Genomic DNA, 55,409 nt, shown 5'->3' on the forward strand with positions numbered 1-55,409 from the left:
CCTCAACATCGCCCTCTAGACCCCCCTCCCCTCTGCCAAACCGCCCGCCGGGGCCGGCGGGGCCCCCCCCCCCCCCCCCCGGCTCCGGAACCGACACGCCCCCCGAGGCGATCAAGGCCATCAAGCTGCGCCACCCGTGGCGCATGGTCCTCGCCGTCGTGCTCATCGTGCTCGTCGTCCTCTTCGTGGTCGACGCGGCCGTCAACCGGCCGGTCTACAACTGGACCGAGGTCGGCAAGTACCTCTTCGACACGCGCGTCGTCGAAGCCGCCGGCTACACCCTGCAGCTGACCGTGTACTCGATGGTCATCGCGATCATCCTGGGCATCGTGCTCGCCGTGATGCGCCTCTCGCCGAACCCCGTCGTGAAGTCGGTGGCGTGGGTGTACCTGTGGCTGTTCCGCGGAACCCCGGTGTACGTGCAGCTCGTGTTCTGGGGCCTCATCGGCGTCATCTACAAGTCGATCGACATCGGCCTCCCCGGCTCCGAGCCGTGGCTGTCGATCACGACGAGCGACCTGCTGAGCTACTTCGCCCTCGCGGTCATCGGCCTCGCGCTCAACGAGGCCGCCTACATGGCGGAGATCGTGCGCGCGGGCCTGCTCGCGGTCGACCGCGGCCAGGAGGAGGCGGCGACCGCCCTCGGCCTCGGCTGGTGGCACACGATGAGCCGGGTCATCCTGCCGCAGGCCATGCGCGTGATCATCCCGCCGACCGGCAACGAGGTCATCTCGATGCTGAAGACGACCTCGCTCGTCATCGCCGTGCCGTTCACGCTCGAACTGTTCACGCGCACGAGCGACATCGCGGCGAAGACGTACCAGCCGGTGCCGATGCTGATCGTCGCGTCGATCTGGTACCTCGCGATCACGTCGATCCTGATGGTCGGCCAGTACTACCTCGAGAAGCACTACGCGAAGGGCATCGACCAGCGACCGGCCGTGCAGCAGCCGACCGTCGAGACGAGCGCGGTCGCCGCGGTCGACACGGAGGTCCCGCCGTCGAACCACCACGCCGGAGGAGGCGCATGAACGCCGCGGAGACCCCCATGGTGAAGGCCGAGGCGGTGTCGAAGTCCTACGGCTCGAACACCGTGCTCCGGTCGATCTCGCTCGAGGTGAAGCGCGGCGAGGTGCTCTGCCTCGTGGGGCCGTCGGGCTCGGGCAAGTCGACCTTCCTCCGCTGCATCAACCACCTCGAGACCGTGAGCACCGGACGGCTCTCGGTCGACGGCCAGCTCGTGGGCTACCGCCAGCACGGCGACAAGATCTACGAGCTGCACCCGAAGGAGGCCGCGAAGCAGCGTCGCGACATCGGCATGGTGTTCCAGCGCTTCAACCTCTTCCCGCACATGACGGCCGTCGAGAACGTGATGCTCGCACCGACGCTGCTGAAGAAGGGGCTGCCGAAGTCGCAGGCGAAGGCGCGCGCGCTCGAGCTGCTCGCCCGCGTCGGCCTCGCCGAGCGCTCCGACTACTACCCCTCGCAGTTGTCGGGCGGGCAGCAGCAGCGTGTCGCGATCGCCAGGGCGCTCGCGATGGAGCCGAAGCTCATGCTGTTCGACGAGCCGACCTCGGCGCTCGACCCCGAGCTCGTCGGCGAGGTGCTCGAGGTCATGAAGGAGCTCGCGAAGAGCGGCATGACGATGATCGTCGTGACGCACGAGATGGGCTTCGCCCGCGAGGTCGCCGACACGCTCGTCTTCATGGACGGGGGCGTCGTCGTCGAGTCGGGCGACCCGCGAGAAGTGCTCTCGAACCCGCAGCACCAGCGCACCAAGGCGTTCCTCTCCAAGGTGCTCTGAGGCGCATCCGCCCCGAAGGCGCTCGTCGGCTCAGCCGGCGAGCGCCTTCTGCACGCGCTGGACCGAGACGGTCTCGGCCGTGCGCAGCTCCTGGGCGAAGAGGCCCACGCGCAGCTCCTCGAGCATCCACCGCACGCGCACGAGCACCGGGTCGGCCTCGGCGTCGATCGGCAGCGTGCCTCCGGCCTTCTCATAGGCCGAACGGGCGACGTCGAACTCGTTCATGAGCTGCCGGTCGCGTCCGGGGTTGTCCACGAGCTTGCGCACGCGCGCCGTGATCGCCTCGAGGTACCGCGGCAGGTGGCGCAGCCGCTCGAGCCCCGTGGCCGAGACGAACCCGTTCGGCACGAGGGCGGCGAGCTGCTCGCGGAGGTCGGCGAGCGCCGCCATGAGCTGGATGCTCGACGCGCCCGAGATCGCCCGGTCGGCCTCGCGGGCCGCTCTGAGGATCCGGGCGACGAGCGACACCGTCTCGAACAGCCGGTCGACGATCGTGGCCGCGACCGCGTCGCGCACGGCATCGAACTCGGCTCGCGTCCGCAGGAGCCCGTCGGGGTGGCGGGCACGCAGTTCGGCGTCGACGCAGGCGGCGAGGCAGTCGTCGAGCAGCGCGCGGGTCGACGGGTACGCGCTCGCGGCGAGCGCGAGCTTCTCCTCGTTCGAGAGGTGCTCCTGCACATAGGCGACCGGCGTCGGGGTCGAGAGCACGACGAGCCGCCGGATGCCTCGCCGGAGCGCCCGATCGCGCTCCTCGGGCGTCGCGACGAGCCGGAGGGCCACCGCCTCGCGCTCGTCGACGAGTGTCGGATAGGCCCGCACGACGTTGCCGGCCTGGCTCGTGTCGAGATGCTCGGGCAGCGCGTCCCACTCCCAGGCGGTGATGCCGCCGCGCTCGGCGAGCTCGGGGGGAGGGGCGGTGGCGGGCCGCGGGCCGCGCCGGTCGTCGTTCCGTGCGCCGCGTCCATTGCGGCGGTCGCCCGCGACGGCCGGGCGATCGCCGGGACCGCCCGACCCGCTCACGGCGCGCGCGACGGCGTCGCGCGTGCGGTCGGCGAGCCGGGCCTGCAGCTCGGACAGGTCCTTCGACGCGCCGAGCGCGCGGCCGCGCTCGTCGACGGCGCGGAACGTGACCCGAAGGTGCGGCGGCACGCGGTCGAGGTCGAAGTCGCTCGGGTCGACGGGCGTGAACGTGAGCCGCCGGATCGCCCGGCCGACCTCGGCGACGAGCGGTTCGCGAGGCTCGCCGCCCTCGGGGCCGTCCGGAAGCTCGGCGGCGATCTTCGCCGCCCACTCGGCCGCCGGGACGACCTGGCGACGGAGCACCTTCGGCAGGGAGCGCAGCAGCGCCGTGATGAGCTCGTCGCGGAGTCCGGGGACCTGCCAGTCGAAGCCGGTCGCCTCGAGCCGCGGCAGCAGCACGAGCGGCACGACGACCGTGACGCCGTCGTCGTCGGCACCGGGTTCGAAGCGGTACGCGAGCGAGAGGGTCTGGTCGCCCTGCCGCCAGCGGTCGGGGAAGCCGTCGTCGTGCGCGCGGTCGGTGTCCTCGCCGAGCAGGTCCTCGCGGCGCATCGTGAGGAGGTCGGGCGCCGTGCGCTGCGCACCGCGCCACCACCGCTCGAACGAGCGAACGTCGGCGACGTCGTGCGGCACGCGCGCCTCGTAGAACGCGACGACCGCCTCGTCGCCCGCGAGCAGGTCACGGCGGCGGGTGCGCTCCTCGACCTCGCCGAGCTCGCCGCGCAGTGCCCGGTTCTGCCTGACGAACGCGAAGAGCCGGCGATCGAGCTTCGAGGTGTCCCAGTCCTCGTCGACGAGGGCGTGCCGGATGAACAGCTCGCGGGCGAGCTCGGCGTCGACCCGGGCGAGCTGGATCCGCCGCTTCGCGACGATCGGCACGCCGAACAGCAGCACCTTCTCGTCGGCGACGGCCGAGCCCTGGCGGCGCTCCCAGCGCGGCTCGGAGTAGCTGCGCTTGGCGAGCGGGCCGGCGAGCTGCTCGGCCCATGCCGGGTCGATCGCGGCATTCGTGCGGGCGAAGAGCCGGCTCGTCTCGACCAGTTCGGCGCTCATGAGCGCCGGCGGTGGCTTCTTCGCGAGTGCGGAGCCGGGGAAGACCACGAAGCGGGTGTTGCGGGCGCCGAGGAACTCGGCGTCGCGGCGCCGTCCCCTGCGATCGGCGTCGCGCGCGCCGCCGCGCCCCGTCGACGTCGGTGCTGATTGGCGCAGGGCGTCATCACGCAGCCCGATCTGCGAGAGGAGACCCGCGAGGAGCGCCCGGTGGATGCCGTCGCCGTTCGGTTCGCCGGCCCGCTCGGCGACGTGCAGGCCGAGCGGCTTCGCGAGGCGCACGAGCTGGCGGTACAGGTCCTGCCACTCCCGCACGCGCAGGTAGTTCAGGAACTCCGACCTGCACATGCGGCGGAACGCGCTGCCCGAGAGCTCGCGCTGCTGCCGCTCGAGGTGGTTCCAGAGGTTCAGGAGCGTCAGGAAGTCGCTCGTCGGGTCGACGAATCGGGCGTGGGACCCGTTCGCCTCCTCGCGGCGCTCGAGGGGGCGCTCGCGCGGGTCCTGGACGGTGAGGCCCGCGACGATCGCGAGCACCTCGCGCGAGACGCCCTGCGCCTTCGACTCGAGCACCATGCGCGCGAAGCGCGGCTCGATCGGCAGGCGCGAGAGCTGGCGTCCGATGCGCGTGAGCTGCGGCCCGTCGCCCGCGGCGCCGTCGTCGAGCGCACCGAGTTCGCGCAGCAGCTCGAGACCGTCGCGGATTCCGCGGGCGTCGGGCGGCGTGAGGAACGGGAACTCCTCGATCGGGCCGAGCCCGAGGGACGCCATCTGCAGGATCACCGCGGCGAGGTTCGTGCGCAGGATCTCGGGGTCGGTGAACTCGGGCCGGCGCTCGAAGTCCTCCTCCGAGTAGAGCCGGATCGCGATGCCGTCGCTCGTGCGGCCCGACCGGCCGGAGCGCTGGTTCGCCGAGGCCTGCGAGATCGGCTCGATCGGCAGCCGCTGCACCTTCGAGCGCACCGAGTACCTGCTGATGCGCGCGGTGCCCGCGTCGACGACGTAGCGGATGCCCGGCACCGTGAGGCTCGTCTCGGCGACGTTCGTCGCGAGCACGACGCGGCGCCGCAGGCCCGCGACCTTCGACGGTTCGAACACGCGGTGCTGATCGGCGGAGGACAGGCGCCCGTAGAGCGGCAGCACCTCGGTCTCGCCGCCGCGACCGCCCGCATAGCGGGCCCGTACCGCCTGCTCGGCGTCGCGGATCTCGCCCTCGCCCGAGAGGAAGACGAGCACGTCGCCGCTCGACTCGCGGTCGAGCTCGTCGAGCGCGTCGATGATGCCGCGCTGCACGTCCTTGTCCTCGGCCGCGGCGCCCTCGTCCTCGTCGTCGTCGCCGATGCCGGCCTCGGCGACGAGCGGCCGGTACCGGACCTCGACGGGATACGTCCGGCCCGACACCTCGATCACGGGCGCGGGCTCGCCCGAGCCATCCTCGAAGTGCCGCGCGAAGCTCTCGGGGTCGATCGTCGCGCTCGTGACGATGACCTTGAGGTCGGGGCGGCGCGGCAGCAGCCGCTTCAGGTAGCCGAGCAGGAAGTCGATGTTGAGGCTGCGCTCGTGCGCCTCGTCGATGATGATCGTGTCGTACCGGCGCAGGTCGCGGTCGCGGTGGATCTCGTTCAGCAGGATGCCGTCGGTCATCACCTTGACGCGGGTCGACTCGCTCACGCGGTCGGTGAAGCGCACCTGGTAGCCGACGAGGCCGCCGAGCTCGACGCCGAGCTCCTCGGAGATGCGCTCGGCGATCGTGCGCGCGGCGATGCGGCGGGGCTGGGTGTGCGCGATCGAGGTCCGGCCGAGCTCGAGGCAGATCTTCGGCAGCTGCGTCGTCTTGCCCGAGCCCGTCGCGCCGGCGACGATCACGACCTGGTGCGACTCGAGGGCGCGCGCGATCTCGTCGCGCTGCGCGGAGACCGGCAGCTCGGCGGGATAGGTGATCACGGGGATCGGCGCAGGCGACGACATAGCCCTCCATCGTATGACGTGGTGGGTCGCACGAGGACGCCGAGCGCTGAACCGGGTCGCCGCGATCGGTAGCGTGGAGGCATGACGAGCGAACGCTTCGAGTCGGACTGGCACGACTGGCACCACGCGCGCGAAGCGCGCGCGACGGCCCCGCACGGGCTCGCCGCCCTGCGGCACACGCACTGGCTCACCGACGAGCCGGCGGCGGTGGAGGGCGCGCCCGGTCGCTGGGCGGCCCATGACGGCGCGGTGGTCGGCACGGGGCTCGCGGATGCCTCGGACGCGGTGCGTCTCGCAGCCGGCGACGAACTGGCGGTGGGTGCGACGGTGCTGCGCGCGTTCGAGCGCGACGGGGCGCTGGCGCTGCGCGTGCTCGACCCCGACGCCCCGACGCGCACGTCGCTCGCCGGCATCGACGCGTTCGCACCGTCGCCGCGCTGGGTCGTGCGTGCGAGCTTCGAGCCTGCGGCGGACGCGACGCTCGAGGTGACGAGCGTCGACGGGCACGCGTCGACCGAGCACGTCGCAGGCGTCGCCCGGTTCGACGTCGACGGCACCCCGATCGAACTCACCCTGACGCGGGACGCCGGCGGCCTCGGCGCGGTGTTCGCCGACGCGACGAGCGGCCACGAGGCGTACTGGTTCCGCTTCCTCGCCGTGGACGAGCCCGCGGCCGACGGCACGCTCGAGCTCGACTTCAACCGGGCGTACCTGCCGCCCTGCGCCTTCAGCGACCAGTACGTGTGCCCGCTGCCCTCGCCCGGCAACCGGTGGTCGGTCGCGGTGCGCGCGGGGGAGCGCCTGCCGGTGCGCCGCACGGTCGCGGCGGAGTCGCCCGCGGCGTGACCGGAGGCGGCCGTGCCCGGCTTCGCGGGCAGCGAACCGCCCTGTCGGCGCGAGCCCGGTCGTGATGGGATGGCGGGCATGACGGTTCCCCGCATCCAGCTCAACGACGGCCACTCCATCCCGCAGCTCGGCTTCGGGGTCTTCAAGGTCGACCCGAACGAGACCGAGCGGATCGTGACCGACGCGCTCGAGGTCGGCTACCGGCACCTCGACACGGCGCGCATCTACGGCAACGAGGCGGGCGTGGGCCGGGCGATCGCGGCATCGGGCATCGCCCGAGAACAGCTGTACGTGACGACGAAGCTCTGGAACGACGACCAGGGCACGCAGTCCGTGCACGACGCCTTCGATGCGAGCCTCGAACGGCTGGGGCTCGACTACGTCGACCTCTACCTGATCCACTGGCCGAGCCCGGCCCGCGACCGGTACGTCGACACGTGGCGCGAGTTCGAGAAGCTCCGCGACAGCGGTCGCGTGCGTTCGATCGGCGTCTCGAACTTCCTCGTGCCGCACCTCGTACGACTGCTCGACGAGACCGACGTCGTGCCCGCCGTCGACCAGATCGAGCTGCACCCGGCCCACCAGCAGCCGGCGACCGCGGCGTTCGCCGAGGAGCACGGCATCGCGATCGAGGCCTGGGGGCCGCTCGGGCAGGGCAAGTACCCGCTCTTCGAGCAGCCCGAGATCGCCGGACCGGCGGCGACGCACGAGAAGACCCCCGCCCAGGTCGTCGTGCGCTGGCACCTGCAGCGCGGGCACATCGTCTTCCCGAAGTCGACCCGTCGCGAGCGCATGGCCGAGAACTTCGACGTGTTCGACTTCGAGCTCGACGATGCCGAGATGCAGGCGATCACGGCGCTCGAGCGCGAGGGCCGGGTGAGCGCCCACCCCGACGAGGTGGACTGACCGATGGGCCGACGCCTCGCCGACGCCGTCAGCCCGTACCTGCGGGCCCACGCGGGGAACCCCGTCGACTGGTTCCCCTGGGGCGACGACGCCTTCGACGAGGCGCGCGCGCGAGACATCCCCGTCATGATCTCGATCGGCTACGCGACCTGCCACTGGTGCCACGTGATGGCCCGCGAGAGCTTCGACGACGTCGAGACGGCGCGCGTGCTCAACGAGCGGTTCGTCGCGATCAAGGTCGACCGCGAGGAGCACCCCGACGTCGACTCGAGCTACCTGGCCGCCGCCTCGGCGTTCACGCGCGAGCTCGGCTGGCCCCTCACGGTCTTCGCAACCCCCGACGGGCGAGCGTTCTACGCGGGCACGTACTTCCCGCCCGCTCCGCAGCGCGGCATGCCGTCGTTCCGGCAGGTGCTCGCCGCGGTCGACGAGGCATGGCGCGAACGGCGGACGCAGCTGACCGACACCGCCGACGCGGTCGCGGGTGCGCTCGCCGACGCGGCGTCGGCCGAGACGGCAGGCGCACTGCCGACGACCGCTCGGCTGGCTGACGCCGTCGAGGCGCTCGCGGCGCAGGAGGACCGGGTGCACGGAGGCTTCGGCGGGGCCCCGAAGTTCCCGGTGGCGCCGGTGCTCGACTTCCTCGCGCGGAGCGGCGCCGACGGCCGAGCCATCGCCCGCCGCACGCTGCGGGCGATGGCGGCGTCGCCGCTCCGCGACCCGGTCGACGGCGGGTTCTTCAGGTACGCCACCCGCGCCGACTGGAGCGAGCCGCACTACGAACGGATGCTCACCGACAACGCCCTGCTGCTCGCCGTCGCGGCCGACCTGGCCCGCGACGACGCAGTGCTCCGCGAGGTCGCCCGCGACACGTCGGCGTTCCTCATCGGCACGATGCAGCTCGCGTCGGGCGGGTTCGCCGCCGCGCAGGACTCGGAGAGCATCGTCGACGGCGTGCGCACCGAAGGCGGTTACGCGCAGGCCGACGCCGAGCGACGGAGGTCGCTCGAGCCGCCCGCGCTCGACGAGAAGGTGCTCACGGGCTGGAACGGCCTGGCGATCGGTGCGCTCGCACGTGCGTCGGGCGCCATCGGCGGGCAGGACGGCGATCGAGCCCTGGCCGCCGCGCGCCGGGCCGCCGACTTCGTGATCGGCCACCACCTCGCCGACGGCGCGATCGTCCGGGCCTCGCGCGACGGCCGGGCGTCGGCCGCCACCGCGGCCCTCGAAGACCCCGGAATGCTCGCCGGGGGACTCATCGACCTCGCGCTCGCGAGCGGCGATCCCCGGTACGCCGAGGTCGCGCGCGAACTCGTCGACGCCGCGATCGACGCGGCCCGGCCCGACGAGACCGTGCCCTTCGCCGTGCCCGGCGGGCCCGATCCCGTGCTCGCCGCGCGCGGCCTCGCCCTGCCCGGTGACCCCGCCGAGGGCGCGACCCCGTCGGGCGCGACCGCATGCGCGCAGGCGGCGTGGCGGCTGTGGCTGCTCGGTGCCGGCGATCGATATCGGGCCGCGGCCGTCGCGGCGATGGAGCGCGTCGCCGCCGTCGCCGTGCAGCGTCCGATCGCGTTCGGCGCTTCGCTCGGGCTCATGGCCGACCTCGCCGCGCCCGTCGTGCAGCTCGTGACCGTCGTGCCCGGCGCGGCGACCGGTGGCGCGGCCGCCGCGGCCCCGCAGGAGGCCGAGCTCGTCGCCGAGAGCCGTCGGCACGAGGCATCCATCACGGCCGTCGTCACGGAGGAGGCGGCCCGACGGTTCGCGGATGCCGGCTTCGACCTGTTCGCCGGGCGCGACCTGCGCGACGGCGCCGTCGCGGCCTACCGGTGCCGCGAGTTCGTCTGCGCGCTGCCGGTCGTCGACGCCGCCGCGCTCCGGGCGCTCGCCGCGCTCCGTACGATGGAGGCATGAGCGGAACCGTCGCCGGATCGGCGAGCCCGAACCGGGCGAGCGCGCGAACGATCCTCGTGAGCCTCGTCGTCGACCTGGCGCTCGTCGTCGTCTTCGTGCTCATCGGCCGTCGCAGCCACGCCGAGGCGCTCGACGTCGCCGGCATCGCCGCGACCGCGTGGCCGTTCCTCGTCGCCGTGCTCGCGGGATGGGGCCTCGCACGCGCCTGGCGCGCGCCGACCGCGCCGTGGCCGACGGGCGTGATCGTGTGGGCCGTGGCCGTCGTCGGCGGGCTCGCCCTCCGGGTCTTCGCCGGCGACACCGCGCAGGTCGCGTTCATGATCGTCGCGGCGCTGACGCTCGCGCTCCTCCTCATCGGCTGGCGTGCGATCGTCGCGCTCGTGCGCGCCCTCCGCGGACGCGCCAGGACCGTCGCATGATGCTCGAAGCCGCGGCGGCGCCCGGCCCGATCGAGTGGCTCTTCGACGCCCAGCTCGTGATCGGCGGACAGGTGATCCTCTGGCGCGAGATCGTGGGCAACCTGTTCGGGCTCGCGTCGGCGCTCGGCGGCATGCGGCGCAAGGTCTGGGCGTGGCCCGTCGGCATCATCGGCAACGCGCTGCTCTTCACGGTCTTCATGGGCGCCGTCTTCCACACGCCGAACCCGGTCAACCTGCTCGGGCAGGCCGGACGGCAGCTCATGTTCATCGGCGTCTCGATCTACGGGTGGATCCAGTGGTCGAGGCACCGGCACACGTCGGCGAACGCCGTCGACCCGCGCTGGGCGACCGGGCGCGAGCGCGTGCTGCTCGTCGTGGCGATGATCGGGGGCACGCTCGTGCTCACGCCCATCTTCAGCGCCCTGGGTTCGTTCGAGCCGGTGTGGGCCGACGCGTGGATCTTCATGGGGTCGCTGCTCGCGACGTGGGGCATGGCGAAGGGCTGGACGGAGTTCTGGCTCATCTGGGTGGCCGTCGACATCGTCGGCGTGCCGTTGCTCGTCTCGGCCGGCTACTACGCCTCGGCGCTGCTGTACCTGTTCTACGGCGCGTTCACCCTGCTGGGGTTCTTCACCTGGCTGCGGGTGCAGCGACGGCGCGAGGCGGCGTCGGGGTCACCGGCCGCCTGAACGCGGGTGCCGCCGGCGGCGCGTCACCAGGGCGCGGGCACGCGGTCGAGCAGCGCCCATACCGCCCCACTGAGTTCGGGGTGCTCGAGGGCGATGCCCCGCAGCAGCTCGAACTCGAACCTCGCCGCCTCGCCCGGGCGTGCAGCCGGGTGGTACGCGCGCGACCGTGCCGGACCCCAGGTCTCCGACTGCAGGCGCTCCTCGCGCAGCGTCGCGACGACCTGCTCGTCGACGGAGGGCAGGTCGGGCAGGAACATCCACGGGTCTTCGCCGAGCCGGCAGCGCAGTTCGATGAGCGCGGCGAGCTCGTCGCGTGCGTCTCGACGCAGGCGCTCGAGCACCGATGACTCCGCCATACGCGCCCTCCCCTCGCCTTCCACGATCGTAAGCCCACGCTACGCGCACCGTGTGACGGGCGGGTTACGGGGCGCAATGCCAGATGACCCGCAGATGACGGCTCTGTGACATTCGCCCGTGCACGTCGCCGCGCGAGGCGCTTGACTGATGGCCGCGGCCGGCGATCACGGCCGGACGAACGACGGGAGACGACGTGGGCGAGGTGCTCATCCTGCACGGCTGGCAGAACCATCGACCCGAGGGGCATTGGCAGCGCTGGCTCGCCGAAGAGCTCGACGCCCGCGGCCACGACGTGCGGTACCCGCAGCTGCCCGATGCCGACACCCCGGTCCGTGCCGGCTGGCTGGCCGCACTCGAGGCCGAGCTCGTCGGCACGACGCCGTCGCAGCTCACCGTCGTCGCGCACAGCCTCGGCTGCGCGCTGTGGCTCGCGTACGCGGTCGCCCGGCGCGAGTCGGGGCTCGACGACCCGGCGGCGGCTCGCGTCATCCTGGTCTCACCGCCCTCCGACGGATTCCTCGAGCGGACGCCCGAGATCTCCGGGTTCCTCACCGCCGACACCGGTGAGGATGACGCGGTCGCGGCGGCGCTCGCGGCGGCGAGCATCGCGGCACCGATGGTGGTGCAGGGCGATGACGACCCGGTCAACCCGGCTGGAACGGTCGCCTTCGCCGAGGTCTTCGGGCTCGAGCGCGTGACGGTGCCGGGCGGCGGCCACCTCACGATCGGCGACGGGTACGGTCCGTTCCCGCTCGTGCTCGACCTCGTGCTCGACCCCGGCTCGCCCACCGGATGACCGGCGCGGCACGCGACCGCGATGAGCCCCGTCACCGCACCCGTGCGGTCTCCGCTGCTTGAATGGTCCGGTGGACACCGCACGCACCCCGAAACCCCTCAGCCGCCTCGCCGAGGACCTGCGCGCCGTCGACTTCACGGTCGACGCGCTCGACGGCCTCTGGGGCGGGGCTGCGGCTGCGGCGCTGCACCGGGGCGAACGCGTGCCCGCCCGGCGAGTGCTCGACGGCCGCCGTCGCGCGCACGCCGGCGGTGCGGTGCTCGCGACCCTCGCCGAGCTCTTCGTGCTCGGGCTGCCGGTGCCGGCCGACGAGGCGGCCGAGGCCCTGCCGCGACTCGGTCTCGACGACGCGGTCGAGCTCGGGCTGATCCGGCGCGACGGCGATCTCGTCGTCGCCGCCCTCGACCTGCGCCCCTACGCGTTCGGCGACGCGCACGGCGAAGCGCACTGGTGGATCCTCTCGGATCTCGGCGAGCTCGCGCTCGGACACGCGCTCGGCGAGCACCACGTGCTCGGGGTCGGCGGCGCCTCGACGACGCTCTCGGGGCTCATGCTGCCGACGCCCGCCCGACGCGTGCTCGACCTCGGCACCGGCTGCGGCATCCAGGCCATGCACGCGTCGCGATTCGCCGACGAGGTCGTCGCGACCGACATCTCGGAGCGGGCGCTCGAGCTCGCCCGCATGAACCTCGAGCTCAACGGCATCGAGGGCGTCGAACTGCGCCTCGGGAGCCTGTTCGAACCGGTCGCCGGCGAGCGGTTCGACCGCATCGTCTCGAACCCGCCGTTCGTCATCACGCCGCGCACCGAGGGGGTTCCCGAGTACGACTACCGCGACGGCGGCATGGTGGGCGACGCGCTCGTCGAAGCGGTCGTGCGCGGTTGCGCCGAGCACCTCGAGCCCGGCGGCACCGCGCAGCTGCTCGCCAACTGGGAGTATCGCGGCGACGACGACGGGCTCGAGCGCGCCGCGGCATGGGCGCACGGACTCGACCATTGGATCGTCGAGCGCGAGGTGCAGCCCGTCACGGAGTATGCCGAGACGTGGATCCGCGACGGCGGCACGAGGTCGGGTACCGCGGCCTTCGACCGCCTCTACGACGCGTGGCTCGACGACTTCGCGGCGCGCGGGGTCACCGAGGTCGGCTTCGGGTACGTCGTGCTGCGACGGCCGGTCGGCGGGGATGCCTCGGCCGCGGCATCCGCGACCGACGGGCTCGCCCGGGTCGAGCGCCGGCACGGCGCGATCGGGTCGAACCCCGCGGGCCTCGGCGGGCACCTCGCGCAGTGCCTCGCGGCGCACGACCGGCTGGCGTCCCTCGACGACGGGGCCCTCGCCGCGCTGCGCCTGACCGTCGCGGGCGACGTCACCGAGGAGCGCCACTACTGGCCCGGCGACGCGGACCCGACGGCGATGCTGCTGCGGCAGGGCGGCGGGTTCGCGCGCACGATCTCGCCCGGCACGGCACTGGCCGCACTCGTCGGCGCCTGCGACGGCGAACTCGCGGTCGGCGCGATCGTCGCCGCACTCGCGCAGCTGCTCGAGGTCGACGGGGCGGCGCTCGCCGCAGAGCTGCTGCCGGAGGTGCGGGAACTCGTCGACGACGGCTTCCTGCTGCTGCCGGCGGACTGACGCACCGGTCGGCGCGGATCGGAGCAGCGGCATGCTCCTCCGGGCCGACCTGCGCACGGCGCCGACACCGACGAATTCAGAGGGCCGGCCGATTCGTGCGCGGTATTCTCGTGCTCGCAACGAAAGCGAGCCAATGCCCGAGAGCCCCCTGTCAGCGTCGCCCTATGAACTGCTCGGCGTCGCAGCCGACGCCGACGAGGCGACCCTGCGCGCCGCCTACCGCCGGGCCCTGCGCGAGGCGCACCCCGACACGGGCGGCGACCCCGCGAAGTTCCACGCGGTGCAGTCGGCGTGGGCGCTCGTCGGCACGCCGGCGGCGCGGGCCGCGTTCGACCGCGGTCGCGGCACGGTCGGCACCGCGCCGAGTCGTGAGGCATGGGCGCCCGCCGCGCCCCGGCCGCGGCGCGACTCGCGGCCGCTCGCGCGGTCGTACGGCCACCCAGGCGGGCTCTCGCGCGAGCGGTACCTCGAGTCGATCCGCGAGTGGGTCGGGCGGGGCGCCTCGCTTCCCGATCCGTACGACCCGGCGCTCGTGCGCGGTGCGCCCCGCGGCATCCGGCACCTCCTCGCCGACGCGCTCGCCGAGGAGGCGAGCGCCCGGGCGCTCGCGACGCTCGGCATCGCGTACACGATCTGGCACGACGTCGCGACGGATGCCGCGGGGCACGGCCTGCCGCCGAAACTCGACCACCTCGTGCTCGGTCCCACGGGGCTCTTCGCGATCCAGTCGGAGGACTGGGGCGGGCCCGTCGCGCTCAAGCGCGGTGAACTCGTCGGCGAGGCGCTCGCGGGCGAGCGGCCGTTCAAGGCGCTCGCGGCGCGGGCCAAGGCGATCGGACGGGCAGCGAAGGCGAAGCCGACGGCGCTCATGATCGTCGTGCCCGACGACCACGCCGGCGAGCCGCTCGAACTCGGCGGGTCGGTGCGCGGCGCCGTCGTCGCGCTCGTCCGGCGTTCGCGTCTCGCGAGCGCCGTGCGCGAGGGCCTGCCCGGATCGGCGCACCTCGGCGGCACCGAGGTCATGGAGGTGCGCTCGCGCCTGCAGGCGGTCGTGCGGTTCGCCTGAGCCCCCGGTGGCCGCCCGGTTCGCCCGCCGCCCGTTCGCGGTGTTGGATGGAACCATGCCAGCTGACGCCGCCGCCGCATCCGTGCCCGACCTCGACGCCCACATCGCCGACTTCGCCGACTTCGTGCAGGCCTCGCCCTCGTCGTACCACGCCGCCGCCGAGGTCGCCCGCCGTCTCGAGGCGGCCGGGTTCGAGCGGCTCGACGAGACCGCCGAATGGCCCACCGGTCCCGGGCGTCGCGTCGTCGTGCGCGACGGTGCGGTCATCGCGTGGATGCAACCCGACGGCGCCGTGCCGACCACGCCGTACCGCATCCTCGGGGCGCACACCGATTCGCCGTCGTTCAAGCTGAAGCCCAACGGGCAGACGGTCAGCGAAGGCGTGCTGCAGGCCTCGGTCGAGGTCTACGGCGGGCCGCTCCTGAACTCCTGGCTCGACCGCGAGCTCGAGCTCGCGGGCCGCATCGCGACCGACGACGGCGCCGTGCACCTCGTGCGAACGGGGCCGATGCTGCGCATCCCGCAGCTCGCGATCCACCTCGACCGCGAGGTGAACTCCAAGGGCCTCCTGCTCGACAAGCAGCGCCATACGCAGCCGGTCTGGGGGGTCGGCACCGGTGACGACGCCGACCTGCTCGACGAGCTCGCCGCGTTGGCGGGCGTGCCCGGCGCGGCGATCGTCGGGCACGACGTGCTCGTCGCCGACACGGCCGCGCCGACCCGCTTCGGCCGCTCGGGCGAGCTGTTCGCCTCGGGCCGCATGGACAACCTGACCTCGGTGCACGCCGGGCTCGTCGCGCTCCTGCGGGCGCCGTCCGACGCGGAGCACGTGAGCGTGCTCGCCGCCTTCGACCACGAGGAGCTCGGCTCGGAGTCGCGCTCGGGCGCGAGCGGGCCGTTCCTGGAGGACGTGCTCTCCCGCATCGCCTCGGGCCTCGGCGCCTCCGACGACGAACGCCGACGCGCCCACGCGGCGAGCTGGATCGTCTCGTCGGACGCGGGACACGCCGTGCACCCCAACTACGCCGACCGTCACGACCCGGCGAACCGCCCGGTGCTCGGTGGCGGTCCGCTGCTGAAGCTCAACGCGAACCAGCGCTACGCGAGCGATGCGCTCGGCGGTGCGCTCTGGGCCGGCGTGTGCCGTGCCGCGGGCGTGCCCGTGCAGCGGTTCGTGTCGAACAACGCGATCCCGTGCGGATCGACGATCGGTCCGCTCTCGGCGACCCGTCTCGGCATCCGCACGGTCGACGTGGGCGTGCCGCTGCTGTCGATGCACTCGGCCCGGGAGCTCGCGCACGTCGACGACCTCGCGGCGCTCGGCGCCGCTGCGACCGCCTTCTTCGCCGGAGCCTGAGCACCCGCGAGCGGTTGGCGGGAAGTCGCGCCGCGTTGGCGCGATTTCCGTCCCGCCGACGGCGCTGGGCCTGCCAGTCTGGGCGCATGACCGACACGATCACGACCTCCTCGATCTTCCGGACCGCCGCCGACTCCGAGTCCGCGATCCGTCACTTCGAGGGCCGACTCGCGTTCGAGACGGATGTCTCGGACGTCGCCGCCGAGCTCGCCGCTGGCGCGCCGGGCTTCGTGCTCGTCGACACCCGCAACGAGGCCGCGTGGGCGCAGGGGCGGGTGCCCGGCGCGGTGCACCTGCCGGGTCGCCGCATCGCGGGGGAGGCGGCGGCGCTCGTGCCCTCCGGCGTTCCGGTCGTCGTCTACTGCTGGGGGCCGGCGTGCAACGGGGCGACGCGAGCGGCGCTCGAGTTCGCCCGGCTCGGCCATCCGGTGAAGGAGATGATCGGCGGGTTCGAGTACTGGGTGCGCGAGGGCTTCGCCTACGAGACCGACGAGGGGCTCGCGCAGCGGGTGCCCGACCCGCTCACGAACGTCGCCTCGGCGGGGCTCGCCGGTTCACCGGTGACGGCCGCCGAGGCGGCCGGCATCACCTGCGCCTGCTGAGGCGCACGGCGGTGCGGCGCTCGTCGCCCCTCGCCGGTCGCGACCGGGGACATCGGGTCAGGCGAGGGCGACGAGCGGCGCCTCGGGGTCGGCGAGCCACTCGTCGAGCGACCCGTCGTAGACGGCGACGTCGGGATGGCCGGATCGCCGGAGCGCGAGCGCGGTGCCCGCTGCGGCGATGCCCGCACCGCAGTAGACGACGAACCGGCCCGTCGCGGCGTCGGCCGCGTCGACCGCCGGGGCGAGACGTTCGGCGAGGGCGTCCCCGTGGAGCGCGACGCGCGTCTCGCGGTCGACGAGCGAGCCCACGGGCACGTTGACGCTGCCCGGGATGTGGCCCCGCCGCGCCCGCTTGCCGGTCTCGCCGCGGAAGTCGCCCCGTGGCAGGGCGCAGACGAGGGCGGAGCGCTCGTCGCCCGCGACGATGCGGCGCACCTCCTCGCGGTCGGCCCAGTAGCCGGGCTGCACCGTGAGGCGCAGCGGGCCGGCGGCGCGCGGCTCGCGGTACCCCGTCTCGACCTCGCGGCCCTCGGCCCGCCACCGCTCGAAGCCGCCGTCGATCACGGCGACGTTCGCGAAGCCGGCCGAGCGGAGCAGCCACCAGAGGCGGGCGGCCCAATGGCCGATCGACGCGTCGTACACGGCGACCGCGGTGCCGTCGTCGATGCCGAGGCCGCGTGCGGCCTCGGTGAGGCGGTCGAGGTCGGGGCGGGTGAACGCGAACGGGCTGCCCGGGTCAGAGAACTCCTCGAGCAGGTCGGCGAAGACGGCGCCGGGCAGGTGCCCGGCGATGAGGTGATCGTCGAGCCCGCTCAGCCAGTGGAATCCCGTCGCCGCGTCGACGCCGAGCACCGTCGCGTCGACGACGACGAGTCGTTCGGCGTCGTGGTGTTCGGCCACCCAGCCGGTCGAGACGAGCGGGCCGGGCACGGTGAGCGGATCCGAGGTCGCGTCGAGAGTCATGCCGGCCACGCTAGGCGCCGCTGCCGGCCGGCGCGGCCGGACCGCAACAGGCCGTCACGAGGCGTAGCACGGCGACGCGCGTGCCGCGCGAACGGCTGCGGCCGCGCGGTGCACGAGCCGGCGGCGGCTCAGCGGAGCGGTCCGCGCCGGCTCTCGAGCCAGAGCGTGTGCTCGCGGAGGCCGTTGCGCACCGCGGCCTTGATGATGAGGTAGCCGATCCACAGCATCAGGGCGAGCACGGCGAGGTAGATCACCACGCCGATGATGAGGCCGATGAGGCCGGCGCCGAGGAAGAAGTTCGGATCGATCGTCGGGTCGCTTTCCATGGGGCCACCATGGCAGAAACGCGTCGGGTCCGGGAGGGTCCCCGAGTGGGGGACACGCAGGTCAGCACTCGATGACGTTGACGGCGAGGCCGCCCTCGCTCGTCTCCTTGTACTTCGTCATCATGTCGAGGCCCGTCTGGCGCATCGTCTCGATGACCGTGTCGAGCGAGACGAGGTGCGTGCCGTCGCCGTGCAGCGCGAGCCGGGCCGCCGAGACCGCGGTCGATGCGGCGATCGCGTTGCGCTCGATGCAGGGCACCTGGACGAGTCCGGCGACCGGGTCGCACGTGAGGCCCAGGTGGTGCTCCATCGCGATCTCGGCCGCGTTCTCGATCTGCTGGGGGGTGCCGCCGAGCACGGCGCAGAGCGCACCCGCCGCCATCGCGCACGCTGAGCCGACCTCGGCCTGGCAGCCGCCCTCGGCGCCCGAGATCGACGCGTTCTTCTTGACGAGGCTCGCGATCGCCGACGCGGTCAGCAGGAACCGGCGGATGCCCGCCCGGTCGGCGCCCGGCACGAAGCGCAGGTAGTAGTGGCCGACGGCGGGCAGGATGCCGGCCGCGCCGTTCGTCGGCGCGGTCACCACCCGGCCTCCGGAGGCGTTCTCCTCGTTGACGGCGAGTGCGAAGGCGTGCAGCCACTCGGTCGACGTGTCGCGGTGCGCCGTCGACTCGATCTCGTCGCGGTCGTAGGCCTCCAGGCGCCGGCGCACGTCGGGTGCGCGCCGCTTGACGCGGAGGCCGCCGGGCAGCGTGCCCTCGGTCTCGAGGCCGTGCTCGACGCACTCGGCCATCGCGTCCCAGATGGCGTCGAGCCCTGCGTCGATGCCGGCCTCGCCGTGCACGGCGATCTCGTTGTGCCTGGCGACGTCGCAGAACGAGACGCCGTGCTCGTCGCAGAGGGCGAGCAGTTCGGCGGCGTTGGAGTAGGGGAGCGGATGGCGCAGGGCCTCGGCCTCGGCGGCGGGGTCGCCGTCGCGGCGGATGAAGCCGCCGCCGACGGAGTAGTAGGTCTCCTCGGCGATGGGCAGCGGCCCTTCGCCGAACGCCTGGAGCGTCATGGCGTTGGGGTGGCCGGGCAGGCGCGTGCGCGGCTCGAGGGAGATGTCGCTCTGGCGCAGCCGCACGGGGTGCGCGCCGAGGAGGCGGATCTCGGCGCCGGTGTCGCGCGCGTCGGCGAGGCGGGTCCACGCGTCGCGCACGTCGGCGGGGTCGCAGTCGTGCGGCTCGAGGCCGGCGAGGCCGGCGACGACGGCGTCGGGCGTGCCGTGCCCGAGGCCGGTCGCGCCGAGCGAGCCGTAGAGCGAGCACGACACGCGCGTGACGTCGCCGAGCACACCGCGGGCATCGAGCGACTCGACGAACATGCGAGCCGCCCGCATGGGGCCGACGGTGTGCGAACTCGAGGGGCCGATCCCGATCGAGAACAGATCGAGGGCGGAGACGAACGCTGTCACCCCTCAAGGGTACGTCGCACGGCGCGCACGGATGCCGCTGCGGTTCGAAGAATCGTGCGTCGACCGCCGATCTCGCGCACATCCGCGGCAGTATCCGCGACCACGCGGCGACGGCGCACCGACGGCACCGCGACAGTGCCCCGACAGCACCGCGACAGCGCGCTGCGAGCGCGCGGCGGAAGCATGGCGTGCATGGACATCACCAACACCCGAGCCCGGGGAGACTGGGCGATCGAGGCCGACGGCCTCGTGAAGAACTTCGGCGAGCACCGCGCGGTCGACGGGGTCGACCTGCGGGTCGCCACCGGCACCGTCTACGGCGTGCTCGGCCCGAACGGGGCCGGCAAGACCACCACGATCTCGATGCTCGCGACGCTGCTGCGCCCCGACGCCGGCACGGCCCGCGTCTTCGGCCACGACGTGCAGCGGGAGGCGCAGGTCGTGCGCCAGCTCATCGGCGTCACCGGGCAGTACGCCTCGGTCGACGAGACGCTCTCGGCGACCGAGAACCTCGTGCTCTTCTCGCGCCTGCTCGGCCTCGGCCGGCGCGACGCGAAGCGCAAGGCCGGGGAGCTCCTCGAGGAGTTCGGGCTCACCGAGGCCGCCAAGCGGCCGCTCAAGCAGTTCTCGGGCGGCATGCGCCGTCGGCTCGACCTCGCGGCGAGCCTCATCGCACAGCCGCCGCTCATCTTCCTCGACGAGCCGACGACCGGCCTCGACCCGCGCACCCGCGCGCAGATGTGGGAGACGATCCGACGACTCGTCGCGACCGGTTCGACGGTCCTGCTCACGACCCAGTACCTCGACGAGGCGGACCAGCTCGCCGATCGCATCGCGGTGATCGACCGCGGCCGCGTGGTCGCCGAGGGCACGGGCGACGAGCTCAAGGCCTCGGTCGGCGAGTCGAGCCTGCAACTGCGGCTCATCGACCCGCGCGACCTCGGCGACGCCCAGGCGGCGATCGAGCGCGTGCTCGGCGTGCACGCCACCGCGAGCCCCGAGGCCGCCCGCCTCACCGCCCCCATGCAGGACGCGGATCGCGTCGCCGAGCTCCTCGTCACGTTCCGCGACGCGGGCATCCACCTCGCCGAGCTCAGCGTGCAGAAGCCCACGCTCGACGAGGTGTTCCTCACGCTCACCGGCCACAGCGCCGAGCCCGAAGGGGCCGGCGACGAGGCATCCGATCTCGAACTCGAAGGAAGCCGCGCATGACCACCGCGACCATCGTGCCGGGCGCCGCCCGCACGCTCAAGAACCACGTCGGCTTCGGCCAGACGGTGCGCAACTCGTTCAGCATGGCCTGGCGGGGTCTCCTGAAGATCAAGCGCACGCCCGAGCAGCTCATCGACGTCACCGTGCAGCCGATCCTGTTCACCGTCATGTTCACCTACATCTTCGGCGGCGCGATCGCCGGCGATGCGATGACGTACCTGCCGTTCCTGCTGCCCGGCATCCTCGTGCAGACCGTCATCACGACGTCGGTCGTCACGGGCGTGCAGCTGCGGGAGGACATGGACAAGGGCGTGTTCGACCGGTTCCGCTCGCTGCCGATCGCGCGCGTCGCACCGCTCGCCGGCGCGCTGCTCGCCGACACGGTGCGCTACGGCATCGCGACCGTGCTCACCTTCGTCGCGGGGTACGTCATGGGCTACCGGCCCGAGGCCGGCATCGGCAGCGTCGTGACGGCGAGCCTCGTCGTGATCGTCGCAGCATGGTCGCTCAGCTGGATCTTCGCCTTCTTCGGCGTGATCGCGCGATCGGCCGGTTCGGTGCAGGGCATCTCGTTCCTCATCCTGTTCCCGCTGACGTTCCTCTCGAACGCGTTCGTGCAGGCCGACACGATGCCCGACTGGCTGCAGTGGTTCGTGAACATCAACCCGGTCTCGCACCTCGTGACCGCCGCGCGCGGCATCACGATGGGCACCGAGGTCACGGGCGACCTGCTGGCGACGCTCGTCGGCGCCGCGGTCGTGGTCGCGATCTTCGCCCCGCTCACGGTGCGCGCGTACATGCGCAAGGCGTAGACCGGTGCGGATGCCTCGGTGCGGGCGACGGCCGTCGGGTCGGCGCCCCGCCGGGGGTGACCGTCAGGCCGAGCCGACCGAACCGGGCGCGACGGGCGCTGCGAGCAATCGCAGCGCCCGTTCCGCGCGCTCGGGCTGGGTGAGGTCGGCGACGTCGGCGCGCGCCCGCTCGAGGGCGGCGGCGCCGGCGATGCGCTCGGCGGCCGCGAGGTGCGGCTCGAGTCTGAGCGCGGGAAGGTCCTGCCGGGGGTGCATCCGCTCGGCGAGGGCGAGCAGCTCGAGCGCGCGACCCCGCAGGTGCGGTCGGCGCATCGCCCACGCCGACCAGCCGAGCACCGCCGTGCCGAGCACGGGCTTGTCGGTGAACGCCGGCCACGCGCGGTGGAGCGCGATCGTGCGGTACCGGATGCGGGCGGCCCACCGGTCGGCGTCGTCGGCGTCGCGCTCGTCGAACACCGCCGCCGAGAGGAGATCGGCGAGCACCATCAGGTACCACGGGGTCGACCGCTCGTGGACGCCGAACGAGTCGGCGGCCGCCCGACCGTGGCGACGGGCGTCGGCCATGCGGCGATCCGCCCGTGCGAGCTCGGCGCGGCCGAGCTCGGCGACCGTTGCGAGCGCGAGGCCGTCGGCCGTGCGACGCTCGCTCGCCGCGAGTTCGTCGAGCAGCGGGCGCACCTCGTCGAACCGGCCCGCCGAGAGCAGGTTGCCCGCGCGCATCCACTCGAGCTGGAGCAGGTCTGGCTCCGCGTCGAGGGCGGCGAGGCCGTCGACCGCGACGGCCGACCAGTGCAACGCGCGCTCGGGGTCGCCCGACTGGCTGGCGAGCTGCGCCATCATCATCGAGCTCATCGACTCGGCCCATCCGTCGCCGAGGCGCCGCGCGAGCCGGTGCGCGCGCTGGGCGTGCTCGATGGCGAGTGCGGGTTCGCCGGCGTTCTCATCGAACTGGCAGCGCAGCAGCGCGCCGATGAGCGCCGTCGCCTCGTCGGCGGAGTCGGACATGACCACGAGGTCGGCGAGCGCGGCGTCGAGGTCGCGCGCGCCGATGACCCGCGCGACCGCGGCCAGCCATTCGGGCAGTGGCCAGCGATCGGCGAGATGCGAGCGGAGCCGTGCGAGCGCGCGCGTCGCGGCCGGTGCACCGTAGGCGAGCGACGTGCCGGCTGCGAACACCGCCGAGATCATCGCCGGCACCGCGAGGTCGCGTTCGTGCGCGCCGTGGCGGGTCGCCTCGAGCATCGCCTCACCGAACACGAGCACCTCCTCGTGCGCGCTGCGCACGTTCCAGAGGTAGCCGAGCGCGGCGTAGAGCCGCAGCGCGGTCGGCACGCGACGCTCGGCGTTGGCTCGGCGCAGGATCTCGACGAGGTTCTCCTCCTCGAGGCGCAGCACCCGCAGGTCGTGGAGCTGCGTCGAGCCGCCGCCGACGAAGTGCACGTCGGCGAGCCGCTCGGCCCACCGGGCCATCGCATCGTGCACGTCGGCGAGCTCGCCGGCCTGCGCGAGTCGGAGCTGGCCGAACTCGCGCACCGTCTCGAGCATGCGGTATCGGGTGGCACCCGTCAGCCGGTCGTCGCGCACGGTGAGCAGCGACTGGTCGACGAGACCCACGAGCACGTCGATCGCGCCCGCGCCGAGCACCTCCTGTGCCGCCTCGATCCCGAAGCCGTCGGCGAAGGTCGAGAGCCGGACGAGCCCGCGTTGCTCGTCGGGGGTGAGCAGCGCCCAGCTCCACTCGATGACGGCCTCGAGGGTGCGCTGACGGGGCGGCGCGCTGCGGTCGCGCCCGGCGAGCAGTGCGAAACGATTGTCGAGGCGGGCCTCGATCTCGGCGACGGTCATGCCGCGGGTGCGCGCCGCGGCGAGCTCGATCGCGAGCGGCAGGCCGTCGAGGCACGCGCACAGCCGCTCGACCACGTCGAGGGGGAGGGCGGCATCGGGGCGCACGGCGAGCGCCCGTTCGATGAAGAGCTGCGAGCCGGGCCCGGCTTCGTCGCCGACGCGCGCCGGCAGCGGTTCGAGCGGATACACCTGCTCGGCGCCGATCGCGATCGGGCTCCGGCTCGTCGCGAGCACGCGCAGGGTCGGCACCGCCGACAGCAGCTCGTCCGTGCAGGCGGCGACGCCGTCGACGACCTGCTCGCAGTTGTCGAGCACGAGCAGGGTCGGCGTGTCGGCGAGGCGCGCCTCGATGCGCTGACGAAGGTCGGGCCGGCTCGCGGCGTCGGAGAGCCTCGACGCACGGGCCTCCCTGAGGCCGAGCGCCGAGCCGAGCGCGAGCTCGACGTCGTCGTCGTCGCGGACGCCCGCGAGCTCGGCGACCACCACCGCCGGCGCGTCGGCTCGCGCCGCGACCGCCTGGGCGAGCCGAGTCTTTCCGAGCCCGCCTGCGCCGAGGATGGTGACCAGCCGGTGCCGGTCGAGCAGTGCGAGGATCGCCGGCAGGTCGTCGTCGCGGCCGATGAGCCGGTTCGGGGCGGCGCGCAGGCCGATCCGGGTGGGTTCTTCGGGGCGTCGGGGGGAATCGGCCGTCTCCGCGGGCGACGGGACCTCATCGGCCGTCGGTCGCGTCAGCTCGATCGTGACGGATGCCCCGGGCCGGACGTCCGCGACCGGGTCGACGCCGACCACGGGCGCGATGCCCGTGTCGGGATCGGCGAGCAGTCGCGCGTTGAGCTCGACGAGTTCGGGGCCGGGCGAGACCCCGAGCTCGTCGCGCAGCGTCGCTCGCACGCGGGCGAAGGTCGCGAGCGCCTCGGTGCGCCGGCCGGCGCTCGCGAGCGCGGCGATGAGCGAGGTGTGCAGTCGCTCGTCGAGCGGGCTGGCCGCCGCGAGCGGAGCGAGGGCGGTGATCGCCGCTTCGGCGTCACCGGCGTCGAGCAGGCAGCGCGCACGGAACTCGAGCAATCCGATGCGACGCGACGACGCACGGTCGGCGAGCTCGGCGCCGATCGGCGCCTGGCCGAGGTCGAGCCCCGGCTCGCCGCGCCAGAGGGCGAGGGCCTCGTCGAGCACGCCGATCGCGGCGCGGTGGTCGCCGCCACGGGCGAGCTCCGCGGCGTGCCCGCCGAGTTCGCCGGCGAGTCCGAGATCGGTCTGCGCCGGGGTCACGTCGAGCGCGTACCCGCCGGGGCGCGACGCGATGAGCCCGGTCGCGCTCGTTGTGCGCACCCGTGACACGAGCGACTGCAGTGCCGCCCGCTCGTTCTCGGGCCGGTCGTCGCCCCACAGGTCGTCGGAGATCGCCTCGAGCCCGTGCGTGCGACCCGAGGCACGCCCGTCGACCCCCGCGAGCGCGGCGAACAGCGCCTTCGCGAGCGCGCCCGCGGGCTCGATCTGCTCGCCCGACCGACCCTCGACGAGGACCGGGCCGAGCAGCGCGACGCGGAGGTCGCGGCGGTCGGTCAGCACGCGTCGAGCCTACCGGCGGCGACCGTCGCCAGGCCGCCGCGCCGACGGGCGGGCCTAGGCTGGATGACGATGTCGAACGCCGCCGGAACCCCGCCCGCATCCCCGACCATCCGTCCGATCCGCGCCGAGGAGTCCGCCGCCGAGGCCGCCCTGATCGGGCGCGCCTTCGCCGCAGGGCCGTACGGTCACCTGCCGAAAGGCGCCGAGCGCGCCGCGTTCGAGGCCGACACGGCGGGGCGTGCCGCCGACGGCGCCGTGCTCGTCGCGCTCGACGCCCAAAGCGGCGTCGTCGGCACGGCGAGCGTGCTGCGCGCCGGCACTCGCTACTCGCGGGTCGCCCGGCCCGGCGAGGCCGAGGTGCGCCTCATCTCCGTCGACCCAGCCGTGCAGGGCGGCGGACTCGGCGCCGCGCTCACGCGGGCGAGCCTCGAGGCGGCGCTCGAGTGGGGTGCGTCGGCGCTCGTGCTCGACACGGGCAGCCGCAACACCAGGGCCCAGGCGCTCTACGAACGACTCGGCTTCGAGCGCGCGCCCGAGCGCGACGCGGCGGTCGGGGCCGGCGTCGACTCGGTCGTGTACCGATACCCGCTTCAGCAGCGCGACGACGTCGTGGTGCGATCGATGCGGGACGGCGAGGCCGATCACGTCGCCCGGCTCGTCGAGTCGGCGTACGCCGCCGACTTCGAGCTGAACGCGGGGTATCGCGCCGACATCGTCGCCGTGGCCGAGCGCGCGCGCGACCATCGGGTGTGGGTCGCCGTCGACTCGGCGACCGGCGAGCTCCTCGGCACGGCGTCGACGCCGCGAGCCGGCGCGACGTTGTCGCCGGTCGCGCGGGCCGGCGAGCTCGACTTCCGCTTCCTCGGCGTCGCACCGGGTGCCCGGCGGCGCGGCATCGGCGAGACGCTCGTGCGGCACGTGCTGCGACTCGCGCGCATCCGCGGGATGGACCGGGTGGTGCTCAACACCGGCCCCGACATGCTCGACGCGCAGCGGCTCTACGACCGGCTCGGGTTCGCCCGCCTGCACGAGCGCGAGTACCGCTTCGTGCGCCCAGACGGGTCGGGCTTCCAGATGCTCGCCTATGGACGCGACGCCGCGTGACCGCTTCGTGCGCCGCCGCCCTGGTGGTGGGTCGGGCTTCCGGATGCTCGCCTGTGGACGCGACGCCGCGTGACCGCTTCGTGCGCCGCCGCCCCGGTGGTGGGTCGGGGTTCCGGATGCTCGCCTACGGGCGCGACGCCGCCTGACGGCAGCGAAGCGGCGCCCCTGCCGCGGGCGGTCGGGAGCGTGGCCGGGTCGCCCCCGCTCAGACGATCGGGTCGGGCCCGACCCGCGACATCCAGTCCGCCGCTCGGTCGATCGGCGCGAACCCGAACTTCTCGTAGAGGCCGTGGGCGTCGCCCGTGATGAGCACCACGCGCTTCAGGCGCAGCGGGTCGAGCGTCGCGAGCACGTACTCCATCAGCGAGACGCCGAGGCGCTCGCCGCGGCTCTCGGGGTCGACGATGACATCGCAGAGCCAGGCGAAGGTGACGCCGTCGGTGACGACGCGGGCGTAGGCCAGCTGCCCGCCCGAGTCGCGGTCGTACACGCCGAAGTTCATCGACCCGTCGATCGCCGCATCCTGCGTCTCGCGAGGTCGGCCGAGCGCCCAGTAGGCGTGCTCGGAGAGCCAGCGGTGCACGCGTTCGCGGTCGAGCCGGGCGGGGTCGGTCGAGAAATCGAGGTCGCGGGGCATCGGTCCAGCGTATCGGGGCGCGGTTCGAGCGGATGCCTCCACCGAGGCATCCGCTCGACGGGAGCACGTCAGCGCACGGTCTTGCGCGACGTGATCTGACCCGTGTCGAATCCGAGCAGGTGGAGGCCTCCGTGGAAGCGGGCGTGCTCCACCTTGATGCAGCGGTCCATGACGACGGTGAGCCCCTGCTCCTCGCCGTAGTACGCGGCCTCCTCGTTCCAGATGCCGAGCTGCACCCAGATGGTCTTCGCACCGGCCGCGACGACCTCGTCGACGACCTTCGGGATGTCGCTGCCCCGGCGGAACACGACGACGACGTCGGGCACCTCGGGCAGGTCCGTGAGGCTCGCGTACGCCGGCTGGCCGAGGATCTCGGTCTCCATCGGGTTCACGAAGTAGAGGCGGTAGTCGCTCGACTGCTGCAGGTACGTGCCCACGAAGTAGCTCGAGCGCTGCGGCTTCGGCGAGGCGCCGACGATCGCGACCGACTTCGCCGCGTCGAGGATGCGCAGGCGAGCCTTCGCGTCGGGACCCGTCCACGTGCGCTGCGAGCGCAGCAGCTTCGCGAGCGGCGAGTCGGCGGGCAGGTCGCAGCTCAGGCCGTTGACGAGGCGCACGGTCTCGAGCTCGGCCGCCGCCGAGGCATCCGTCTGCGTCGCCTGCCCGGTGATGGTGTCGGTCATCGCGTGCCTCCTGTCGCGGCGGCGAGCGCCTGGTCGAGATCGTAGATGATGTCGTCGACGTCCTCGATGCCGATCGAGAGCCGCACGACGCCGGGCAGCACGCCCGCGTCGACGAGCTGCTGCTCGGTGAGCTGGGCGTGCGTGGTCGACGCCGGGTGGATGATGAGCGTCTTCGCGTCGCCGATGTTCGCGAGGTGCGACGCGAGGTTCACGTTCTCGATGAGCGCCTGGCCCACCTGCCGGCCGCCCTTCACCTCGAAGCTGAACACCGAGCCCGGGCCTTGCGGCAGGTACTTCTTCGCGCGGTCGTGGTGCGGGTGGCCCTCGAGGCCCGCCCAGAACACGCGCTCGACCCGCGGGTCCTCGGCGAGCCACCGGGCGACGGCGCGGGCATTGTCGACGTGCGCCTGGATGCGGTACGGCAGGGTCTCGACGCCCTGCGCGAGGAGGAACGCCGAGTGCGGCGCGAGCGTCGGGCCGATGTCGCGCAGCTGCTCGGCGCGGAGGCGCGTCAAGAAGGCGTACTCGCCGAAGTTGCCCGACCACTCGAGGCCGCCGTAGCTCGGCACCGGCTGGCCGAACAGCGGGAACTTCTCCGAGTGCCAGTGGAACCGGCCCGACTCGACCACGACGCCGCCGAGGGTCGTGCCGTGCCCGCCGAGGAACTTGGTCGCCGAGTGGGTGACGATGTCGGCGCCCCATTCGATCGGGCGGTTGAGGTACGGGGTCGCGATCGTCGAGTCGACGATGAACGGGATGCCGTGGGCGTGGGCGACGTCGGCGAGCGCCTCGAGGTCGGCGATCTCGCCCGAGGGGTTCGCGATCGTCTCGACGAAGAGGGCCTTCGTGTTCTCGCGGATGGCCGCGGCGTAGTCGTCGGCGTCGGAACCGGCGACGAAGGTCGTCTCGATGCCGAAGCGGCGCAGCGTCACGTCGAGTTGGGTGATCGAGCCGCCGTAGAGCTGCGCGGAGGCGACGATGTGGTCGCCGGCTCCCGCGAGCGATGCGAAGGTGATGTACTGCGCGGCGAGTCCGGAGGCGGTCGCGACGGCGCCCAGGCCGCCCTCGAGGCTCGCGATGCGCTCCTCGAAGCTCGCGACCGTCGGGTTCGCGAGGCGTGAGTAGATGTTGCCGTACTTCTGGAGGGCGAACCGTGCCGCGGCGTCGGCGGTGTCGTCGAAGACGAACGCACTCGTCTGGTAGATCGGCAGCGCGCGGGCGCCCGTCACCTGGTCGGGGATGTTGCCCGCGTGGATGGCGCGGGTCTTGAAGCCGTATTCGCGGTCTGCCATGCCGAGAACGCTACGCGCACCCGGCGTCGGCCTCGCGCCCGCGTCGTAACCTACGGCAACGGATGCCTCGCATCCGCCCCATGCACCCGTCGGCGGAGGGGGTCGGTCGGGCCAGGGTGCACAGGGGTTGATCAGGCCGGTTCGCTATCCTGTGATCAGGTCGCCCACCCCGGCGGCCACCGGACGAGGGCACCCAGTACCCGGACACGACGACTGGCACGCGACATCCTTCTCGATGTCGATCTGGTCAGGAGTGAACAGTCATGGCATGGGTCATCCTCATCGTCTCGGGCGTGCTCGAAGCCGTCTGGGCCACCGCACTCGGCAAGAGCGAGGGCTTCACGAAGCTCTGGCCGAGCGTGATCTTCTTCGGCGCCCTCGCCCTCTCCATGGGCGGGCTCGCGTGGGCCATGCGAGACATCTCGACCGGTACCGCCTACGCGGTCTGGGTCGGCATCGGCGCGGCACTCACGGTCGTCTGGGCGATGATCACGGGCGATTCGGATGTCTCGTGGCTGAAGCTCGCCCTCATCGCCGGCCTCGTCGGCTGCGTCATCGGGCTCAAGTTCGTCGACGGCGGCGCCGGCCACTAGCGATGCGCCGGGTGCTCACGCCTCCTGGGCCGGGTGCCAGGCGAGCGCGACCCAGATGAGGAGCGCGTTGAACCCGAAGCCCACGACGATGAGCACGTTGTCGTAGAGGCCCTTGTAGGGCAGCGCTGCGAGGTTGAACAGCACGAGCGCGGCCGAGACGATGACGGTGATCCACTTGAGCGGGGTCGCCGGCACCATGAGCGAGATCGTGATCATCGCGATCGGCACGAGCATGATGAGTGCGGCCAGCACCCACATCCAGCTCGCGGCCGCCCGGTCGCCGATCCTGCCCGGCTCGGCATCACCGGCGAAGATGCGCAGCACGTCGCCGAGCAGGTAGACCAGCATGAGCGAGATCCAGCCGCCGGCGAGGATGACACGGGTCGGGTCCATGGTCAAGCCGCCGCCTCGGCCGACCCGGCCGCCGCGCCCGCGCCCGCGGCCTCCTGCGGATGCAGCACGAGGTTGCCGACCTTGCGGCCCGAGTCGACGCGGGCGTGCGCCTCGGCGAGGCGGTCGAGCGGCATCGTCTCGTCGATGACGACCCGCAGTGCGTCCGCCTCGACGAGGTCGAGCAGGGTCGAGAAGTCCTCGGGTCGCTCGGGCGAGGTGCCCGTCTTCACCGGACCGTGGGCGGTGATCATCTCGCCGAGGCTCGCGACGGCGAGCAGCAGTCGCCCGCCCTCGGCGAGGAGCGGTCGCCCGGTCGCCGGGCTCAGCACGCCCACCGTGTCGAACACGACGTCGAAGCGCTCGCCGCGTGACTCGAGCGACTCGAGCGGCGTCGCGCGGTAGTCGACGACCCGGTCGGCGCCGAGCGCGGTGACCAGTTCGGCGTTCGGTGCGCTCGTGACGGCCGTGACCCTCGCCCCGAAGTGCTTCGCGAGTTGCACGGCGTTCGTGCCGACCGCGCCCGAGGCTCCGACGACGAGCACGTGCTCGCCCGGCCGCACCGCGGCCTTGTCGCGCAGGTAGTGCAGCGCCGTCGCGCCGCCGAACAGCACCCCGGCCGCGTCGTCGAACGACACCCCGTCGGGGATGCGCGCGAGCCGCGAGGCGGGGACCGCGACGAGTTCGGCGTGCGCGCCCATACGCGCGCCCGTCATGCCGCAGACGCGGTCGCCGACGGCGAACCCGGATGCCGCTGAGGCGATGCCGCCCGCGTGCGGGGCGCCGCCCGTGGCATCACCACCGATCGTCTCGACGACCCCGGCGAAGACCACGCCGAGCACCCTGGCGCGCGGGCCGTTCACCCCGAGTGCGAGCCTGCCCGGCAGGGCGAAGCCGCGCGGGAACCGGGCGCCGCGGATGCGGGCGTCGCCCGAGTTGACGGTCGCCGCCATGACGCGCACGAGCGCCTCGCCGCGGCCCGCGACGGGATCGGGCACCGTGTCGACCCGTACGACCGACGGCGGACCGTACCGATCGACCACTCCTGCACGCATGTTGCTCCCTTACACCTGTAAGTCCCTGTGTCGATCACGATAGCCTTACAGTCGTAAGGATGCAAGCATCGCCCGAGAACGGAGTCGGCATGGCCCAGCGCACCCCGCTCAGCCGCGAGCGCATCATCGCCGCCGCGATGCAGGTCGCCGACGGCGGCGGCCTCGCGGCCGTCAGCATGCGCAGCGTCGGCAAGGCACTCGGCGCCGAGGCGATGTCGCTCTACCACCACGTCTCCGGCAAGGAGGAACTCCTCGATCTCCTCGCCGACGCGGCGTTCGACGAGATTCCGCTGCTCGAGATCGGCACGCCGTGGCGCGCCGCGATGACCGCCCGCGCCGACACCATGCGCGCCGTGCTCAAGAAGCACTCCTGGGCGCTCGGCCTCCTCGAGTCGCGGTCGGATCCCGGACCGGCCGTCATGCGGCACCACGACCGCGTGCTCGGAGTGCTGCGGCGCGACGGCTTCGACCTCGCGCTCGCCGCACACGCCTACTCGGTGCTCGACGCCTACATCTACGGCTTCGTGCTCACCGAGCTCAACCTGCCGTTCACTCCCGACGTCGGCGCCGACGCCTTCGCCGAAGGGCTCGAACTGCCCGCCGACGAGTACCCGCACCTCGCCGAGATGCTCGAGCAGATGGTCCTCGGGCACGACTACGACTTCGGCGACGAGTTCGGCTACGGCCTCGACCTCGTGCTCGACCAGCTCGAGCTGCGGCTCGCGGCTCAGCAGGCCTGAGTTCGCTCAGCCCCAGCTCGGCAGCCAGAAGTGCAGCTGCCGCACGATGGGCGTGAGCGGTATCCCCGTCCAGATCGGCAGGAAGAACGCCGACACGGCGATCACGACGACGAGGTAGACCCCGACCGTCCAGAGCCCTCCCTGCCGGCGCCAGCGCGGGTCGGTCGGCCTGCCCGCGACGATGCCGATGACGTAGACGAGCGCGAGCACGAGGAAGGGCTCGAACGCGATCGAGTAGAACTGGAACACCGTGCGGTTCAGGTACATGAGCCACGGCAGGTAGCCGGCGGCGAGACCGACGAGGATCGCGGCCGCCTGCCACTCGCGGTACCGCGCGAAGCGGTAGACGAGGTAGAACGCGGCGAGCGCCGCCGCCCACCAGATGAGCGGGTTGCCGACCTCGATGATCGACGAGACCTGCCCGTTCGCGTCGTCGTAGTACATGTTGGTCGGTCGGATCATGAAGAGCCACGTCAACGGATTCGACTGCCAGGGGTGCTCGCTGTGCACGCCGACGTGGTACTGGTAGGCCGAGGAATGGTAGTGCCAGAGGCTCTGCAGCGCCTTCGGCACCCAGGCGAGCGCGCCGGTCCACGCGTTGCCCTCCTCGTCGGCCCAGTGCCGGTAGTAGCCGCCGTCGGTCGTGAGCCAGCCGGTCCACGACGCGAAGTAGACGACCATTGCGACCGGCACGAGCAGCACGAACGTGACGGGCGCCTGCTTGAGCAGCGCCGCGCTCGCCCAGAACGGTACGCCAGCACGGCGGCGGGCGAGGGCGTCGACGACCACCAGGTAGACGCCGAAGGCCGCGAGGAACCAGAGTCCCGACCACTTCACCGCCGTCGCGGCCCCGAACGCGGCGCCCGCGGCGACGACCCATGGCCTCGCCCACAGCGCGGGGCCGAAATGCGGATCCCGACCGGCGCCCCACTCGGCCGCCAGCCGGCGGTCGAGCGCCCGCTCCGCATGCTCGCGATCGATCAGGACGAACCAGAACCCGAGCAGGCAGAAGAGCATGACCCAGTTGTCGAGCAGCGCGACGCGCGACATCACGATCGCGTTACCGTCGATCGCGAAGAGGAGGCCTGCGACCACCGCGAGCGAGGTCGAGGCGAAGAGCCGCCGCGCCACCATCGTCAGGAGGAAGACCGCGATCGTGCCGGCCAGCGCCGTCGTCGCGCGCCACCAGAACGCGTCGCCCGCGCCGAACGCGGCCATGCCGAGCCCGATGAGCCACTTGCCGAGCGGCGGATGCACGACGTACGCGGGGTCGTCGAGGTAGACGTTCGGGTCGCCGCGGGCGAAATCGGCGTCGGCGCCGTCGGGCCAGCTCGACTCGTAGCCGTTGTGCCAGAGGGTCCAGGCGTCCTTCACGTAGTAGGTCTCGTCGAAGACGATCTGGTGCGGGTGGCCGAGCCCCCAGAAGCGCAGCACTGCGGCGACGAGCGTGACGAGGAGGGGGCCGCCCCACGTCCAGAGTGCGCGACGACGCGGCGTCGCGGTCGCGGCGGCCCACCACTCGTCGAGCCGCGATCCACGCGGCTCGACGTCGGCCTCGTCGGCGTCGTCGAGTCGGGACCCCTGGGGTTCCACCGTCTCGTCGACACTCATGCGCCCAACCCTAGGACAGACTGGAACCCATGATCATCCTCGCGGCGACCCCCATCGGCAATCTCGGCGATGCGTCGACGCGACTGCGCGAGGCGCTCGGGACGGCGACCGTGATCGCCTCGGAGGACACCCGCGTGACCCAGCGCCTGCTTGGGGCGCTCGGCATCGACAACCGGCCGCGCCTCATCGCCCTGCACGAGCACAACGAGCGGCAGAAGGCGGCCGAACTCGTGGAGCTCGCCCGCGACGACGATCTCCTCGTGCTGAGCGACGCCGGTATGCCGACCGTCTCCGACCCCGGCTTCCCGCTCGTGGCCGCGGCCGCCGCCGCCGGTGTCGTCGTCACGGTGATCCCCGGGCCTTCGGCCGTGGTCACGGCACTCGCCGTCTCGGGGCTGCCCACCGATCGGTTCGCGTTCGAGGGCTTCCTGCCCCGCAAGGCCGGCGAGCGCGGCCGCCGGCTCGCGGAGCTCGCGGGGGACCGGCGCACGCTCGTCTTCTTCGAGGGCCCGTCGCGGCTCGCCGCGAGCCTCGAAGCGCTCGCGGAGGCCTTCGGAGCCGACCGGCCGGCGGCCGTGTGCCGAGAACTCACGAAGCTCCATGAGGAGGTGCGCCGCGGCCCGCTCGGCGAGCTCGCGGCCTGGGCGGCCGACGGCGTGCGCGGCGAGATCGTCATCGTCGTCGGGGGAGCGGGCGACGTCGTCGTCGACGCCGATGCCGCGCTCGAACGGGTGCTCGGCCTCGCGGCATCGGGCACCCGGCTGAAGGACGCCGCCTCGCTCGTCGCCGCTGAGACCGGCCTCGGCAAGCGCGAGCTCTACGAGGCCGCGCTCGCGAGCCGCGACGGGCGCTGAACCGCGCGCCGCAGCCGCCGCCGCAGATCGCTCACCCCGCGCGCAACCCCTGTCGGTCGGCCCCCGATTGGGGGACAATGGAACCGTTCGCACGATCCAGGAGGTGCGAGATGGCAACCAGAGACGAGTCGCGGGCCTTCACGGCCCGGGCGGTGCGATACGCCGAGTTCGGCGGCCCCGAGGTGCTGCACGTCGACGAGGTGCCGATGCCGGTGCCCGGCGACGGCGAGGTGCTCGTCGAGGTCTTCGCGGCGGGCCTCAACCCCGCCGAGAGCGCGACGAGGCGCGGCGAGCACGACGGCCAGGGCCCGATCGCCCTCCCGGCGATGCAGGGGCGCGATCTTGCCGGGGTGGTCATCGCGACCGGCCCCGACGTCGGGCGGTTCGGCCGCGGCGACGAGGTCATGGGCTTCGTCGAGCGCGGCGCGCAGGCCACGCACGTCGCGGTACCCGAGCGCCAGCTGCTGCCGAAGCCGGCCGGGCTCTCGTGGGAGGTCGCCGGTTCGCTCTACGTCGCCGGCACGACCGCATGGAACGCCGTCGAGGGCCTCGCCCTCGGCCCCGACGACACGGTCGTCGTCACCGCCGCCGCCGGTGGGGTGGGCTGCCTCGCCGTGCAGTTCGCACGGATGCGCGGCGCGACCGTCATCGGCACGACGACCCAGGAGCGCTTCGACTTCCTGCGGCAGTTCGGCGTGATCCCCACGCGATACGGACCGGGGCTCGCCGAGCGGGTGCGGGCGATCGTCGAGGAGACCGAGCATGCGCGACCCGTGAGCGCCTTCCTCGACTTCCTCGGCGGCGAGACCGACGCCGCCGCCGAGCTCGGGGTGGCGAGTTCCCGCACGCTGACCGTGCTCGACCACGAGGCGGTCGAAGCCGACGATGCGGTCGCGGCGGGCACGGGCGACGTCGTCGCGATGGGGCGGGTGGCCGCGCTCGTCGCGGCCCGCCGGGTGCGATTGCCGATCGCCGACGTGTTCGGGCTCGACGGCATCGTCGACGCGTACCGGGCGCTCGACCGGCGCGACGCGCCGGGCAAGATCGTGCTCGGCCTCAGGGTGGTCGACTATCCGGGCCAGAAGGTGCGCGAACCCGCGATCAAGGAGCAGGACGTCACCCTCGGTGTGCCGACCCCGCACGCCCACATGGAGGTGACCGAGGCGATCCCGCCCGCGATCGGCGACGGCAGCGTGCGGCGCCGTCACCGCGAGGAGCACGAGCGGGAGCAGGCGGCGGCGGCCGAGTAGTGCGGGGGTTTCGCGATGCCTCCTCCTTCGCCGGTCGCCGCTCAACAGCGGAGGCGAGTAACGCAGACGTGGAGGCATCCCGTGCGCCCATGGGGTTGAGCAGCCCTGTGGGTCGAGTCCGAGGCCTCCGCAGTAATGCTGCTTCGTGCGCCCATGGGATTGAGCGGCCCTGTGGGTCGAGTCCGAGGCCTCCGCAGTAATGCTGCGTCGTGCGCCCATGGGGTTGAGCGGCCCTGTGGGTCGAGTCCGAAGCCTCCGCAGTAATGCTGCTTCGTGCGCCCATAGGATTGAGCGCATGGCCGAAGCCTCCTCGTTCTACATCACCACGCCCATTTTCTACGTGAACGACGTGCCCCACATCGGGCACGCGTACACCGAGGTCGCCGCCGACGTGCTCGCGCGCTGGCACCGGCAGGCGGGCGACGACGCGTGGATGCTCACGGGCACCGACGAGCACGGCCAGAAGATCCTGCGCACCGCGACCGCGAACGGCGTCACCCCGCAGGAGTGGGCCGACAAGCTCGTCGCCGACGCCTGGATCCCGCTGCTCGAGACGGTCGACATCGCGAACGACGACTTCATCCGCACGACCGACGCGCGCCACGAGGCGAACGTGCAGAAGTTCCTGCAGAAGCTCTACGACGACGGTCACATCTACACGGGCGAGTACGAGGGCTACTACTGCGTCGGCTGCGAGGAGTACAAGCAGGAGTCCGACCTCGTCGCGGGCACCGGCGAGTACGAGGGGCAGCAGGTCTGCGCCATCCATTCGAAGCCCGTCGAGCTGCTGCACGAGAAGAACTACTTCTTCCGCACCTCGGCGTTCGCCGAGCGGCTGCTCGCGCTCTACGAGGAGCGCCCCGACTTCGTGCAGCCCGAGTCGGCCCGCAACGAGGTGCTCGGCTGGGTGCGCTCGGGCCTCGCCGACCTCTCGATCTCGCGGTCGACGTTCGACTGGGGCGTCAAGGTGCCGTGGGACGAGACCCACGTCGTCTACGTCTGGTTCGACGCCCTGCTCAACTACATCACCGCCGTGGGTTACGGGCAGGACGATGACGAGTTCTCGCGGCGCTGGCCCGCGCAGCACATCGTCGGCAAGGACATCCTGCGCTTCCACGCCGTCATCTGGCCGGCGATGCTGATGGCCGCCGGCCTCGAGGTGCCGAAGGGCGTCTTCGGCCACGGCTGGCTGCTCGTCGGCGGCGAGAAGATGTCGAAGTCGAAGCTCACGGGCATCGCGCCCGAGCAGATCACGTCGACCTTCGGCTCCGATGCGTTCCGCTACTACTTCATGCGCGCGATCGCGTTCGGCCAGGACGGCTCGTTCTCCTGGGAGGACCTCGCCGCCCGCTACCAGGCCGAACTCGCGAACGGCTTCGGCAACCTCGCCTCGCGCGTCGTCGCGATGATCAACCGGTACTGCGACGGCGTCGTGCCTCGGCAGGGCGCGCTCGAGGCGGCCGACATCGAGATCGGTGCGGTCGAACGACGGGCGACGGATGCCTCGTGGCAGGCCATCGACCGCATCGCGATCCATGAGGCGATCGGTGCGGCGTGGGAGCTCGTCGACGCGCTCAACGGCTACCTCACGGCCGAGGAGCCCTGGGCGCTTGCCAAGGACCCCGAGCGGCGCGACCGGCTCGAGACCGTGCTCGCGACGGCCTACCGCGGGCTCGGCACCCTCGCGGTGCTGCTCTCGCCGGTGCTGCCGAAGGCGACGGCGAAGCTGTGGACGGCGCTCGGCGCGCCCGGCACGGTGCAGGACGCGCGCGTCGACCTTGCGTACGAGGCGGAGCTCGGCGAACGCGTCGCCCCGCTCGAGGCGCTGTTCCCGCGGGTCGAGGTCGCGGAGTAGGTCGGTGCCGCCCTCGAAGACGTCCGGTCAGGGCTACCCGCCGCTGCCCGAGCCGCTGCCCGTCGCGGTCTATGACAACCACACGCACCTCGAACCGAGCGACGACGCACCGCCCGGGCGTCCCGAGACGCTGCTCGACGTGCACGAGCACCTCGAGCGGGCCGCAGCGGTCGGCGTCGCCGGAGCCGTGCAGGTCGGCACCGATGTGGCGACGAGCCGCTGGTCGGCCGCGGCCGCCGCACGCGAAGCGCGGCTCCTCGCCGCGGTGGCGCTGCACCCCAACGAGGCGCCCGAGCTCGAGGCATCCGGAACGCTCGACGACGCCCTCGCCGTGATCGACGAGCTGGCGGCGGAGCCGCGAGTGCGGGCCGTCGGCGAGACGGGACTCGACTTCTTCCGCACCGGCGACGAGGGGCGGCCGGCGCAGTTCCGCTCGTTCGAGGCGCACATCGACATCGCGAAGCGGCACGGCATCGCGCTGCAGATCCACGATCGAGACGCGCATGACGAGGTCGTCGCGACGCTGCGCCGGGTCGGCGCTCCCGAGCGCACTGTCTTCCACTGCTTCTCGGGCGGCGAGGAGCTCGCCGGCCTCGCGGCCGACGAGGGCTGGTACTGCTCGTTCGCGGGCAACGTGACGTTCAAGAACGCCGAGAACCTGCGCGACGCGCTGCGAGCGGTGCCCCGCGACCGCATCCTCGTCGAGACCGACGCGCCCTACCTCACCCCGGTGCCGCTGCGCGGCCGGCCGAACGCCCCCTATCTCGTGCCGCACACGGTGCGGTTCATGGCCGAGACCCTCGGGGCCCCGCTCGACGAGTTCTGCGCGCAGCTCGCGGCGAACACGGTCGCGGTGTACGGCTCGTGGGAGGATGAGCGGCATGCACCGCCACGAGGCTGAGCCCGCCGACGGCGCCGAGACCGCGACGCCGCGCCTGCTCGGCCCGGCCGAGATCCGCGACCTCGCCGAGCTCCTCGACGTCACGCCCACGAAGAAGCTCGGGCAGAACTTCGTCCACGACGCGAACACGGTGCGCCGCATCGTGCAGACCGCCGGCGTGCAGCGCGGCGAGACCGTGCTCGAGATCGGGCCCGGGCTCGGCTCGCTCACGCTGGGCCTCCTCGAGGCCGGCGCCGAGGTCGTCGCCGTCGAGATCGACGGGCGCCTCGCCGAGCAGTTGCCGCACACCGTCGCGATCATGCAGCCGGGCACCTCGCTCACCGTCGTGCACCAAGACGCGCTCAAGGTCGTCGAACTGCCGGCCGACCCGGTGCGACTCGTCGCGAACCTGCCCTACAACGTCTCGGTGCCGGTGCTGCTGCACCTGCTCGAGCACTTCCCGTCGCTCGTGTCGGGCATCGTCATGGTGCAGGCCGAGGTCGGTCACCGGCTCGCGGCCGAGCCCGGGTCGAAGGTCTACGGCGCGCCGAGCGTCAAGGCCGCCTGGTACGGGCGCTGGCGAACGGCCGGCCAGGTGTCGCGCATGGTGTTCTGGCCCGTGCCGAACGTCGATTCGGTGCTCGTGGGCTTCGAGCGCGCCGAGCAACCGGGCACCGAGGTCGAGCGCGTCGCGACGTTCGCACTCGTCGACGCCGCCTTCCAGCAGCGGCGCAAGATGCTGCGTCAGTCGCTCTCCGGCGTGCTCGGCGGCAGCTCGTCCGCCGCGGCCGAGGTGCTGACGGCGGCCGGCGTCGACCCGCAGGCGCGCGGCGAGCAGTTGAACGTCGACGACTTCCTGCGCGTCGCGCGCACCGCGGCATCCGCCTGACGTCTCGGCGACCGCGTCGGGTCTCGACGTGGCGGCGCCGTCCGCACGCGCGGCCGCGCGCCCCGGCGGGATGTCGGAGATTCCGGGCGCAAGCGGGCGCCGAGCGGCATATCGCACGGTTCTTCCGACACGCCTGCCGTCGGCCGGGTTGGGGTGAGCGCGACGCGGACGGGTGACGCAGACGGCCGTTATTCTCGTCGCATGGCGAAGACGACGGTGGGGGCGAACGCCGATGGCGTCGGCGACGACGCGGTGGGCGCGGCGACGGGGCGGCCGCGAGAGGAGTGGTTCGCGGTGCTCGACGAGGCGGGCGCCGAACAGTTGACGCACCAGCAGATCGCGACCCGGTTGGCCAACGTGCACGGGGTCGACGCCTGGTGGGCGCAGAACGTGACCGTGGCCTACGAGCAGGCCCGCGGCATCCGCCGTCCAGGGCAACGGCAGGACGGCACCTACGAGGCGAGCGTCACCCGCACCGTCGACCTCGAGAAGGCCGACGGTCTGCGTGCGCTCGCGACGCTCGTCGAACGCGAGCTGGGGGTGGCCCCGCTCGCGCTCAACCTCGGTGCGAAGCATCCCACCGCCCGTTTCCCGCTCGAGAGCGGCGAGTTCGTGCTCGCCTCGGCGAGCGAGCGCGCCGGCGGACGCAGCTCGATCGGCCTCACTTGGGGCCGCATGCCCGACGACGAGCGCCTCGCGGACGTGAAGTCGCGCATGCGGGCGTGGCTCGCCGAGGTCGGCTGAGCGCGGCGCGCGCGGTCGGCGCCCGGACGCCGTCGGGTAGCGTGGGGGCATGACGATCGCCTGGGCCGACGAGGCAGTGCACGTTCGGGCGCCCGGCAAGATCAATCTGTTCATGCGCGTCGGCGCGGTGCAGTCCGACGGCTACCACGATGTCGCGACCGCGTACCAGGCCGTCTCGCTCTACGAGGACGTGCGCGCCTGGCCCGACGACGAGTTCAGCGTCGCGTTCGGCGGCTCGATCGACGTCTCCGGCCTCCCGACCGACGGCTCGAACCTCGCGATCAAGGCGGCGAAGCTGCTGGCGCGCACCGTCGGCGTGCCGGGCGGCGTGCGGCTCGAGATCGAGAAGCACGTGCCGATCGCCGGCGGCATGGGCGGCGGCAGCGCCGACGCGGCGGCGACCCTCGTCGCGTGCGACGCCCTCTGGGGCACAGGCCTCACCAAGGAGGAACTGCACGCGCTCGCGGCCAAGCTCGGCGCCGACGTGCCGTTCGCCCTCTCCGGCGGCACGGCCATCGGCACCGGCCGCGGCGACCGGCTGAGCCCGGCGCTCGCGACCGGTTCGTTCCACTGGGTCCTCGCGGTCGCCGAGTTCGGCCTCTCGACGCCGGGGGTCTACCGCGAACTCGACCGCCGGCGCGAGGCGCACCCCGAGACCGACCCGGGCGACGTGACCCCCGCCGTCGACGCGGAGGTGCTGCACGCACTGCGAGCGGGCGACGCGCGCATGCTCGCCGACGCGCTGCACAACGACCTGCAGGCGGCGGCGCTCGGGCTGGCGCCCGGGCTCGGCGGCATCCTCGAGCTCGGCGAGGCGCACGGAGCACTGGCCGGGATCGTCTCCGGATCCGGCCCGACGGTGGCGTTCCTCGTCGAGGACGCCGATTCGGCGATCGAGCTGCAGGTCGCGCTGTCGGCCGCGCGGCTCAACGCCGTGCACGTGCACGGCGCCGTGCACGGCGCGCGCCTGGTCGCCGGGTAGGGAACCGGATCGGGACCGTGGTCCCGGTGCGCTCATCTCGAGACGGCGCCCGGGCGCCGGTTCGACCCGCCGCCCGCGTCGCCACTGCGCCGACCGCGGAGACGTCGTGCGTCGCCGCCCGAGCGACGGGCGGCTAGGCTCGTTCGGTCATGGCACACCTCCTCGGCGCCGAGCGCCTGCATCTCGAGTTCCCGACGCGTACCGTCTTCGACGAGGTGACCCTCGGCATCGACGAGGGCGACCGCATCGGCATCGTCGGCCGCAACGGCGACGGCAAGTCGACGCTCCTGAAGCTGCTCGCCGGGCGCCTCGAACCCGACGGCGGCCGCGTCACCCAGCGGCGCGGCCTGCGCATCGGCATGCTCGACCAGGCCGACATCGTCGACCCGGGCAAGACCGTGGCCGAGGCAGTCGTCGGCGGCATCGACGAGCACGTGTGGGCCGGCGACGCGAAGGTGCGCGACGTCATCTCGGGCCTGCTCGCGGATGTCCCGTGGCAGGCGCCCATCGCAAGCCTCTCGGGCGGGCAGCGGCGCAGGGTCGGGCTCGCGGCACTCCTCGTGGGCGACTGGGACGTGCTGTTCCTCGACGAGCCGACGAACCACCTCGACGTCGAGGGCATCGCCTGGCTCGCACGCCACCTGAAGCAGCGCTGGACGGCGACCGCCGGAGCGGTCGTCGTCGTGACCCACGACCGCTGGTTCCTCGACGAGGTCTGCACCGCGACCTGGGAGGTGCACGACGGCATCGTCGAGCCCTTCGAGGGCGGGTACGCCGCGTACATCCTGCAGCGGGTCGAGCGCGACCGGATGGCCGCGGCGAGCGAGGCGAAGCGCCAGAACCTCATGCGCAAGGAGCTCGCGTGGCTGCGCCGCGGCGCTCCTGCCCGCACCTCGAAGCCGAAGTTCCGGATCGAGGCGGCGAACCAGCTCATCGAGAACGAGCCGCCCGTGCGCGACACCGTCGAGCTCAGCCGGCTCGCGGTCTCGCGGCTCGGCAAGGACGTGGTCGACCTGCTCGACGCGACGGTCGAGTACCCCGGACTCGACGGGGCGCCGCGCACGGTGCTCCGCGATGTCGAGTGGCGGATCGCGCCGGGGGAACGCACCGGCATCCTCGGCGTCAACGGCGCCGGCAAGTCGACGCTGCTCGGCCTGGTCACCGGCGCGGTGACGCCGACCTCGGGCCGCGTCAAGCGCGGCAAGACGGTCAAGATCGCGACGCTCAGCCAGGAACTCGCCGAACTCGCCGAGTGGGGCGACGAACGCGTGTCGGCGGTCGTGGCCGAGCAACGGGCGAGCTACACGATCGGACAGGGCTCGAAGGCCGTCGAGCTCACGCCCGGGCAGCTGCTCGAGCGCCTCGGGTTCTCGAGCCAGCAGCTGTCGACCCCGGTGAAGAACCTCTCGGGCGGGCAGAAGCGGCGGCTCCAGCTGTTGCTGATCCTGCTGCAGGAACCCAACGTGCTCATCCTCGACGAGCCCACCAACGACCTCGACACCGACATGCTCGCTGCCATCGAGGACCTGCTCGACTCCTGGCCGGGCACGCTGCTCGTGGTCTCCCACGACCGCTACCTCATCGAGCGCGTCACCGACCGGCAGCTCGCGGTGATCGACGGCCACCTGCGCGACCTGCCGCGCGGAGTTGAGCAGTACCTGGAGCTGCGCAAGACGGCGGATGCCTCACGGCCGACGCCGTCCGCATCCGAGCGCCGAGGTTACGAGGCGCACGCTTCGCAACCGGCCCAGCCGGTCGCGACGGGATCCGGGAGCGCGCCCTCCCTGGCGGGCGCCGATCGCCGGGCCGCCGAGAAGGAGCTCGCCTCGATCGACCGTCGGCTCGAGAAGCTGCAGGGCGAGATCGCCCGGCATCACGAGCAACTCGCCCGTCACGACCAGTCCGACTACGTGGGGCTCGGCGCGCTCGGCGACGAGCTGCGCGAGCTCGAGGCATCCGTGGCCGATCTCGAGACGCGTTGGCTCGAAGTATCTGAGCTGCTCGAAGGGTGACGTCGCAGAAGCTGTGACGCAGTGTGACCATGTGGTCAACAGGGCGAAGATGCTTCGCCTAACGTGGAGATGCGCCCGCGTTCGCGGCATCGAAGCCCCCACCGACATCCTCCGTGGCGGAGCCATGCCGGCACCCAGCCGATCAGGCCCTCGTTCGCGTGCGCCCACCGAGAGAGGAACCCCATGTCACGCCGTACCCGCATCACCTCAGTCATCGCCGCGCTCGCCGCGGTGCCCCTCGTCGCCACGCTCGCGGCCTGCGCCTCGAACGGCGCCGCCGGCGCCGAGGCCGGCTCCGACGACGTCGTGAAGATCGGCGTGGTCGGCGCGGGCGACCCCCAGTGGGACGCGTTCGAGAAGGCCGCGGCCGACGAGGGCATCAGGATCGAGATCGTGAACTTCACCGACTACGCGCAGCCGAACCCCGCGACGACCGAGGGCGAGCTCGACCTCAACCAGTTCCAGCACATCGTCTACCTCGCCGACTACAACGTGTCGGCCGGTGAGGACCTGGCACCGATCGGCGCGACGGCGATCTACCCGCTCGGCCTCTACTCGACGAAATACGAGTCGGTCGACGACATCGAGAAGGGCGAGACCGTCGCCGTGCCGAACGACGAGTCGAACCAGGCCCGCGCGCTGCTCGTGCTGCAGTCGGCCGGCCTCGTCGAGCTGAAGAGCGGCGGCACGATCTTCAGCGATCTCGCCGACATCGACGAGGCGAAGTCGAAGGTGAAGGTCACCGCGCTCGACGCGGCCCTCACCCCGACCTCGCTGCCCGACGTGGCCGCCGCCGTCATCAACAACGACTTCGTCGAGGACGCCGGGCTGAAGTTCGAGGACGCGATCGCGAAGGACGACCCGACCGACCCGAACGCGCTGCCCTACGTCAACATCTTCGCGACCCGCGCCGAGGACATGGACAACGCGACGTACAAGAAGCTCGTCGAGATCTTCCAGACCGACCCCGACGTGCAGGCCGGCCTCATCGAGGCCTCGGGCGGCACGGGTGTGCCGGCGACCACTCCGGTCGCCGACCTCGAGGACTCGCTCGCGAAGGTCCAGGCCGACACCGAGGCGCACTCGGGCTGATCGTCTGCTCGTCTGCTCGTCTCCCGACGGGGACGACGATCGCCGCGGGCGGTGGGCGCCGAATCAGTGCCCACCGCCTGCGGCGTTCCATGCGGGCCACAAGCCCAGGAGGAGAACCACCATGGCGCTCGTCGCGCTGAAGAACGTCACCAAGGCGTATCCGCCCCAAGGTCGTGACGGGGCTGAGATCGTCGCCGTCGACGACGTCACCCTCGACATCGAGCCGGGCGACGTCTACGGCATCATCGGCTATTCGGGAGCGGGCAAGTCGACCCTGCTCCGGCTCGTGAACGCGCTCGAGCCCGCCACCGCCGGATCGATCGAGATCGACGGCCGCGAGATCGTGGGCCTTCCCGAACGCGAACTGCGCGGCATCCGCCTCGGCATCGGCATGATCTTCCAGCAGTTCAACCTGTTCGGCGCGAAGACCGTCGCCGGCAACATCGCCTACCCGCTCAAGGTGGCCGGGTGGTCGAAGGCCGAGATCGAGCCCCGGGTCGCCGAACTGCTCGAGTTCGTCGGGCTCGCCGAGAAGGCGAAGGCGTTCCCCGACCAGCTCTCGGGCGGCCAGAAGCAGCGCGTCGGCATCGCCCGGGCGCTCGCGACGTCGCCACGGCTGCTGCTCGCCGACGAGGCGACGAGCGCACTCGATCCCGACACGACGCAGGAGGTGCTCGAACTCCTCAAGCGCGTCAATCGCGAGTTCGGTGTCACGATCATCGTGATCACCCACGAGATGGACGTCATCCAGTCGATCGCGACGAAGGTCGCCGTCATGGACGGCGGCCGCGTGATCGAGAACGGCGAGGTCTTCGACGTGTTCTCGAGGCCGCGGAACGCGTCGTCGCAGCGGTTCGTCGCGACGGTCGTGAAGGGCGTGCCGTCGCCCGCCGAGCTCGCGGTGCTGCGCGAGCGCCACGAGGGCCGCATCGTCACGATCTCGTTCCGCGACAGCGACGCCTCGCAGGCACAGGTCTTCGTCGAGCTCGCGAACGCGGGGCTCGACTTCGAGCTCGTCTACGGCGGAATCAACGACATCCAGGGGCGAGCGTTCGGCCACCTGACGCTCGCGATCAGGGGGGCGGATGCCTCCATCGACAGCGTGCTCGCCTCGATCGCGTCGCGCGCGGAAGTGACGGAGGCCCGCTGATGGATCGCCTGTTCGAGCTCGGCCCCGATTTCTGGACCGCCGCCTTCGAGACGCTGTACATGGTCGCACTGACGCTGCTCATCGGCGGCGCGATCGGGCTCGTGCTCGGCATCGTGCTCTACGCGTCGCGTGGGGGCGGCCTCATGCCGAACCCGATCGTCTACAACGTGCTCAACGTCGTCATCAACTTCTTCCGCCCGATCCCGTTCATCATCTTCATCGCCGCCGTGCAGCCGCTCGCCCGCTACGTGATCGGCATCGGCATCGGCAACGACGCCATGATCTTCTCCCTCTCGATCGCGGCATCGTTCGCGATCTCGCGCATCGTCGAGCAGAACCTCGTCACCGTGTCGCCGGGCGTCATCGAGGCGGCACGGGCTATGGGCGCCGGGCCGGTCAGGATCCTGCGCACGGTCGTCATCCCCGAGGCGCTCGGACCGCTCATCCTCGGGTACACGTTCATCGTCGTCGCGATCGTCGACATGACCGCGATGGCGGGGTTCATCGGCGGCGGCGGGCTCGGCAACTTCGCGCTCGTCTACGGCTACCGCCAGTTCGAGCCGGCGATCACGTGGGCGGCCCTCCTGCTCATCGTGGTCTTCGTGCAGGCGCTGCAGTTCCTCGGCAACTGGCTCGCCCGCAAGGTGATGCGCCGGTAGCGGCTCGGACGGCGTCGAGTCGTTCGTTCGTTCGCGGCGGTCGCGGGCGGTCGCGGGCGGTCGTGGGCGCCGTTCGTCGGGGCTCTGCGGTGATCTGCGCTCTGCGGTCATCACCCGGTGTGGTCTCTGGTGCGCTCTGCGGACATCAGCCCGGTGTGATGATCGGCTCGTGGTGATCGGTTCAGTGTGATCTGTGGCGCGCCCTGCGGTGCTCAGCCCGGTGTGGTGATCGGCCCGGTGCGGTGATCGGCCCGGTGGCGTCGATGGGACTGGTCAGAACGGCGCGTTCGGTGGGTACTCGTCGCCGTTCGGCTCGACGTTCGGCCGGCGCGATGCGTCGGCAACCCGACCCGGCACGGTTGGCTCGCGGTGATCGCGGCAATCACGGTGATCGCGGTGATCGGCCGGCCGTGGTGTCGTCGGTATCGGTTCGGCCGGATGGGTCGCGTAGACCCGCCCCGAAGACGAGCGCCACTCGAGGATGCCGCCGCCACGGTGCACGACCGACCAGGCCGTCTCGTGTTTCAGGTGATGATGCCCGGCGCAGAGGTGCGCGAGGTTGTCGTGCGCGGTCGGATTGCCGTCGGCGTAGTCGCGGGTGTGATCGATCTCGCTGCGACCCGCCGGCCTGTTGCAGCCGGGGAACCGGCAGGTGCCGTCTCGCACCCGCAGCCAGCGGCGCAGGTCGGCCGGCGGTCGGTAGCTCGCACGGTCGACATCGAGCACCGCGCCCGTCACGGGGTGCGTGAGCAACCGGGTGAACGAGGGAGCGGTCGCGGTGAGGCGTCGTGCGGTGTCGGCGTCGATCGGCCCGTAGCCGTCGAGGTGCCCCGGCGTCTCGTCGAGCCCCATGAGCGTGAAAACCGGAACGGTGACATGGACCGTCGCACGCGCCGACGCGATCGCCTCCGCTCCGCGGTCGCCAGCGGGGAGAAGGCCGAAACGGAGGAGGTCGCCGGCGAAGTCGGCGCGAAGTTGCTCGTGGTTGCGGTCTTCATCACCGCGGCCGGCGCCGCCAACCCGACCGCTCACGCCCCTGACGTCGGCGCCGGCGGCGGTGTGTGCGGCGTCGTCGAGCCGCACGAAGATGCTCAACGCATCGGCCGCCGGCAGGAGCACGTGCAGCCAGGCCATGCCGTCGGTGGCGGGCTCGAATTCGACTCGCCGGGTCTCGCGGGCGGCCCGATGCCGTTCTGACGTCGTCTCGGCGAGGAGCTCTTCACGAAGTCGGCGGGCTTTGACCCGCAGTTTCGCCGCAGTGAGGTCGGCCCCGAGCGCGGCGAGGCGCTCGTCGAGCTCGGCACGCACGCGCGGCCGGTCGGCGAGATCGCAGCCGGCGCCGACGATGACCCGAGCGTGCTGCATCGTGAGTTCGCCGCGTCGCAGCGCCGACAGGGTGGCCGGCAGCTGGTTCGACAGCACCCACGCTTCGTCGATCTCGCGCTGCATCGTGCGCTCTGGGGTTCGCAGCGCGGCCGCGAGTTCGGCCACGACGCTGCGGCGCGCCATCTCGTCGCGACGCGCGGGCGACAGCGACGCCGACACGAATGCGCCGGCATGGCGCAGTGCGAAGGCGACGGTCATCGCGATCACGTCGATGTGCATGGCGCGATGCATCGCCTCGATGCGTTGCGCTCGCACGGCGGCGTCGACGAGGACGGCGAGGCCCTCTTGCGCACGAGCGAACGGGGACATCTCGGAGGGGGGTGGGAACGCTGCGGGTGACGGCGCGACGGGCACCGCGAGTCCTCCGGGAACGGAGGTGGTGTGCTCGTCGAAGGCCATGCCCCATCGTATCAAGATTCGAATGAATGTTCGAGTGTTTCGCCGAGTGAATGCGCGGCCGCGACGCGCTGCGAATGCGAACGTTCGGGCCCGGGACGCGGCCGGACGTCGGTGCGAGACGCCGGTCCGCCCAGGGCCCACCCGGCAGACGGCACCTCGAGCATGCGCCGAGGAGTCGGGCGCACGACCCATCCTCCACAGGCGCTGCTCCGCGGCATCCGTCACGAATCGGGCCGTCGCGGGCGGCACCACCCCGGCGCGCCCGCAGGATCGACGCATGACCGACCGAGACGCCGACACCGAACCGACGAGCCAGTGCAGCACCGACCCGCATCTGCCCGACGTACCCGTGATGACCGACGCTGCACTGCAGGACCGGGTCGAGGAGCTCATCCAGCGGGCGTTCCGCCGTCAATTGTGGACGCTCTTCTTCGATGACGAGGGCTACCAGTTGCTCATGATGCCGATGGCCGACTACCCCGGTGCCCCCGACGGGCCGACCCCCGAGGGCACCGCCGCGCAGCTGCTGGCGAACCGCGTGGCGTACGTCTGCGACTTCATCGGGGCGACGCGGGTCGCCTTCGCCTGGGAGCGCCGCGGTCCCGAGCGGAGCACTCCTGTCGACCGCGAATGGGCGTGCGGACTGGCAGCGGCCTGCCGGAACGAGCACGTCGAGGTGTGGTCGCAGTTCATCGTGCACGACGGCGGCGTCCGCTGGTTCGCGCGCGACGACGACGCCTGACCGGGTGCCTCCGGGCGAGGGCGCCGGCGGACTGCGCTCAGCCCGCGTCGAACCCGAGGCTGAGCTTGCGCAGGAGGCCCGCGAGCCGCTTCTGCTCGGCCGCGGGCAGTCGCGCCAGCAGCTCGGCCTCGGCGTCGACCAGCCGGGTGATCGCGGCGTCGACACGGGTGAGCCCCGCGGGGCTCATCTCGACGAGGATGCCGCGGCCGTCGTTGGGGTCGGTCTGGCGGGTGACCAGCCCGCGCTCGACGAGCCGGTCGATGCGGTTCGTCATCGTGCCGCTCGACACGAGCGTCTGCTGCAGCAACTGCTTGGGGGAGAGCCGGTACGGCGCCCCGGCACGGCGCAGCGCCGAGAGCACGTCGAACTCGCTGGCCTCGAGCTCGGACCGGGCGAACGCCTGGCGGCGGGCGCGATCGAGGTGCTTCGAGAGCCGCGCGACCCGCGAGAGCACCTGCAGCGGGGCGAAGTCGAGATCGGGGCGCTCCCGCTCCCAGTCGTCGACGATCCGGTCGACCTCGTCAGCATCTCTCACCTCGCCATTATCCCGCCGGTCGGGGCGTCAGCCGGTGCGGATGCCTCGGCGGGCGTTCTGCCGGCCGCGGCCGGCGCCGTTCGGGCCCCGGCCGCCATGGCAGACTTGATGTCGCGCGAGCCGAGCCGCCCGCGCGTTCCGCCATGGTGTAACGGCAGCACGACAGCCTTTGGAGCTGTGAGGACCAGGTTCGAATCCTGGTGGCGGAGCCCGCCCGGCCGCGATCGGGTTACCCGTGACACCGCGGCCGACGCCGAGACATCCGCCAGCAACCGACAGGAAGCCCGAATGACCGACCAGAACCTCGCGATCATCGTCCTCGCCGCCGGCCAGGGCACCCGCATGAAGTCGTCCCTGCCGAAGATGCTGCACCCGATCGCGGGCACGCCGCTCGTCGGCCACGTGCTCGCCACGGCGAAGGCGCTCGACGCGGCGCACGTGCTCGCCGTCGTGCGGCACGAGCGCGACCGCGTCGCCGCCGCCGTCGAGGCCGAGTTCCCGGGCATCGTCATCGTCGACCAGGACGAGGTCGACGGTACCGGCCGCGCCGTGGAGCTCGCCGTCGCCGCCCTGCCCGACGACTTCGACGGCGACGTGCTCGTCCTGAACGGCGACGTGCCGCTGCTCGACGCCGACACCCTCGCCGGGTTCCTCGAGCAGCACCGCGGCACGGCCTCCGCCGCGTCCGTGCTCTCGGCCGTCTACGACGACCCCACGGGCTACGGTCGCATCGTGCGCGGCGACTCGGGTGCCTTCGACCGCATCGTGGAGCAGAAGGACGCCAGCGAGGCCGAGCGGGCGATCGCCGAGATCAACGCCGGCATCTACGCCTTCGGCGCCTCGGCGCTGCGCGACCAGCTCGCGAACCTCACGACCGACAACGCGCAGGGCGAGAAGTACCTGACCGACGTCATCGGGCTGCTCCGCGCGGCGGGCTCGGAAGTCGAGGCCGTGCCCGTGTCCGAGCCGTGGCTCGTCGCGGGCGTCAACGACCGCGCACAGCTGTCGGAGACCGCGGCACGGCTCAACGCGCTCATCGTTCGCGGCTGGCAGCTCGCCGGCGTCACGATCGACGACCCCGCGACGACGTGGATCGACCTGGCCGTGAAGATCGAACCCGACGTGACGATCCGCCCCGGCACCCAGCTCAAGGGGGCGACCCTCATCGAGACCGGCGCGATCGTGGGTCCCGACTCGACCCTCGTCGACTGCGAGGTCGGTGCCGGCGCCCACGTGAAGCGCACCGACGCCACGCTCGCCGTGATCGGCGCCGGCGCGACCGTCGGCCCGTGGTCGTACCTGCGCCCCGGCACGGTGCTCGGCGCCGACGGCAAGATCGGGGCGTTCGTCGAGTCGAAGAACACGACGATCGGCGAGGGCAGCAAGGTGCCGCACCTCTCGTACGTCGGCGACGCGACCATCGGCCGCGGCGTGAACCTCGGCGCCGGCACGATCACCGCGAACTACGACGACGTCAACAAGCACCGCACCGAGATCGCCGACGAGGTGCACACGAGTTCGCACACCGTGCTCGTCGCGCCCGTTAGGCTTGGTCCCGGAGCGAAGACCGGCGCAGGCGCGATCGTCCGCAAGGACGTTCCCGCGGGGGCACTGGCCCTCAGCGTCGCCCCTCAGCGCAACATCGAGGGGTGGGTCGAAGAACATCGGCCCGGTACGGAGGCGGCTCGTGTCGCCGCCGAGGCGCGGTCCGTCGAACGAGGCGAGTGAGCAGAAGGCGAACCATGGGGCGCAAGAAGAAGGTCGTTGACCTCGACCGAGAGAACAACATCGCACCGGGGCTGCAGGCGAAGACCAAGAAGCGTCTCGTCGTCGTGTCGGGTCGCAGCGATCCCGCGCTCGCCGCACAGGTCGCCGCGACGCTCGGCACCGAACTCGCCCCGACCGAGCACCGCACGTTCGCGAGCGGTGAGATCTACACCCGCTTCGAGGTGTCGGTCCGCGGGTGCGACGTCTTCGTGGTGCAGTCGTTCGGCCCGCCCGTCAACGAGTGGCTCATGGAGCTGCTCATCATGCTCGACGCGCTGAAGCGCGCCTCGGCGAAGCGCATCACCGTCGTCGCCCCGTACTTCCCGTACTCCCGGCAGGACAAGAAGGGTCGCGGCCGCGAGCCGATCTCGGCGCGCCTCGTCGCCGACCTGCTGAAGACGGCGGGGGCCGACCGCATCATGAGCGTCGACCTGCACGCCGCGCAGATCCAGGGCTTCTTCGACGGCCCCGTCGACCACCTCTTCGCGAAGCCGGTGCTGCTGCGCCACTTCCAAGAGAGCCTGTCGGCCGACGACCGCACCAAGCTCACGGTGGTCTCGCCCGACATGGGTCGCGTCCGCGTCGCCGACACGTGGGCCGACGAGCTCGGCGCTCCGCTCGCGATCATCCACAAGCGCCGCGACCCGAAGGTCGCCAACCAGGTCACCGTCCACGAGATCGTCGGCAACGTCGAGGGCCGCGTGTGCCTGCTCGTCGACGACATGATCGACACCGGCGGCACGATCGTGAAGGCCGCGCAGGCCCTGAAGGAGAACGGCGCCGAGAAGGTCATCGTCGCGGCGACGCACCCGATCTTCAGCGACCCCGCGACCGAGCGCCTGCAGGACCCGGCGATCGACCAGGTCGTCGTGACCGACACGATTCCGCTCCCGCCCGAGCGACGCTGGGCCGGCCTCACGATCCTGCCGATCGCACCGCTGCTCGGCCGCGCGATCCGCGAGGTGTTCGAAGACGGCTCGGTCACGAGCATGTTCAACGGCGAGGCCTGATCGTGCGCTCGGCCCTTCCCGGCCGGCCGTGGGTCGCGAGCTATGCCGACGGCGTGCCCGATGAGGTCGAGACGCCCGAGGGCTCGCTCTACGACCTGATCCGCGCGTCGGTCGAGCAGTACCCCGACCACGTCGCGCTCGAGTTCTTCGAGCGCACGATGACGTACCGCGAACTCGGCGATGAGGTCGAGCGCGTCGCCGAGGGGCTCCGCCTGCTCGGCGTGCAGAAGGGCGACCCGGTCGCCCTCGTGCTGCCGAACTGCCCGCAGCACATCGTCGCGTTCTACGCGGTACTGCGGCTCGGCGCGATCGTCGTCGAGCACAACCCGCTCTACACGCCGCGCGAGCTGCGCCATCAGTTCGAGGACCACGGCGCCCGCGTCGCGATCGCCTGGAGCAACGTCGTCGAGACGATCCAGGCCTTCCCCGACGACGTCGCGGTGCCGCACCTGATCTCGGTCGACGTGACCCGGGCGATGCCGTTCGCGATGCGGGCGATGCTTCGCCTGCCGATCGCGAAGGCCCGCGAGTCTCGTGCGGCGCTCACGACGAAGGTGCGCGGCGCGATCCGCTGGGAGGACCTCGCCTCCTCGGCGCCGATCGACCCGCACATCATCGCGCCGGGCGTCGACGACGTCGCCCTCATCCAGTACACGAGCGGCACGACCGGCAGCCCGAAGGGCGCGACCCTCACGCACGCCAACCTCGAGGTCAATGCGGCGCAGGCGCGCGCCTGGGTGCCCGACGTGCCGCGCGGCAGTGCGGTCGTCTACGCGGTGCTGCCGATGTTCCACGCCTACGGACTGACGCTGTGCCTCACGTTCGCGATGAGCATGGGCGCGCGCCTCGTGCTGTTCCCCAAGTTCGACCCCGAGCTCGTGCTCAAGGTCGTCAAGAAGCGGCCCGCCACGTTCCTGCCCGCGGTGCCGCCCATCTACGACCGGCTCACCAAGGCGGCCGCGGCCGCCGGGGTGTCGCTCGACGGCATCCAGATCGCGATCTCCGGCGCCATGCCGCTCTCGGCCGAGGTCGTCGAGCCCTGGGAGGCGGCGACCGGCGGCTTCCTGGTGGAGGGCTACGGACTCTCCGAGTGCTCGCCGGTGCTCATGGCGAACCCGGTCGCGCAGAACCGCAGGGCCGGAACGGTCGGCCTGCCGCTGCCGTCGACCGAGTGCCGCGTCGTCGACCCCGACGACCCCATGACCGATGTCGCGCCCGGCGCGGAGGGCGAGCTCGTCGTGCGCGGCCCGCAGGTGTTCTCGGGCTACTGGCTGAAGCCCGACGAGACCGAGGCCGTGTTCGTCGACGACCCCGCCGGCGGTGCGCCCTGGTTCCGCACGGGCGACATCGTCGCGATCGACGACGAGGGCTTCGTGCGCATCGTCGACCGCATCAAGGAGCTGATCATCACTGGCGGCTTCAACGTGTCGCCGAGCGAGGTCGAGGAGGCCCTGCGCGCGCACGACGACGTCGAGGACGCCGCCGTCGTCGGCCTGCCCGACGAGCATTCGGGCGAGCAGGTCGTCGCGGTCGTCGTCCTGCGCGACGGCGCCGTGTTCGACGAGCGCGCGCTCCGCGACTTCGCGCGCGACGGGCTGACGCCCTACAAGGTGCCCAAGCGCATCGTGCAGGCCGACGACCTGCCGCGCTCGCTCATCGGCAAGGTGCTGCGCCGCGAGGTGCGCAACGGCCTCATCAACGGCTGAGCAGGGCGCCGTGTCGTTCCTCTCCGCCGAGACCGCGAGGGCGCTCGCCGAGCTCGCGACCCTCGATGCGCTCACCACGGGCGACGGCGACGACGAGGGGGATGCCTCGCCGCTCGAGCGGCTCCGAGGCATCCGCACGCTCGTGTCCGCCCTCGAAGCCGAGCCGGCCGTGCTGGCTGCCGTGCGTGAGGCCGTCGCCGCCGGCACGGGGTGGGAGGAGATCGCCGACGCCGCGGGGCTGAGTCCCTCGGCCGCCAAGTACCGCTGGGCCGGCGACGACGCTGCGATCGCCGAACGCCAGGAGGCGAGCCGGCGCCGTAAGCGCGAGCGACCGTCGAGCGTGCCGACCGACCTGCCCGGGCTCTCGGTCGCCGAGGCGGCGGCGAAGCTCGGGGTCACGGCGCAGGCGATCTACCAGCGGGTGAACCGCGGACAGCTCGAGGCGCGCACCGTCGAGTTGTCCGACGGCCGCAAGTACAAGCGGGTCTTCCCCGACGACCTCGCGGAGTGAGGCGGAGGGCGACGACGGCGCTCAGCCGACCGGCTCGAGGAACTCGAGCCGGTTGCCGTGGCAGTCCTCGCTGTAGAAGCGGCGCATCCCCGGGAAGTCGTCGTCGAACCGCACGGGGTAGCCGGCGCCCTGCAGTCGGACCGCCCACTCGTCGAGGCGGGTCACGAGCAGGCCCGGGTGCGCCTTGGTCGCGGGCCTGAATTCGGGTTCGACGCCGAGGTGCAGCTCGATGCCGTGCCCTCGGAACCAGCACCCGCCGCGCGCGGCGAGGGCGGCCGGTTTCTCGAGCTCGGCGAAGCCGAGCACGCCGGTGTAGAAGTCGCGGAGCGCCCTCTCGCTGTCGGGCGGACAGGCGAGTTGGACGTGATGCAGCATGCCGACCTCCGAAGTATCTTGATATCAAGATACTTCGACGACGCTCCGCACGCCAGCCCGTTTCGCGACGCTCGATCGGGGCTCTCGGGCACGCGTTCGCGGGGGTGCTAGGTTGCGGCTGAGGCCCACGGCGGGCCGCCGCGAACGACCGGGACGGATCGCTCGATCGAGCTCCCGGGCGCCGAGGTGAGGGAGTGCGATGTCCACGTCGATCACCAGGTTGCTGCGCCACCCGGCCGCGAACACCCAGTCGCTCGAATCCGTGGCACTCCTGATCGCCGGCGCGGTGTTCGTCGTCGTCGCACCCGTCTCGTGGCTGCTCTACCGCGACAGTGAGCTGCCGATCTCCGGGCCGGGGTCGCTCGGTCAGGCGATCGCGATCACCGCGGCCGTCGTGGCGGCGGCCGTCTTCGTCTTCGGGCGAGCCGTCGTCGCGACCCGCGCCTCCCGCTCGACGGGCTCCGCGACGAGCGGCGACGACCCGACCGAGCTGCGCGGGCGCCTGCGCTGGTTCGACGTCGCGGCCCTGGCCATCGCGCACGCCGTCGTCGTGCTGCTCGGCTGGACCGGCCTGGCCTCCGTGCTCAGCCTGAGCTTCGTCGACGCCGTCGTGTTCGCAGTGCCGGCTGCGGCGCTCACGGGCGTCGCCGTCGCGCTCACCGCCTATGCGGTGTTCCTCTCGTCGGTGCACATGAACCCGTTGCTGCTGTCGCTCGTGCTCGCCGTCTTCCTCGTGCTCGGGGCGCTCGCGAGCATGCTGAGCGCCTCAGACCCGTACTGGTGGAAGATGAACCTGAGCTCGCTCGGCATGACCGACGACATCTCGGCGCTCGCGTTCAACCTGACGCTCATCATCGCGGGCGTGCTCGTCACCACGATCGCGCACTACGCCGTCGCGTCGATCACGGCCGTGACGCCGAAGGAGGTGAAGGGGCGTCGCAAGGTCACCGCACTGCTCGCCCTGCTCGGCATCCTGCTCGCGTGCGTCGGCGTCTTCCCGGTCGACGAGTACCTCCAGGCGCACAATCTCGCCGCGACCGGCATGGCGATCGTGTTCACCGTGCTCGTGCTCGCGCTGCATCGGTGGCTGCCGTCGGCGCCTCGCCCGTTCGTGATCCTCGGCTACGTGGACGTCGCCGTGATCGTGGTCATGGCGGTGTTCTTCATCAACGGCTACTACAACCTCACCGCCGTCGAGCTCGTGGTCGCGGTGCTCGTGTTCAGCTGGGTGATCGTGTTCCTCCGCAACCCGGGCGATCCCTCGCCGGATCCCGATCCCGCGACGAACGCGCTCTGACGACCGGGGCGCCCGATCACGTCCCGCGCTCGTCGGGCTGCACCGGCGTCGGTGCCGACGGCAGCAGCCCGAGATTCGCGAGCGGCGTCGCGACGCCGCCGGGCGCGACGGCGGAGCACTGCCAACCGGGCCCGCCCGCGCCGAACAGCTCGAACGACACCTGCGAGCCCTCGGCCTCGATGTCGAACCGCTCGACGTAGACGGCGCAGGCGCGGGCCGCGGCCGACTGCGCCTGGCCGACGAGCGAGAGCACGAGGGGCAGCACGAGGGCGCCGAGCGCGATGAGCACGGTGATGCGCAGCGCCCGGCGCCGGCGCCCGCCGTAGACCGGCCCGTCGTCGTGCGGCCGGTCGTCGAGCTCGGGGTGGTCGTCGGTCATGGCAGGCTCCTGCCGAGGATCGAACCGATGCCGGCGGCTGCGGCCACGACCGTCACGGCCGCGATCGCGACGATGAGCGACGCGGGCGGCGCGAACCGCCCGGCATCGAGCTGCCGCCGCCGGACCGTGCCGACCGCGGCGACGGCGGCCGCTGCGCCGACGAGCACGACACCCGCGACCACGAGCCAGTCCTCGCCTTCGACGAAGCCGGTTCGGAGGGCGAGCA

At 72.4% G+C, this 55,409-nt stretch carries 51 protein-coding genes and 1 tRNA gene (1 of these 52 running past the window's edge); 35 read left to right on the forward strand and 17 right to left on the reverse strand.

Translation table 11 applies throughout. The features are described from left to right. Window positions 1-143 precede the first annotated feature (143 nt). On the forward strand, window positions 144-1,031 hold the full coding sequence (locus ACWGPE_RS11630) for an amino acid ABC transporter permease (RefSeq protein ID WP_452048749.1): 888 nt from the start codon (window positions 144-146) through the stop codon (window positions 1,029-1,031). Then, on the forward strand, window positions 1,028-1,804 hold the full coding sequence (locus ACWGPE_RS11635) for an amino acid ABC transporter ATP-binding protein (protein WP_304504449.1): 777 nt from the start codon (window positions 1,028-1,030) through the stop codon (window positions 1,802-1,804). Before ACWGPE_RS11630 ends, ACWGPE_RS11635 begins: the two co-directional genes overlap by 4 nt. A gap of 30 nt (window positions 1,805-1,834) precedes the next feature. Here ACWGPE_RS11635 and hrpA read toward each other — a convergent pair whose 3' ends face one another. Beyond that, window positions 1,835-5,839 (reverse strand): ATP-dependent RNA helicase HrpA, encoded by a 4,005-nt coding sequence (gene hrpA, locus ACWGPE_RS11640; RefSeq protein ID WP_452048750.1) that lies wholly within the window; start codon window positions 5,837-5,839, stop codon window positions 1,835-1,837. Between the two features lie 81 nt (window positions 5,840-5,920). Between hrpA and ACWGPE_RS11645 the strand changes: the two genes are divergently transcribed. The 5 genes from ACWGPE_RS11645 (at window position 5,921) to pnuC (ending at window position 10,610) form a co-directional block, all read left to right on the forward strand. Beyond that, on the forward strand, window positions 5,921-6,685 hold the full coding sequence (locus ACWGPE_RS11645) for a DUF1684 domain-containing protein (protein WP_452048751.1): 765 nt from the start codon (window positions 5,921-5,923) through the stop codon (window positions 6,683-6,685). Between the two features lie 78 nt (window positions 6,686-6,763). After that, window positions 6,764-7,591, forward strand: coding sequence for an aldo/keto reductase (locus ACWGPE_RS11650; protein ID WP_452048752.1), 828 nt, complete (start codon window positions 6,764-6,766; stop codon window positions 7,589-7,591). Window positions 7,592-7,594: 3 nt separating this feature from the next. Further along, window positions 7,595-9,502 (forward strand): thioredoxin domain-containing protein, encoded by a 1,908-nt coding sequence (locus ACWGPE_RS11655; protein WP_452048753.1) that lies wholly within the window; start codon window positions 7,595-7,597, stop codon window positions 9,500-9,502. Then, complete coding sequence (locus tag ACWGPE_RS11660; protein WP_275505604.1) at window positions 9,499-9,921, forward strand: DUF3054 domain-containing protein; 423 nt, start codon at window positions 9,499-9,501, stop codon at window positions 9,919-9,921. The genes ACWGPE_RS11655 and ACWGPE_RS11660 overlap by 4 nt, the downstream gene beginning before the upstream one ends. Continuing rightward, window positions 9,918-10,610: a nicotinamide riboside transporter PnuC gene (gene pnuC, locus ACWGPE_RS11665; protein WP_376931333.1), complete on the forward strand. Its 693-nt coding sequence runs from the start codon at window positions 9,918-9,920 to the stop codon at window positions 10,608-10,610. The genes ACWGPE_RS11660 and pnuC overlap by 4 nt, the downstream gene beginning before the upstream one ends. Before the next feature lie 23 nt (window positions 10,611-10,633). Here the strand turns inward: pnuC and ACWGPE_RS11670 are convergent, their stop codons facing one another. Then, window positions 10,634-10,966, reverse strand: a complete 333-nt coding sequence (locus ACWGPE_RS11670; RefSeq protein ID WP_231430309.1) for a hypothetical protein — start codon at window positions 10,964-10,966, stop codon at window positions 10,634-10,636. A gap of 194 nt (window positions 10,967-11,160) precedes the next feature. On the opposite strand from ACWGPE_RS11670, the gene ACWGPE_RS11675 reads away from it, so the two are divergent. The 5 genes from ACWGPE_RS11675 (at window position 11,161) to ACWGPE_RS11695 (ending at window position 16,421) form a co-directional block, all read left to right on the forward strand. Further along, complete coding sequence (locus ACWGPE_RS11675) at window positions 11,161-11,763, forward strand: RBBP9/YdeN family alpha/beta hydrolase (RefSeq protein WP_231430310.1); 603 nt, start codon at window positions 11,161-11,163, stop codon at window positions 11,761-11,763. Window positions 11,764-11,833: 70 nt separating this feature from the next. Next, window positions 11,834-13,396 carry a DUF7059 domain-containing protein gene (locus ACWGPE_RS11680; protein ID WP_452048754.1) on the forward strand — a complete coding sequence of 521 codons (1,563 nt, stop codon included), beginning with the start codon at window positions 11,834-11,836 and terminating at the stop codon, window positions 13,394-13,396. 133 nt (window positions 13,397-13,529) lie between these two features. Next, window positions 13,530-14,462, forward strand: coding sequence for a DnaJ domain-containing protein (locus ACWGPE_RS11685; protein WP_231430312.1), 933 nt, complete (start codon window positions 13,530-13,532; stop codon window positions 14,460-14,462). 55 nt (window positions 14,463-14,517) lie between these two features. Next, window positions 14,518-15,819: a M18 family aminopeptidase gene (locus tag ACWGPE_RS11690; protein WP_452048755.1), complete on the forward strand. Its 1,302-nt coding sequence runs from the start codon at window positions 14,518-14,520 to the stop codon at window positions 15,817-15,819. 86 nt (window positions 15,820-15,905) lie between these two features. Beyond that, window positions 15,906-16,421, forward strand: a complete 516-nt coding sequence (locus ACWGPE_RS11695) for a rhodanese-like domain-containing protein (protein WP_231430314.1) — start codon at window positions 15,906-15,908, stop codon at window positions 16,419-16,421. 57 nt (window positions 16,422-16,478) lie between these two features. Here ACWGPE_RS11695 and ACWGPE_RS11700 read toward each other — a convergent pair whose 3' ends face one another. From ACWGPE_RS11700 to ACWGPE_RS11710, 3 genes are all read right to left on the reverse strand, one after another. Further along, window positions 16,479-17,384 carry a sulfurtransferase gene (locus ACWGPE_RS11700; protein WP_452048756.1) on the reverse strand — a complete coding sequence of 302 codons (906 nt, stop codon included), beginning with the start codon at window positions 17,382-17,384 and terminating at the stop codon, window positions 16,479-16,481. Between the two features lie 128 nt (window positions 17,385-17,512). Then, window positions 17,513-17,710 (reverse strand): hypothetical protein, encoded by a 198-nt coding sequence (locus ACWGPE_RS11705; RefSeq protein ID WP_231430316.1) that lies wholly within the window; start codon window positions 17,708-17,710, stop codon window positions 17,513-17,515. Window positions 17,711-17,771: 61 nt separating this feature from the next. Then, window positions 17,772-19,166, reverse strand: coding sequence for an L-serine ammonia-lyase (locus ACWGPE_RS11710; protein WP_452048757.1), 1,395 nt, complete (start codon window positions 19,164-19,166; stop codon window positions 17,772-17,774). A 192-nt stretch (window positions 19,167-19,358) separates the two neighbouring features. Between ACWGPE_RS11710 and ACWGPE_RS11715 the strand changes: the two genes are divergently transcribed. Both ACWGPE_RS11715 and ACWGPE_RS11720 read left to right on the forward strand, forming a co-directional pair. Then, on the forward strand, window positions 19,359-20,378 hold the full coding sequence (locus tag ACWGPE_RS11715; RefSeq protein WP_452048758.1) for an ATP-binding cassette domain-containing protein: 1,020 nt from the start codon (window positions 19,359-19,361) through the stop codon (window positions 20,376-20,378). Further along, complete coding sequence (locus tag ACWGPE_RS11720) at window positions 20,375-21,190, forward strand: ABC transporter permease (RefSeq protein WP_376931339.1); 816 nt, start codon at window positions 20,375-20,377, stop codon at window positions 21,188-21,190. Before ACWGPE_RS11715 ends, ACWGPE_RS11720 begins: the two co-directional genes overlap by 4 nt. Window positions 21,191-21,253: 63 nt before the next feature. Here ACWGPE_RS11720 and ACWGPE_RS11725 read toward each other — a convergent pair whose 3' ends face one another. Continuing rightward, a complete protein-coding gene (locus ACWGPE_RS11725; protein WP_452048759.1) occupies window positions 21,254-24,604 on the reverse strand; it encodes an AfsR/SARP family transcriptional regulator in 3,351 nt (1,116 codons plus the stop codon). Between the two features lie 69 nt (window positions 24,605-24,673). Between ACWGPE_RS11725 and ACWGPE_RS11730 the strand changes: the two genes are divergently transcribed. Then, window positions 24,674-25,708: a GNAT family N-acetyltransferase gene (locus ACWGPE_RS11730; protein WP_452048760.1), complete on the forward strand. Its 1,035-nt coding sequence runs from the start codon at window positions 24,674-24,676 to the stop codon at window positions 25,706-25,708. Between the two features lie 205 nt (window positions 25,709-25,913). Here the strand turns inward: ACWGPE_RS11730 and ACWGPE_RS11735 are convergent, their stop codons facing one another. The 3 genes from ACWGPE_RS11735 to ACWGPE_RS11745 all read right to left on the reverse strand — a co-directional run bounded on the left by ACWGPE_RS11735 (window position 25,914) and on the right by ACWGPE_RS11745 (window position 28,320). Further along, window positions 25,914-26,345 (reverse strand): GNAT family N-acetyltransferase, encoded by a 432-nt coding sequence (locus tag ACWGPE_RS11735; RefSeq protein WP_231430322.1) that lies wholly within the window; start codon window positions 26,343-26,345, stop codon window positions 25,914-25,916. Window positions 26,346-26,413: 68 nt separating this feature from the next. Beyond that, a complete protein-coding gene (locus tag ACWGPE_RS11740; RefSeq protein ID WP_231430323.1) occupies window positions 26,414-27,028 on the reverse strand; it encodes a CoA-binding protein in 615 nt (204 codons plus the stop codon). Beyond that, a complete protein-coding gene (locus tag ACWGPE_RS11745) occupies window positions 27,025-28,320 on the reverse strand; it encodes an O-acetylhomoserine aminocarboxypropyltransferase/cysteine synthase family protein (protein WP_231430324.1) in 1,296 nt (431 codons plus the stop codon). Before ACWGPE_RS11745 ends, ACWGPE_RS11740 begins: the two co-directional genes overlap by 4 nt. Before the next feature lie 263 nt (window positions 28,321-28,583). Here ACWGPE_RS11745 and ACWGPE_RS11750 point away from each other — a divergent pair, with 263 nt between their 5' ends. Beyond that, a complete protein-coding gene (locus ACWGPE_RS11750; protein WP_231430325.1) occupies window positions 28,584-28,913 on the forward strand; it encodes a DMT family transporter in 330 nt (109 codons plus the stop codon). A 15-nt stretch (window positions 28,914-28,928) separates the two neighbouring features. Here ACWGPE_RS11750 and ACWGPE_RS11755 read toward each other — a convergent pair whose 3' ends face one another. Both ACWGPE_RS11755 and ACWGPE_RS11760 read right to left on the reverse strand, forming a co-directional pair. Beyond that, window positions 28,929-29,306, reverse strand: a complete 378-nt coding sequence (locus tag ACWGPE_RS11755; RefSeq protein WP_275505610.1) for a hypothetical protein — start codon at window positions 29,304-29,306, stop codon at window positions 28,929-28,931. A gap of 2 nt (window positions 29,307-29,308) precedes the next feature. Beyond that, window positions 29,309-30,358 (reverse strand): NAD(P)-dependent alcohol dehydrogenase, encoded by a 1,050-nt coding sequence (locus ACWGPE_RS11760; RefSeq protein WP_231430327.1) that lies wholly within the window; start codon window positions 30,356-30,358, stop codon window positions 29,309-29,311. 59 nt (window positions 30,359-30,417) lie between these two features. On the opposite strand from ACWGPE_RS11760, the gene ACWGPE_RS11765 reads away from it, so the two are divergent. After that, window positions 30,418-31,098 (forward strand): TetR/AcrR family transcriptional regulator, encoded by a 681-nt coding sequence (locus ACWGPE_RS11765; protein WP_275505612.1) that lies wholly within the window; start codon window positions 30,418-30,420, stop codon window positions 31,096-31,098. Between the two features lie 6 nt (window positions 31,099-31,104). Here ACWGPE_RS11765 and ACWGPE_RS11770 read toward each other — a convergent pair whose 3' ends face one another. Continuing rightward, window positions 31,105-32,709 (reverse strand): dolichyl-phosphate-mannose--protein mannosyltransferase, encoded by a 1,605-nt coding sequence (locus ACWGPE_RS11770; RefSeq protein ID WP_452048761.1) that lies wholly within the window; start codon window positions 32,707-32,709, stop codon window positions 31,105-31,107. A 29-nt stretch (window positions 32,710-32,738) separates the two neighbouring features. Here ACWGPE_RS11770 and rsmI point away from each other — a divergent pair, with 29 nt between their 5' ends. The 11 genes from rsmI (at window position 32,739) to ACWGPE_RS11825 (ending at window position 45,076) form a co-directional block, all read left to right on the forward strand. Next, window positions 32,739-33,563 carry a 16S rRNA (cytidine(1402)-2'-O)-methyltransferase gene (gene rsmI / locus ACWGPE_RS11775; protein ID WP_452048762.1) on the forward strand — a complete coding sequence of 275 codons (825 nt, stop codon included), beginning with the start codon at window positions 32,739-32,741 and terminating at the stop codon, window positions 33,561-33,563. 110 nt (window positions 33,564-33,673) lie between these two features. Next, window positions 33,674-34,813 (forward strand): NADP-dependent oxidoreductase, encoded by a 1,140-nt coding sequence (locus ACWGPE_RS11780; RefSeq protein ID WP_231430331.1) that lies wholly within the window; start codon window positions 33,674-33,676, stop codon window positions 34,811-34,813. 295 nt (window positions 34,814-35,108) lie between these two features. After that, window positions 35,109-36,668 carry a methionine--tRNA ligase gene (gene metG, locus ACWGPE_RS11785; RefSeq protein ID WP_275505615.1) on the forward strand — a complete coding sequence of 520 codons (1,560 nt, stop codon included), beginning with the start codon at window positions 35,109-35,111 and terminating at the stop codon, window positions 36,666-36,668. A 4-nt stretch (window positions 36,669-36,672) separates the two neighbouring features. Beyond that, the gene (locus tag ACWGPE_RS11790; protein ID WP_231430333.1) at window positions 36,673-37,569 is read left to right on the forward strand and encodes a TatD family hydrolase; all 897 of its coding nucleotides are present in this window, start codon (window positions 36,673-36,675) and stop codon (window positions 37,567-37,569) included. After that, complete coding sequence (gene rsmA, locus ACWGPE_RS11795) at window positions 37,550-38,437, forward strand: 16S rRNA (adenine(1518)-N(6)/adenine(1519)-N(6))-dimethyltransferase RsmA (RefSeq protein WP_275505616.1); 888 nt, start codon at window positions 37,550-37,552, stop codon at window positions 38,435-38,437. The genes ACWGPE_RS11790 and rsmA overlap by 20 nt, the downstream gene beginning before the upstream one ends. 201 nt (window positions 38,438-38,638) lie before the next feature. Next, entirely contained in the window at window positions 38,639-39,181 is a 543-nt protein-coding gene (locus tag ACWGPE_RS11800) for a hypothetical protein (RefSeq protein WP_452048763.1), read from the forward strand. 49 nt (window positions 39,182-39,230) lie between these two features. Further along, window positions 39,231-40,163 carry a 4-(cytidine 5'-diphospho)-2-C-methyl-D-erythritol kinase gene (locus tag ACWGPE_RS11805; RefSeq protein WP_231430336.1) on the forward strand — a complete coding sequence of 311 codons (933 nt, stop codon included), beginning with the start codon at window positions 39,231-39,233 and terminating at the stop codon, window positions 40,161-40,163. Window positions 40,164-40,312: 149 nt separating this feature from the next. Continuing rightward, window positions 40,313-42,175, forward strand: a complete 1,863-nt coding sequence (locus tag ACWGPE_RS11810; protein WP_231430337.1) for an ABC-F family ATP-binding cassette domain-containing protein — start codon at window positions 40,313-40,315, stop codon at window positions 42,173-42,175. 183 nt (window positions 42,176-42,358) lie between these two features. Next, the gene (locus ACWGPE_RS11815) at window positions 42,359-43,267 is read left to right on the forward strand and encodes a MetQ/NlpA family ABC transporter substrate-binding protein (RefSeq protein ID WP_452048764.1); all 909 of its coding nucleotides are present in this window, start codon (window positions 42,359-42,361) and stop codon (window positions 43,265-43,267) included. Between the two features lie 121 nt (window positions 43,268-43,388). Then, window positions 43,389-44,417 (forward strand): methionine ABC transporter ATP-binding protein, encoded by a 1,029-nt coding sequence (locus tag ACWGPE_RS11820; protein ID WP_231430339.1) that lies wholly within the window; start codon window positions 43,389-43,391, stop codon window positions 44,415-44,417. Beyond that, on the forward strand, window positions 44,417-45,076 hold the full coding sequence (locus tag ACWGPE_RS11825) for a methionine ABC transporter permease (protein WP_452048765.1): 660 nt from the start codon (window positions 44,417-44,419) through the stop codon (window positions 45,074-45,076). The genes ACWGPE_RS11820 and ACWGPE_RS11825 overlap by 1 nt, the downstream gene beginning before the upstream one ends. Before the next feature lie 273 nt (window positions 45,077-45,349). Here ACWGPE_RS11825 and ACWGPE_RS11830 read toward each other — a convergent pair whose 3' ends face one another. Then, on the reverse strand, window positions 45,350-46,861 hold the full coding sequence (locus tag ACWGPE_RS11830; protein ID WP_452048766.1) for a DUF222 domain-containing protein: 1,512 nt from the start codon (window positions 46,859-46,861) through the stop codon (window positions 45,350-45,352). 277 nt (window positions 46,862-47,138) lie between these two features. Between ACWGPE_RS11830 and ACWGPE_RS11835 the strand changes: the two genes are divergently transcribed. Next, on the forward strand, window positions 47,139-47,603 hold the full coding sequence (locus tag ACWGPE_RS11835; protein WP_231430344.1) for a hypothetical protein: 465 nt from the start codon (window positions 47,139-47,141) through the stop codon (window positions 47,601-47,603). Window positions 47,604-47,640: 37 nt separating this feature from the next. On the opposite strand, the gene ACWGPE_RS11840 is transcribed toward ACWGPE_RS11835, so the two are convergent. Then, window positions 47,641-48,138: a MarR family winged helix-turn-helix transcriptional regulator gene (locus tag ACWGPE_RS11840; RefSeq protein WP_231430345.1), complete on the reverse strand. Its 498-nt coding sequence runs from the start codon at window positions 48,136-48,138 to the stop codon at window positions 47,641-47,643. 137 nt (window positions 48,139-48,275) lie between these two features. Between ACWGPE_RS11840 and ACWGPE_RS11845 the strand changes: the two genes are divergently transcribed. The 5 genes from ACWGPE_RS11845 (at window position 48,276) to ACWGPE_RS11865 (ending at window position 53,132) form a co-directional block, all read left to right on the forward strand. Then, window positions 48,276-48,347: transfer RNA gene (locus ACWGPE_RS11845), tRNA-Gln, on the forward strand. Window positions 48,348-48,426: 79 nt separating this feature from the next. Further along, complete coding sequence (gene glmU / locus ACWGPE_RS11850; protein WP_231430346.1) at window positions 48,427-49,866, forward strand: bifunctional UDP-N-acetylglucosamine diphosphorylase/glucosamine-1-phosphate N-acetyltransferase GlmU; 1,440 nt, start codon at window positions 48,427-48,429, stop codon at window positions 49,864-49,866. A 14-nt stretch (window positions 49,867-49,880) separates the two neighbouring features. After that, on the forward strand, window positions 49,881-50,915 hold the full coding sequence (locus ACWGPE_RS11855) for a ribose-phosphate diphosphokinase (protein WP_231430347.1): 1,035 nt from the start codon (window positions 49,881-49,883) through the stop codon (window positions 50,913-50,915). A 2-nt stretch (window positions 50,916-50,917) separates the two neighbouring features. Next, window positions 50,918-52,621 carry a long-chain-fatty-acid--CoA ligase gene (locus ACWGPE_RS11860; RefSeq protein WP_452048767.1) on the forward strand — a complete coding sequence of 568 codons (1,704 nt, stop codon included), beginning with the start codon at window positions 50,918-50,920 and terminating at the stop codon, window positions 52,619-52,621. 10 nt (window positions 52,622-52,631) lie between these two features. Next, window positions 52,632-53,132, forward strand: coding sequence for a helix-turn-helix domain-containing protein (locus ACWGPE_RS11865; protein ID WP_231430349.1), 501 nt, complete (start codon window positions 52,632-52,634; stop codon window positions 53,130-53,132). 21 nt (window positions 53,133-53,153) lie between these two features. On the opposite strand, the gene ACWGPE_RS11870 is transcribed toward ACWGPE_RS11865, so the two are convergent. Beyond that, a complete protein-coding gene (locus ACWGPE_RS11870) occupies window positions 53,154-53,507 on the reverse strand; it encodes a VOC family protein (RefSeq protein WP_275505624.1) in 354 nt (117 codons plus the stop codon). 199 nt (window positions 53,508-53,706) lie between these two features. Here ACWGPE_RS11870 and ACWGPE_RS11875 point away from each other — a divergent pair, with 199 nt between their 5' ends. After that, window positions 53,707-54,804, forward strand: coding sequence for a DUF998 domain-containing protein (locus tag ACWGPE_RS11875; RefSeq protein ID WP_275505625.1), 1,098 nt, complete (start codon window positions 53,707-53,709; stop codon window positions 54,802-54,804). 16 nt (window positions 54,805-54,820) lie between these two features. Here the strand turns inward: ACWGPE_RS11875 and ACWGPE_RS11880 are convergent, their stop codons facing one another. Continuing rightward, entirely contained in the window at window positions 54,821-55,183 is a 363-nt protein-coding gene (locus tag ACWGPE_RS11880) for a hypothetical protein (protein ID WP_452048768.1), read from the reverse strand. Continuing rightward, window positions 55,180-55,409, reverse strand: the 3' portion of a protein-coding gene (locus ACWGPE_RS11885) for a DUF202 domain-containing protein (protein WP_231430353.1). 94 nt of this gene lie beyond the right edge of the window; 230 of the gene's 324 nt are visible here — the last part of the coding sequence; its start codon lies off the right edge, out of view; its stop codon occupies window positions 55,180-55,182. The genes ACWGPE_RS11880 and ACWGPE_RS11885 overlap by 4 nt, the downstream gene beginning before the upstream one ends.

It is taken from the genome of Agromyces sp. NPDC055658 (assembly GCF_053618155.1).

Excerpts from the sequence above, each read along its gene's own strand:
- ACWGPE_RS11630 (WP_452048749.1), top strand. The coding sequence starts at position 144 with ATGGTCCTCGCCGTCGTGCTCATCGTGCTCGTCGTCCTCTTCGTGGTC.
- ACWGPE_RS11800 (WP_452048763.1), top strand. The coding sequence starts at position 38,639 with ATGGCGAAGACGACGGTGGGGGCGAACGCCGATGGCGTCGGCGACGAC.
- pnuC (WP_376931333.1), top strand. The coding sequence starts at position 9,918 with ATGATGCTCGAAGCCGCGGCGGCGCCCGGCCCGATCGAGTGGCTCTTC.
- ACWGPE_RS11635 (WP_304504449.1), top strand. The coding sequence starts at position 1,028 with ATGAACGCCGCGGAGACCCCCATGGTGAAGGCCGAGGCGGTGTCGAAG.
- ACWGPE_RS11880 (WP_452048768.1), bottom strand. The coding sequence starts at position 55,183 with ATGACCGACGACCACCCCGAGCTCGACGACCGGCCGCACGACGACGGG.
- ACWGPE_RS11650 (WP_452048752.1), top strand. The coding sequence starts at position 6,764 with ATGACGGTTCCCCGCATCCAGCTCAACGACGGCCACTCCATCCCGCAG.
- rsmA (WP_275505616.1), top strand. The coding sequence starts at position 37,550 with ATGCACCGCCACGAGGCTGAGCCCGCCGACGGCGCCGAGACCGCGACG.
- ACWGPE_RS11685 (WP_231430312.1), top strand. The coding sequence starts at position 13,530 with ATGCCCGAGAGCCCCCTGTCAGCGTCGCCCTATGAACTGCTCGGCGTC.
- ACWGPE_RS11765 (WP_275505612.1), top strand. The coding sequence starts at position 30,418 with ATGCAAGCATCGCCCGAGAACGGAGTCGGCATGGCCCAGCGCACCCCG.
- ACWGPE_RS11645 (WP_452048751.1), top strand. The coding sequence starts at position 5,921 with ATGACGAGCGAACGCTTCGAGTCGGACTGGCACGACTGGCACCACGCG.
- ACWGPE_RS11830 (WP_452048766.1), bottom strand. The coding sequence starts at position 46,861 with ATGGCCTTCGACGAGCACACCACCTCCGTTCCCGGAGGACTCGCGGTG.
- ACWGPE_RS11855 (WP_231430347.1), top strand. The coding sequence starts at position 49,881 with ATGGGGCGCAAGAAGAAGGTCGTTGACCTCGACCGAGAGAACAACATC.
- hrpA (WP_452048750.1), bottom strand. The coding sequence starts at position 5,839 with ATGTCGTCGCCTGCGCCGATCCCCGTGATCACCTATCCCGCCGAGCTG.
- ACWGPE_RS11810 (WP_231430337.1), top strand. The coding sequence starts at position 40,313 with ATGGCACACCTCCTCGGCGCCGAGCGCCTGCATCTCGAGTTCCCGACG.
- ACWGPE_RS11720 (WP_376931339.1), top strand. The coding sequence starts at position 20,375 with ATGACCACCGCGACCATCGTGCCGGGCGCCGCCCGCACGCTCAAGAAC.
- ACWGPE_RS11690 (WP_452048755.1), top strand. The coding sequence starts at position 14,518 with ATGCCAGCTGACGCCGCCGCCGCATCCGTGCCCGACCTCGACGCCCAC.
- ACWGPE_RS11715 (WP_452048758.1), top strand. The coding sequence starts at position 19,359 with ATGGACATCACCAACACCCGAGCCCGGGGAGACTGGGCGATCGAGGCC.
- ACWGPE_RS11820 (WP_231430339.1), top strand. The coding sequence starts at position 43,389 with ATGGCGCTCGTCGCGCTGAAGAACGTCACCAAGGCGTATCCGCCCCAA.
- ACWGPE_RS11745 (WP_231430324.1), bottom strand. The coding sequence starts at position 28,320 with ATGGCAGACCGCGAATACGGCTTCAAGACCCGCGCCATCCACGCGGGC.
- ACWGPE_RS11740 (WP_231430323.1), bottom strand. The coding sequence starts at position 27,028 with ATGACCGACACCATCACCGGGCAGGCGACGCAGACGGATGCCTCGGCG.
- ACWGPE_RS11760 (WP_231430327.1), bottom strand. The coding sequence starts at position 30,358 with ATGCGTGCAGGAGTGGTCGATCGGTACGGTCCGCCGTCGGTCGTACGG.
- ACWGPE_RS11655 (WP_452048753.1), top strand. The coding sequence starts at position 7,595 with ATGGGCCGACGCCTCGCCGACGCCGTCAGCCCGTACCTGCGGGCCCAC.
- ACWGPE_RS11815 (WP_452048764.1), top strand. The coding sequence starts at position 42,359 with ATGTCACGCCGTACCCGCATCACCTCAGTCATCGCCGCGCTCGCCGCG.
- ACWGPE_RS11750 (WP_231430325.1), top strand. The coding sequence starts at position 28,584 with ATGGCATGGGTCATCCTCATCGTCTCGGGCGTGCTCGAAGCCGTCTGG.
- ACWGPE_RS11780 (WP_231430331.1), top strand. The coding sequence starts at position 33,674 with ATGGCAACCAGAGACGAGTCGCGGGCCTTCACGGCCCGGGCGGTGCGA.
- metG (WP_275505615.1), top strand. The coding sequence starts at position 35,109 with ATGGCCGAAGCCTCCTCGTTCTACATCACCACGCCCATTTTCTACGTG.
- ACWGPE_RS11825 (WP_452048765.1), top strand. The coding sequence starts at position 44,417 with ATGGATCGCCTGTTCGAGCTCGGCCCCGATTTCTGGACCGCCGCCTTC.
- rsmI (WP_452048762.1), top strand. The coding sequence starts at position 32,739 with ATGATCATCCTCGCGGCGACCCCCATCGGCAATCTCGGCGATGCGTCG.
- ACWGPE_RS11735 (WP_231430322.1), bottom strand. The coding sequence starts at position 26,345 with ATGCCCCGCGACCTCGATTTCTCGACCGACCCCGCCCGGCTCGACCGC.
- ACWGPE_RS11670 (WP_231430309.1), bottom strand. The coding sequence starts at position 10,966 with ATGGCGGAGTCATCGGTGCTCGAGCGCCTGCGTCGAGACGCACGCGAC.
- ACWGPE_RS11755 (WP_275505610.1), bottom strand. The coding sequence starts at position 29,306 with ATGGACCCGACCCGTGTCATCCTCGCCGGCGGCTGGATCTCGCTCATG.
- ACWGPE_RS11875 (WP_275505625.1), top strand. The coding sequence starts at position 53,707 with ATGTCCACGTCGATCACCAGGTTGCTGCGCCACCCGGCCGCGAACACC.
- ACWGPE_RS11695 (WP_231430314.1), top strand. The coding sequence starts at position 15,906 with ATGACCGACACGATCACGACCTCCTCGATCTTCCGGACCGCCGCCGAC.
- glmU (WP_231430346.1), top strand. The coding sequence starts at position 48,427 with ATGACCGACCAGAACCTCGCGATCATCGTCCTCGCCGCCGGCCAGGGC.
- ACWGPE_RS11660 (WP_275505604.1), top strand. The coding sequence starts at position 9,499 with ATGAGCGGAACCGTCGCCGGATCGGCGAGCCCGAACCGGGCGAGCGCG.
- ACWGPE_RS11870 (WP_275505624.1), bottom strand. The coding sequence starts at position 53,507 with ATGCTGCATCACGTCCAACTCGCCTGTCCGCCCGACAGCGAGAGGGCG.
- ACWGPE_RS11730 (WP_452048760.1), top strand. The coding sequence starts at position 24,674 with ATGTCGAACGCCGCCGGAACCCCGCCCGCATCCCCGACCATCCGTCCG.
- ACWGPE_RS11835 (WP_231430344.1), top strand. The coding sequence starts at position 47,139 with ATGACCGACCGAGACGCCGACACCGAACCGACGAGCCAGTGCAGCACC.
- ACWGPE_RS11705 (WP_231430316.1), bottom strand. The coding sequence starts at position 17,710 with ATGGAAAGCGACCCGACGATCGATCCGAACTTCTTCCTCGGCGCCGGC.
- ACWGPE_RS11770 (WP_452048761.1), bottom strand. The coding sequence starts at position 32,709 with ATGAGTGTCGACGAGACGGTGGAACCCCAGGGGTCCCGACTCGACGAC.
- ACWGPE_RS11805 (WP_231430336.1), top strand. The coding sequence starts at position 39,231 with ATGACGATCGCCTGGGCCGACGAGGCAGTGCACGTTCGGGCGCCCGGC.
- ACWGPE_RS11700 (WP_452048756.1), bottom strand. The coding sequence starts at position 17,384 with ATGACTCTCGACGCGACCTCGGATCCGCTCACCGTGCCCGGCCCGCTC.